The sequence below is a fragment of the Campylobacter sp. BCW_4338 genome (assembly GCF_001763255.1).
Classification (GTDB): Bacteria; Campylobacterota; Campylobacteria; order Campylobacterales; family Campylobacteraceae; genus Campylobacter_D; species Campylobacter_D jejuni.
In genome coordinates, this window is sequence record NZ_MJYJ01000014.1 from 1 (window position 1) to 57,671 (window position 57,671).

The following is a 57,671-nucleotide window of genomic DNA, read 5'->3' on the forward strand; positions in this document are numbered from 1 at the left end:
AATGATAACTCAAACTATAATTCTATACTTTCACAAGCAAAAGCTAATAAAGAAAGTAAAGAAAATTCTAAAATAAGTTTTGCTAATGCTTTTTTAAAACAAAATGCTAGTAAGTTAAATGAAATTCAAAATGCAAATTCACAAACTCTAGCAAGAAGTGAAGTATTAAATTCTACTAATACAACAAATACTAGCAATAATACTAATTTTAGTATAAGTAGTAAGACAAGTTCTCCTAATTATGATATATCAAGTGAATTTAAAAACTCTATTTATACTCTAAAATACAAACAAGCAGATATAAGTAATACTTCTACTAATACAGCCTATGGTTATAGTGTAGATAAAGATGGCTATATGGGAAGTGATTTTAACAAAGCTGCAGGACTTCCTGAAGATTTTAAGATACATAAATCTACTTTGGATGAGATAGAGAGAGTGGCTGAATATAATGTTTCTGATATAAGAGAATATCTAGGTGTAGATAAATATTATTCTAATATAGATATGGCTGAAACCATAAAACAATATTATAATCTTTTTTCTAATGCTTTAAGCCAAAGCTTTCCAAGTGATAAAACAAGTTTTAGTGAAGCAGATATAAATTCTATGCCTAGTGGATATGCTGTAGGTGGAGATAAATGTATGAATTTTAATGATCCAAATAATAGAATGAATTACTCATTTAAAAGACTTTTCTGGAGCTTTAGTTTCAAATGTCTATCAAACATCAGAACAAGCAGAGAAAGCTGATGATCTTTGGGCTGATTCTGGAAATATGATTAATGGTTTAAAACCTGAAACCTTAGGTTTATCCTTAGAAGAAATAAAAAATGTTTCTCAAGCTAAATATGAATGTGATTTTAAACCTGATATGTCATTTTATCCAAAAAATGAAGATGGAACTTATACTAAAGAAGATTTATTTATGAGTTTTTTAAAATCTCAAGGTGGACAACCCGTTGAGAGTCCAAAAACTACACTTAATCCAAAAGTAGAAGCTTACAATACAGCTATGGCTAAGGAGAGTTTTTCAACCACTAGCGTTGATTTGACTGATATCATGACAGGTAAGGTTGATTTTGCAAGTTTATTAAAATATGAACTTGATAGAGGTCGTATAGCTGGAGAGCTTTATATGTATGAAAAGGGTATGTCTCCTAAGCAAGCTTTAGGCAATTGGGCTTTAGACGCTGAGATTAAACAAGCTCTTGCTAATGGCTGGAAAGCAAGTAGTGAAAGTATAAATTCTTATGTTGGATCTATAATGGATAGATTAAATAATCTTATAGGACAAACTAGGGTTTACAGGTTTTAATTTTTTAAGTTTGAAACAAATTGCTAATAACAAAATAAGATAAAATTAGTATAATTTTTTTACAAAAAATTTTGAAAGGAAATTATGAAAAAAATTATTTTGATTTTTATCTCTTTTTTTGCTTTAAATTTGAGTGCAAAAGATTTGGTTGTAGGAATGGAGCTTGGATATCCGCCTTTTGAAATGAGCGATAAAACAGGCAAAGCAAGTGGAATTAGCGTGGATTTTTTAGAAGCTTTTGCAAAGAAAAACGGCTATAAACTTGTAGTAAAAAATATCGCTTGGGATGGTTTAATACCTGCTTTAAAAACAGCCAAGATAGATCTTATCATGTCTTCTATGACAATTACCGATGAGAGAAAGAAAGTGGTGGATTTTAGCATTCCTTATGCTAAGGCAAATTTGGCTATTTTAACTCCTTTGAACTCTGATATTACAAATATCAAAGATTTAGATAAAAAGGGCAAAGTTTTGGCTTTAAAGCGTGGTTCTACAGGACATTTATATGCGGTTAAAAATTTAAAAAATGCAACTATTAATTTATTTGATAAAGAAAATGCTGCTATTTTGGAAGTGATTCAAGGCAAGGCTGATGGATTTTTTTATGATCAACTTACGATTTATCGCACTTGGCAAAAACATCAAGATACAACCAGAGCCATTTTAGCGCCTTTTCAAGAAAATCCTGAGTTTTGGGGTATAGCTGTAAGAAAAGGTGATGAAGCTTTAAAGGACAAGCTTGATAATTTCATTGATGAGAGTAGGAAAAATGGCTTTTTAGATTTTTTGGGCAATAAGTATTTAAAAGACATTAAAGAAGTTTTTAAGCAAAATAATATCACTTTTTTCTTGTAGGCTTTTAATAAAATATTGATAATTAATATTAATTTTATAAATTTTGATATACAATATCATTATCTAAATTTTAAATAAAAGGATTTAAGATAATGAAAAAAGTTGCATTTTTTTTGTTATTTTTGTTTTTATCTTGCACTGTACTAAACGCAGCTAGGGAGTATTGCAAATATGCTTATCAAGAAGATAGAGCTATACCTTTAATTTTAAATTATGGAATAAGATTAGGAGTAGTAGGTGCTGGGGTTGCGAATGCACCTGCACCGGGCGGAAGTACTTACAATTCAAAAATTGACATGATGGCTGCAAGATGCCACTAAGCTTAGTTTTTGGGTGTATTTTACAATGCTAGAATTTATTTTTACTCTTATTTTAGATTTTACTTTTTATTCTATCAAGACCCTAGAAAAAGTCTTTCTAGGGCGAACAGCCTTAGTAATTCTTTTTGTTGTTTTTATAGCTCTTTTTTGCGTTAAAGGCTTGTTTTTGTATATACTTTTAGCTTTAGAATTATTTTTGCTTTTGTATCTTTTTCTTGGAATTTTGTTTTTAAGATTTTATAAATCTTAGGTTACAAAGCTTTCCACAAGCCTTTGCACTAGCAAATTCCATCCATCCACTAATACAAAAATTAAGAGTTTAAAAGGTAAAGAGATCATAGTAGGAGGTAGCATCATCATACCCATAGCCATTAAAACTGAGCTTACAACCATATCTATGACTAAAAAGGGTAGGTAGATTAAAAACCCTATTTCAAAAGCGGTTTTAAGCTCTGAAATCATAAAAGCAGGAACTAAAACCGTAAGGGGAACATCATCTATGGTTTTGGGATTGGGTAGATTGCGTATGCGATAAAAAAGGGCTAAATCTTTTTCTCGAGTATTTTTAAGCATAAAATCTTTAAAAGGCTTTGCTCCTTTTATAAAAGCCTCTTCATAGCCTATTTTTTCTGTTAAATAAGGTTTTATACCTTCATTATAAGATTTTGTAGCTACAGGTTCCATGATAAAAAAAGTTAAAATTAAAGCCAAGGTTACTAAAATGGTATTAGGTGGCATACTTTGCGTCCCCATAGCTTGTCGCAAAAATGAAAATACCACAATAAGACGTAAGAAAGAAGTCATAACAAAAACTATACTTGGAGCGAGCGCAAGTATGGTTAAAACAATCACTATATTCAAAGTAGTAACAAGCTGATTAGGTGTATTGGGTGCACTTAAGCTTAAATTTACTGTAGGGATAGTTGCTTCAGCAGCAAATAAGCTCATGCTTAAAAGTAAAAATAATAATATTTTTTTCAAAATTTAAAAACCTTTTTTTTGTTTTTTATTAAAGAAATTTAAATTTTATCTTTTGATGACTAAAAACTAGTTTAAGGGTATTAGGATTTTAACTTTAAACTGCTAAAATAGTCTTTTAGACTTCTTAATAACAAAGGTAAAAAATGAAAACTTCTATTTTGATTTTAGCGGCAGGATTAGGCACTAGAATGAAATCACAAAAGCCAAAGGTTTTGCAAGAGCTTTGTCAAAAAAGTATGATTTTACACATTTTAAAAAAGGCTTTTGCTTTAAGTGATGATGTAAGTGTAGTTTTATCACATCAAAAAGAACGCGTTCAAAAAGAAATTTTAGAACATTTTCCAAAAACACAAATTTTAGAGCAAGACTTGCAAAATTATCCAGGAACTGCGGGAGCTTTAAGGGGGTTTGAGCCTAAAAATGAAAGAGTGTTGATTCTTTGTGGCGATATGCCTTTGGTTGAGCAAACAAGTTTGGAAGCTTTGTTGGGTAATAATGCAAAATTAAATCTAGCAGTTTTTAAAGCAAGAGATCCTAAAAGTTATGGTAGGGTGGTGATAAAAAACGATAGCGTTGAAAAAATTGTTGAATTTAAAGATGCAAATACACAAGAAAAAGAGATAAATACTTGCAATGCTGGGGTTTATGTGATTGACTCGAGGCTTTTAAAAGAGCTTTTACCTTTGATTGATAACAATAATGCGGCAAAAGAGTATTATTTAACCGACATTGTAAAACTAGCAAAAGAAAAAGATGTGATGATTAAAGCGGTTTTTGTAGATGAAGATGAATTTATGGGGATTAATGATAAATTTGAACTCAGTATAGCTGAAAATTTCATGCAAGAAAAAATTAAAAAACACTGGATGCAACAGGGAGTGATTTTTCATTTACCGCAAAGCACTTTTATAGGTGCAGATGTTGAATTTGTAGATGAATGCGAAGTATATGAAAATGTAAGGATAGAGGGTAAAAGTAAGATTATAAACTCTATCGTTAAAAGTTCAAGCGTGATAGAAAATTCCATCATAGAAAATAGCGATGTAGGGCCTTTGGCACATTTGCGTCCAAATTGTGAGTTAAAAAACACTCATATAGGAAATTTTGTAGAATGCAAAAATGCAAAGTTAAATACCGTAAAAGCAGGACATTTGAGCTATTTAGGAGATTGTGAGATAGATAGTGGAACTAATATAGGCTGTGGGACTATTACATGCAATTATGATGGGGTAAAAAAGCATAAAACCATCATAGGAAAAAATGTTTTTGTAGGTTCTGATACGCAATTTATCGCACCTGTAAAAATCGAAGATGAAGTGATCATAGCAGCAGGAAGCACAGTAGGTGTCAATGTAGAAAAAGGTGCTTTGTTTATCAATAGAGCAGAGCATAAGATGATAAAAGATTATTATTACAAGAAATTTCAAAAATGAAAACCATACTTTTGGCTATTAGTGGCAGTATAGCTTTTTATAAATCTTACGAGCTTATTTCTTTGTTTAAAAAAGAAGGCTTTAGGGTAAAAGTTTTGCTTTCTAATGGTTTGTTAAAATTTGCTAGCAAAATGAGTTTTGAAGCCTTGGCTGATGAGATTTTATGCGAGGAAAATGAAAGTTGGCAAAACTCAAACAATCACATAGCTTTTAGCAAGGATGTAGACCTTGTTTTGTTTGCCCCTGCAAGTGTTAATTCTATCAATAAACTTGCTTTTGGTATAGCGGATAATCTTTTTATCCAAACCTTAATCGCAGCAAATAAACCTCTTATCATAGCTCCTGCGGCAAATACAAATATGTTTCATCATTTTAGCACGCAAAATTCTTTAAAGATACTTAAAGAAAATAAAGCTTTGATTATAGAGCCTATTTGTAAAGTTTTAGCTTGTAAAGATGAAGGCGCAGGAGCCTTAGCTGAAGTTAAGGATATTTTTAATATTAGCAAAAGAGAACTTTTAAAAGAAAAGTTTTGGTGCGATAAAAGCGTAGTTATCACAGGTGGTGGCACAAGAGAAAGAATTGATGATGTGCGTTGTGTGAGTAATTTTTCAAGTGGAAAAATGGCAAAAGCCATAGCTGATGCTTTTTATTTTTTAGGAGCTAGGGTAAAACTTTTAAGCTCTGTGGAATTTGATACTCCTTATGAGCTTTGCAAATTTGAAAGTTCTAAGGATCTAAAAGAGCTTTTGGATAAAAATTTAAGTCATGATTTTTTGATTATGACGGCTGCAGTGAGTGATTTTATCCCTCAAAGTGTAAAAGGAAAAATTAAAAAAAATGAGCATTTACAGGGTTTAAACTTGCATCTATCTTTAAATGAAGATTTGCTTAAAACTTGCAAATTTCAAGGCAAAAAGATAGGTTTTAAGATGGAATTTGATTCTCAAAATGCCTTAGAAAATGCGAAAAAATCTTTAAAAGATAAGCAACTTGATATGATTTGTCTTAATATCATTGATCAAAAAAATTATTTTGGAAGCGATCAAAATGAACTTTATTTTATCGCTTTAAATAATGAAAATAAAAGCACCTTGCAAAGCAAAGAAAAATTGGCATTTGAATTAGTAAAATGGTGTGAAAAATTATGAGTATGATTAATTCTACCTTGCCTATACAAATGAAAGTTTTGGCTAAATCAGGCTATGGACACTATACGCTTTTGTTAAATCACAAAAAGATTCAAACCAAAAGCATGATAGAGCTTGAAATTGGTGCTGAATATTTAGCTGAACTTTATATGCAAAATGGTGGAGTTATACAATTTAAACATCTTTCAAAGCGTCCTAATTTCAAACCTTTTGAAGAGGGATTGGCTTTGATAATCGCTATTTTAGAGGATAAAATTTCTTATAAAAAATTCATCATACAAAATCTTTTAGATTGTAAAGATATAGAGCGTTATCAGATATTAAAAGAAATGCTTTTTGCAAGTTTTGAAAATATTTATCATATTCCTTTTATCTTTGAAAATAAATCTTGTTTGTTTCAAATGCGTAAAAGAGCAAAATATTTAGAAATTTACTTATATTTTAGTGTTTTTGGAGCTTTGAAAATTTTGATAGATTCACAAGGTGTTAGCGTTTTTACACCTTTTGTCAAGGTACAAAAATTTTTAAACGAACATTTAGATTTTAATGTATCGCAAGAAAACAAGATTGAACCTTTGTTTGTTTTCAAAAGGCTTTTTGATTTTAAAGGATGAAAAATGAATGAATTAAAACACCTTGCTGTTGTTATGGATGGTAATAGGCGCTGGGCTAGAGCTAAGGGTTTTTTGGCAAAACTTGGATATTCCCAAGGAGTCAAAACTATGCAAAAATTGATGGAAGTTTGCATGGAAGAAAATATTTCAAATTTAAGCCTTTTTGCTTTTAGTACGGAAAATTGGAAGCGTCCTAAAGATGAAATTGATTTTATTTTTGAACTTTTAGATCGTTGTTTGGATGAAGCTTTAGAAAAATTTGAAAAAAATAATGTGCGTTTAAGAGCTATAGGTGATTTATCGCGTTTGGAAGATAAAGTAAGAGAAAAAATTACCTTAGTTGAAGAAAAAACAAAGCATTGTGACGCACTTTGTGTTAATTTGGCTATAAGTTATGGTGCAAGAGATGAAATTATAAGAGCTGCTAAGCGTGTGATCGAAAAAAAACTTGAGCTAAATGAAGAAAATTTAACGCAAAATTTAGATTTACCTTTAGATGTGGATTTGATGCTTCGCGTTGGAAATGCTAAAAGACTTTCAAATTTCTTACTTTGGCAGTGTTCATATGCTGAAATTTATTTTAGTGAAACTTTATTTCCATCTCTTACCAAGAGAGAATTTAAAAGGATTATTAAAGAATTTAGAAATAGAGAAAGAACTTTTGGAAAATGATATTTTTCATAATAATTCTAGGGGCTTGTTTGGGTTCTTTTTGCGCAAGTTTGGCAAGTAGGATAATTGAAAAAAAACCTTTTTTTATCTCGCGCTCTTTTTGTTTTTCTTGCGATACAAAATTAAAATACTATGAAATTATTCCTATTTTTTCTTATGTTTTTTTAAAGGCAAAATGTCAAACTTGCAAATGTCATTTGCCTATTTCTTTATTAATCAATGAAATTTTAGGCATAATTTTGCTTATTTTGGTTTATTCTTTAAGTCAAAATTTTTATGATTTTTTATTTTTATCTCTATTTTTATTTAATCTTTTCTTGCTTTCTTTAATTGATATTAAACTCAAAGCCGTACCACAAATCTTACTTTGGAGCGCTTTTTTATTTGCTTTTTTTTACGCCTTTAGGGAAAGTGAAATTTTACATTTTTTGATTTTTAAAGAGTTTAGCAGAGGTTTTTTACTAAATGCTTTTAGTTTTGGAGGATTTGTTTTTTTATTAAAAAGTTTAGTTTTTTTTCTAATGAATTTCCAAAAAAAAGATGAAATTTTAGAAAATTTGGGTGATGCTGATATTATCATTATGTCTTGTATGGGTGGAATTTTAGGTTTTGAGTATGGATTTTTAGTATTATTTATAGCTTCTATTTTAACTTTGCCTTTTTTTATTTTTTTTAAAATTAAAGCAATAAAAGAGCAAGAACTTGCTATGATACCCTTTTTAAATATCGCTTTTGTGGCAGTTTTATTTTATAAAAACTTAGGATTATTCTAATGAAGCTTAGTTTAAGATATGTTTTAAATCAATTTTTAAGTACGAATTTATCTATATTTTTCGTACTTTTTGCTATTGTATCTATGGTATTTTTTATTCAACTTGCAAAACTTACTTCAAGTATAGAGATTAGTTTTTTGGATCTTTTAAAGCTTTATGGATTTATGTTGCCTAGAATTTTAATTTTTACCTTGCCTATATCTTTTTTTATTTCTTTAACTTTGGCTTTGTTTAGGCTTTCTAAGGAAAATGAAAGCATAGTGCTTTTTACTTTGGGATTTTCACCAATGATTTTGGCAAAATTTTTCCTTAAAATTGCAAGCTTGATTAGTGCTTTTATGCTTGTTGTGGCTTTGGTAATGATACCTATAGTATTTGAACTTCAGGATAACTTTGTAAACTATAAAAGCACTCAAGTGAAATTTAACTACAAAACAGGAGAATTTGGACAAAAATTTTTAGACTGGATGATTTTTATAGAAAAACAAGATAGTGATAAGTATGAAAACATAATTATGTATCGCCCTAAACATAAAACAGATGATAAAGAACAACTTATCATAGCCAAAGAAGCGCATGTGCAAAGAAAAGATGATAGCTTTGCTTTTAGCTTGAATCAAGGCAAAATGTATAATTTTGAGCAAGGTCAAAGTATTTTTAGTGGAGAATTTGACACTTTAGTAGTAAATACTCAGTTTAATACAGACAATCTTCAAACAAAGAAATTTTATGAATACTGGAATGATTTAAACGAAAATCCACAAAGAGCAAGAGAATTTGTGATTTATACAACTATAGCCTTGTTTCCACTTGCTAGTACGCTTTTTGCGCTTTGTTTTGGTTTGGTTACTTATCGTTATGAAAAAGGCTATGTGTATTTAGGTATGTTTGGAGTGATTGCTATATATTTTGGACTTTTAAGTTCTTTTTCTCAACCTCCAATTTTGGCTTGCCTTGGAATTTTTTCTTTAAGTTTATTTGTTTCGGCTTATTGTTTTAAGAAAATGATTTTGAGTCGTTATTGATGAAAATAAAAATTATATTTTCTTATGATGGCTCTGCTTTTTTAGGTTCTGCTACTCAGCCTCATAAAAAAGGTGTTCAAGATGCTTTAAGTGGTGCCTTATCGCATTTGGGTATTGTTTCACCTCTTTTGATGGCTTCTCGTACAGATAAAGGAGTACATGCAAGCTATGCTGTAGCTAGTGTGGAGTGTGGAGATCATTTTGTAAATTTAGAATATCTTCAAAAACAGCTTAATAAATTTTCCCATCCTTTTATCCATATCAAAAAAATTGAAAAAGTAAAAGATGATTTTGAAGTAAGATTTGATGTAAAAAGTAGAGAATACCGCTATATATTTTCTCACTCTTCTTATAGTCCTTTTATGGCTTCTTATGTACATTTTTATCCTAAATTTGACTTAGATAAGGCTAACGAGCTTTTGGGTTTTTTTGTGGGAAAAAAGGATTTAAAGTTTTTTTGCAAAAGTGGAGGAGATAATAAAACGACTTTAAGAGAAATTTTTATTGCTAGAGCTTATGCTTATAAAGATTTTAGCATTTTTCATTTTAAAGCTAATGGTTTTTTAAGAGGGCAAATTAGATTAAGTGTAGCAAGTGTTTTAAAGGTTTTAGAAGGAAAAATGAGTGAAAAAGAACTCAAAGAACAGATTGAGGCCAAAAAGCAATACAATCACTTTTTAGCACCGCCAAATGGGCTTTATTTAAGCCGTATATGTTATTAAAAACTTTCATAGAAATTAAAGGCCTTTTGGGTTAAAATTTTTCTTATTTCTTCTTGATGTTCTTTACCTTTGGTTTCTAGGGTAATTGAAATCATCGCATCGCCATAATCAAGCTTGGTAGAAAATCTATCATAGTCGATTTTTACTATATTGGCATTGGCTATTTTTAAGCTATCTGTAAGGTGTAATAATGCCCCAGGTTTATCTACTAAAGTAACATGAATTTGCATTTTTCTGTAAGATTTAAATAAACCTTTTTCTATGATGATATTTAGCATTTGTGCATCGATATTGCCTCCGCTTAAAACTACGCCAATTTTTTTATGATTTTGTGTATTTATTTTTTGATGAAGTAGGGTGGCTACACTCGCAGCTCCTGCGCCTTCAACTATGATTTTATGTTTTTCAAGTAAAAACAATACCGCATTAGCGATTTCTTCATCATCAACTTGGATAAAATCATCTACGCATTCTAAAATAATATTAAAATTAATAGGATTTGCATCACGCACAGCAATACCATCGGCTATAGTGCGTACGCTTTTTGCATTTTTGATTTTTTTAGCATGAAAACTTTCATACATTGCAGGAGCTCCTTTGGCTCCAACTCCGATGATTTTAATGTTTGGATTGATTTGTTTAGCTGCACTTGCGATACCACTTATAAGTCCTCCACCTCCAACAGGTGCGATAATCATATCAAGATCGCTTATTTCATCAAGCATTTCAAGCATCAAAGTTCCTTGTCCTGCCATTACAAATTCATCTTCAAAAGGATGGATAAAGCTAAGATTATTTTCTTTAGCATAAGAGGTTGCAAAGGCATAAGCTTCATCAAAATTGTCCCCTTTGAGTATCACCTCTGCTCCTAAGGCTTTTGTAGCAGAAACTTTTAAGAGCGGAGTGGATTCTGGCATTACAATAACTGCTTTAATGCCAAATTTTTTTGCACTAATGGCCACGCCTTGAGCATGGTTTCCTGCACTTGCGGCAATGACTCCATGTTGTTTTTGTTCAGTACTAAGATTGGCTATTTTATTATAAGCTCCACGAATTTTATAAGCACCTGTAATTTGTAAATTTTCATTTTTAAGATAAATTTCACTTTGACAAATATCACTTAAAAAAGAAGAGTATATGAAAGGAGTTTTGTTTACAAATCCTGAAATTTGTTGTTTTGCTTTGTAAATTTTATTAAGCTCTAACACTATTTTTCCTTTGTTTTAAAATACGGATATTCTAGCATAATGCAACGATTTTGTATAAAATTTATATCTAATTTTTTACATTCTTTTTTGGCTGTTTCATTGCTAATACCAAGTTGAAGCCATAGGTTTTTAATATTTTTTTCAACAAGCTTAGGAAGAATTTCTAGTGCCACTTCGCCTTTTCTAAAAAGTATAAGTGTATCGATTTTTTCTTCTATTTGATCTAAATTTCTATAAACTTTTTCATTTAAAATAAACTCTTCTTTAGGATAAATAGGAAAAATTTTATAATTTTTTCTTTGTAAAAATTCTGCTACCCTATAAGAAGCTTTTGTCTTATCTGGACTTAAAGCAAATATGGCAATATTTTTACTTGTATTTATAATATAAGAGATAGTTTCTTTTTCGTTCATTGTTAACCTTTATTTTGGTATTTTATCTTAAATGATTAAAAAATTAACTAAAGTGAATTCAAAAAATGAAAAAAGTGTTATAATATAGCAAATTCCGAAGTTTAATAAGGAGGGAAAAATGGAAGAATTTTATCCATATACTTTAACAATCCATCTTCTTTGTGCTATTTTGTTTATAGGTTATTTGTTTGTTGATGTATTTGTTTTGGGTGTAGTTAAAAAGAAAAATCCTAATTTTGACAAAAGTCTTTTTAGTGCTACTGGAGTTAAAATAATGCCTTTTGTGGTTCTTTTGCTTTTTTTAAGCGGAGGTGCTTTGGCAGGTTTTCATTTTAAACCTTTAAATTTACTTTTTGCTGTAAAAATTATTTTGGCTTTTGGAATTTTATCTTTAGTTGTTTTTTCTTTATTTTGTCATTTTATATTAAAGAAGAAAAACCCACTTGGTGCTTTTATCCACCCTTTTGTATTTGTGCTTTGTATCGCGATAGTAATACTGGCTAAATTAATGAATTATTTTTTTATACCTTGCTAAGAAATACTCCGCATTCAAGATGTGGAGTATTGACAAATTGATCAAACAGAGCAAACTCTTCCACTCTATGTGTTAGGCTTAATTCTTTTAAATTTTCTTTTAAAGTGATAGGATTGCAAGAAATATAAATAATATTTTCATATTTTTTTATTAAGTCAATTACGCTTTTATCAAGTCCTGCACGGGGTGGATCAACTAAAACATGAGAGAAATTAAAATCATCCAATCGAATATCTTTTAAACGAAAAAATTCTCTTTCTTTTTTGATAGCAAGACTTAATTCTTCGCTTGAAAGTCTTGCAAAGTGGATATTTGTTGTATTGTTAAGCTCGCAATTTTTTAAAGCAAAATTAATATTGCTTTTTGAAATTTCAGTGGCTAAAATTTTAAAAAAGAATGGTGCTAAAGCTAAAGTAAAATTTCCATATCCACAGTAAAGCTCAAGTAAATCCATTCTTTTTTGAGTGCTTAAAATTTCACATACCCAAGTAATCATTTTTTCATTTATAGCAGTATTAGGCTGAATAAAACAATCGTTGTTAAATTCATAAAATATTTTTCTATCTTGAATATTTAAAGTTTGTCTTAGATTTTCTGTTTTAAAAATAAGTTTTTTGCCTTTACTTCTTGCTATAAGGTTGATATGAAGAATATTGCTTAAATTTTCTAAATTTGACTTTATATCTTCTATATTTTTATGATAAAGTAAAGTTACGCTAAGTTCTTGCTTTGTGGTTAAAAACTCCACGCCAAAAAGTTTTTCTTTTAATTTATTATCTTGACGCAAGCATTCTAGAAGTTTTGGCATAAAAGCGCAAATTTTTTCATCAGCAAAATCTAAATATTCTATAATATACTTTTTTTTGCTTTTTGGATCAAACATTGCATAAAAAAGCGTATCATTTTCATGATAAAATGAAAGTTCAGCTCTTGTACGATAATGTTTATCTTTTGAGGCAAAAAGTTTAAATTCCTTTGTATAAAATTCTTTAAAATATTTTTTTATGAAAGAGTGTTTTTCATCTAAAGTAAGAAAATTTCCAAAATTTTCAAGACTCATGGAACTTTCTTTCCGATGAGTCTTAGTAAAAGCGTAATAAGTATGAAATTCAAAGGCAAGACAAGCCAAACACTAAGTCCTAAAGATACAGGAATATATCCAGCGATTAAAGAAATACCACAGATAAATAAAGCATAAGGAATTTGTGTTCTTACATGCTCCATATGATCGCATTTTGCGCTCATAGATGAAAGGATTACATTATCTGAAATTGGTGAGCAATGGTTTCCAAAAATCGCACCTGTTAAAACGCAGCTTATATTAATAACCATATAATGATGCATAGCATTTGCATCCATACCATTGATTTTGGCGATTTCATGAGCTAAAGGCACAGCCAAAGGCATTAAAATCCCCATAGTTCCATAGCTTGTTCCTATGGCAAAAGAAATGGCTGAAGCAAAAGCAAAAATAGTAGCAGGCAAAATAAACTCAGGCAATTTATCTGCAAGTAAACTAGTGATAAATAAAGAAGTTCCTAGATCTTTTACTATACTTGAAAGCGACCAAGCAAATAAAAGCAATACTATGGTAAAAATCATGGTTTTCCAGCCATATATCCAAGTTTCTACCGCTTCTTTAAGATTGAAAATTTTACGACGCACCCCGATAAAAATCGCTACAATAGCAGCAAACAAAGCAGCTTGGAATAACACCACAGAAGAATCAGCATTTCCAAAAGCAGCCCTAAAAGTTTCAAAAGACAAAGGATTGGCGCTTGCTTTTGCAAGTTCTTCGCCTTCTAAAGTGCTAAGTCCATTAAAATAAAATCCTAATATAGCTAAAATGATTAAAGTAAAAATAGGAACAATAGCATCAAAAGCACGAATTTTAATACCTTCTTTTGGCGCTAAAAACTGATCTTCTAATTCAGCAGTATCTAGTATGCCTGATTTAGGTAGAGGTGCAATTTGTCCTGTGGTTCTTGCACGCACTTCAGCCTTGTACATAGAACCAAACTCACGTCCCATGATTGCAGTCATGGCTACAAAAAAAAGCATGAAGATATTATAAAAACGATAAGGTATGGTTTCGACAAAAATTCCAAAAGCACTAATATCGCTAATGCCTATGTGTTCATAAGCGGTTTTAATTAAGGAAACTTCTAAGCCTATCCAAGTAGAAATTACAGCTATTCCTGCTACGGGAGCGGCAGTAGAATCGATAATAAAGGCAAATTTTTCACGAGAAATTTTAAATTTATCCGCCAAAGGACGCATAATTGGACCTACGATCAGTAAATTAGCATAATCATCAAAAAATATTAAAAGCCCTAAAAACCAAGTGTTAACTTGAGCTGATACAGCTGATTTGGCTCTTTTGGCAAATTTTAATGCTACAGCTTTTGCACCACCCATTTTTGTGATAAGTGCTACAAGACCACCTATACAAAGAATTTGCAAAATGATTCCTGCATTTACTGGATCTGAAGTTGAGCCTAAGATGTAAGAAATAATCTTTGAAAAAGATTCTACTGCGGTATTGTAATAATTTACAAAAGCTAAATGTTGTGCTTTAAAAATATTTACAGAAAGGCTAAGTAGAAAAGTTCCGCTTAAAACCCCAGCAAAGAGTGATAAAATAACATCTTTTGTGATAAAGGCTAAAGCAATAGCAACTAAAGGTGGTATAAGCGTAAAAGCTCCAAACAAATTAGCATTTGCAGCTGCTTCTGAGGAGTTTGCAAATGCAACTAAAGGTAAAAACAATAAAACTAAAAATTTATTCATTCATCTCTTTCTATATAAAATCCATTCCAAGTTTGTGTTACCGGCATAAGCTCGATTTCATTAACATTAATATGGCTTGGTAGGTTAATGATAGACATTACTACTTTGGCAATATCATTAGCACTGATAAATTGCGTATTTTCATACACTGCATCAGCTTTTTGGATATCTCCTTTAAAACGCACTTCACTAAATTCAGTTTTGCAAAGTCCTGGAGCAATGTTTGTTACTTTGATATTGCTTCCTCTAAGATCATTTCTTAAGGCCAATGAAAATTGTCCTACAAAGGCTTTGGTTCCACAATACACATTGCCTCCAAAATAAGGATTGCGTCCCGCAACTGAACCTAAGTTAAAAATATAAGCATTTTTTTGTTTACGAAGTATAGGAATAACAGCTTTTGCAACATATAAAAACCCTTTGATGTTTGTATCTACCATAGTGTTAATATCTTCAAGGTTTAATTTATCAAATTCATCTACCCCTAAAGCCAAGCCTGCATTATTAAAAAGCACATCAATTTCTTGAAATTCTTTAGGTAAATTTTCAATAGCCCCAAAGATTTCTTTTTGATTTCTTACATCTATGCAAAGGGTGTAAATCTTATCTTTATGAGCATTTTTTAGCTCTTCTAGACGCTCTTTGCGTCTAGCAAGGGCGATTACTTTGTAGCCTTCTTGTATAAAAGCTTCAACACAAGCTCTACCAAAACCTGAACTAGCTCCTGTAATAAATGCGGTTTTCATTCTAAACTATCTCCGTAAAATAGATTTTCATTTGCTTTTAAACCCAAGCTTTTTAGATAATCAGCATTTTCTTTTTTACCTGCTGATAGTGCAAAGTCAAGCGCATTAAAACCAAGATCATCAACAGCATTAAAATTTGCTCCTTTTGAAATAAGAAGTTTTAAAATTTCAACATTTCCATAGGCTGCAGCATGCATTAAAACATTTTTTGAAGTGTGCTCTAGAGCACAAAATGTAATAAAATAAGGCGTATTTGAACCTATGTTCGCACTTAATGCTAATTTTTCATTGTTATTAATATATTTTTGATTAAAATTTGCTCCATTATCAAGAAGTAGTTTTATGATATCAAGGCGATTAAACTCTATGGCATAAAAAAGTGGGGTTTTACCAAAGGCATTGGCTTGATTAACATTCGCTCCATTTTGGATTAAAAAATTTGTATTTTCATAATTTTCCAATGCGTAAAAAATAGCACTTTCATAACCTTCGTCAATCCTAGCACCAAAACGAATCAAAAGTTCTAAAATTTCTTTTTCTCTTTGATTTAGAAGCGCTGCTTGCAAGGCTATCGTAAGATCATCTTGGCTTGGATTATTTGAAAAAATAAAATCTTGTATATAAGATACTGAATAATTTTTATTTGACATGATTTTTGCTAAAGGACTAATGTCTTTGTAAATTTTTGTTTCACCAACAGCCCAATTTAAAAATTCGTTTAAGGTATTGCTAGTATAGTAAATATTACTACCTTTGTCAAAATTAAAATTACTTTCAAAATACTTTTCTAAAGGTTCTATAGCATTGTTATATTCTTTCCAAAAAGCTTTGTAAAGTCTAAAATTTCCTATACTTTGATATGCCCAATATCTAAAATAAGATTTTAAAATATCATATTTTTTTTCTAAATTTTCGGGTGTATCTAAAGTTTTTTGATAAGCGATGGGATCGATAGCTATTTTTAATAATAAAAAATCAAATTGTTGTAATTTGGGCAAATAAGCCACACCATTACAAGAGCTATTGCTTCCGCGAATTTCATTGGAAATCGCATAGAGTTTTTTTGTAAAATCTTGATTTTTTAAAGATTCTTTACAGCTTGAAGCTATATTTAAATAATCTAAATTTGAACTTTTATTTAGCAATGTTTTATTATTTTTAATGTTGTCGCAGTTAATGGCATCGCTAGCCATTAAACTTGCAAAACAACAAAAGGAAGTGAATAATAACTTCAATATTTTTCCTTTGAAAATTTTAATTTTGTTATTTAATCCAAATAAGTATTAAATTTGAATTAATTTTCAAGTTTGAAATTTTCAATCTCATTAAAATTTAAATATCTATAGATATTTGCCTTATGCTCATCACTTAGTTTTTCGCTGACAATTTGTAAGTATTCTTCCTTGCTTGGAATTTTACCCAAAATCGCACAAACTGCCGCAAGTTCTGCACTGCCTAAATATACTTTAGCACCCATTCCCATACGGTTGTCAAAATTTCTTGTAGAAGTTGAGAAAACTACAGCTCCATCATTTACTCTAGCTTGATTACCCATACATAAAGAACAACCAGGAACTTCTATTCTAGCACCTGCTGCACCAAAGATGCTGTAATAACCTTCATTGGTAAGTTGTGCTTTATCCATTTTTGTTGGAGGCACTACCCAAAGTCTGGTTTTAAGTATGCCTTTATCTTTTAAAATTTCTCCCAAAGCTCTATAATGTCCTATATTTGTCATACAAGAACCTACAAAAACTTCATCTATATTTTTTGGACGCTTATCATCGGCTAAAATTTCACTTAAGGTTGCTACATCATCAGGGTCATTTGGACAAGCTAGGATTGGCTCTTTAATGTCATTAAGGTTAATATCTATAATATAAGCGTATTTTGCATCTTTATCTGCTCTTAAAAGAGTAGGGTTTTTAAGCCATTCTCTCATTTTTTCAGCCCTTCTAGCAAGGGTAGCTTTATTCTCATATCCTGCTTCTATCATAGCTTCAATTAAAGAAATATTGGATTTGATATATTCGCTTACACTTTCTATGCTTAAATCCACACTACAAGCAGCTGCAGATCTTTCAGCACTTGCATCACTAAGTTCAAAAGCTTGTTCGACTTTTAAGTTTGGCAAGCCTTCTATTTCTAAAATTTTTCCTGCAAAAATATTTTTCTTATTTTTCTTTTCAACGGTAAGTTGTCCTTGTTTGATTGCATAATAAGGTATAGCATTAACCAAATCTCTTAAGGTAACTCCAGCTTGTAATTCCCCGCTAAAACGCACTAAAACACTTTCAGGGATATTTAAAGGCATAGAACCAGTAACTGCAGCAAAAGCCACAAGTCCACTTCCTGCAGGGAAAGAAATTCCTATAGGAAAGCGTGTGTGAGAATCCCCACCCGTTCCTACGGTATCTGGCAATACAAAACGATTAAGCCAAGAGTGAATAACCCCATCACCTGGTTTTAAACTTACCCCACCACGACTTGTCATGAAATTGGGCAAGGTTTTATGTAAATTTGAATCGCTTACTTTTGGATAAGCAGCTGTATGGCAAAAGCTTTGCATCACAAAGTCTGCATTAAAACCTAGGCTTGCAAGTTCTTTAATTTCATCTCTAGTCATAGGACCTGTGGTATCTTGAGAGCCTACAGTTAAAGTTATAGGTTCTATATACATACCTGGACGTACGCCTTCAACTCCACAGGCACGACCTAGCATTTTTTGAGCCAAGGTATAACCACCGCTTGAAGATTTAGGTTGTTCAGGTTTGGTAAAGATATTTTCACTTTCCATTCCTAAAAATTCTCTAGCCTTAGTACAAAGCCCGCGACCTATGATAAGTGGGATTCTTCCTCCTGCTCTAACTTCATCTAAGAGAGTGTTTGGACTGAGTGTAAATTCTGCGATTGTAGAGCCATTTTTTATGATTTTTCCCTCATAAGGATGAATTTCAAACTCATCGCCCATTTCTAAGTTTGTTACATCACAGATGATAGGTAAAGCCCCGCTATCTTGAGCAGTGTTAAAGAAAATCGGTGCTATAGTTGAACCCATTACTATACCACCGCTATGCTTGTTTGGCACACCTTCTATTTCTTTTCCTAAGTGCCATTGTATAGAATTTATTGCTGATTTTCTACTTGAACCTGTTCCTACAACATCACCTACATAAACTACTTCGCGACCGCTTTTTTTAAGCTCTTTGATTTTTTCTAAGGATCCTGCTTGTCTTACTTTTAGCATGGCATTTGCATGCAAAGGAATATCGCTTCTTGTAAAAGCATCTCCTGCAGGGCTTAGATCGTCGGTATTTGTTTCGCCTGCTACTTTGAAAACTATACATTTAATCACTTGAGGTAATTTTTCTTTTTTGTTAAACCAGTCCGCATTTGCCCAGCTTTGTAAAACTTCCTTAGCGTGTGGATTGTTTTTGCTAAGTTCAGCTATGGTATGAAAATTATCATGTACAAAAATAATATTTTTCAACACTTCTGCAGAATCTTTGGCTATGTTTTCATCTTTTAAAGCATCGATTAAAACTTTAACATTATATCCGCCTAGCATAGTTCCAAGCATTCTTAAGGCTCTTTTTTTGTCTATATTTGGAGCACTGATTTTGCCTTTAAGTATAGAATCTAAAAATTCACATTTTACTAAAGCTGCATCATCAACACCAGGATTTACTCTATTTTCTAAAAGATTTGCAAGCTTTTCATTATTTTCATTTTCAAGTAGTTTACAAAGTTCTTTAGTTTGATTTGCATTTAAAGGAAGGGGTGGTATACCCAAAGCGGCTCTTTCTTCAACAAGTTTATTGTATTCTTGCATAAAAGACATTTTCTACTCCTTAAATATTTTTTATTATAATTGTAGCTCTTTGAAGGATAAAAAATGTTTAAAGTTTATTATAAAATGCCTTTATGTTACCTATCTTTACATAGTGATGGAAAATTTTTAACTAGAGTCGATTTTTGTGATAATAAAAGATCAGAAAAAAATTGTAGTTTGCTTGACTTAGCAAAATATGAACTTGATTTATATTTTACTCATAAGCTTAGAAAATTTAGCATTCCTGTTTTGATACAAGGTACAGACTTTGAATCAAAGGTTTATAGGGCTTTAATGAAAATTCCTTATGGCAAAATAGCTACTTATAAAGATATAGCAGAAAAAATCAATCATCCAAAAGCTTTTAGAGCTGTCGGAAATGCAAATTCTAAAAATCAAATTCCTATTTTTATACCTTGTCATAGAGTTATTGCAAGCAATGGTATAGGAGGATATAATGGAGGGCTTGAAATAAAAAGATTTTTGCTTGAAAATGAAGGAGTGAATTTAAAATAAGCTTGGGGTTTGATTTTCTTTGTTTTCAAATTCTTGTTCAAAAATATCATAATTTTCAAGAATTAAACAATATTTAAAATTTTTTAATTTTCTTAAATCTGAAAGCTGATTATAGGAAAAATCGCAAAATAAAGAATTTTTAGAAGCAATTTTAAAGTCTTTTATGTTTTTAAATTTTTCTTTCCAGAATTCAAAGGTATTTTGGTTGTTACTTACAATAAACGCTTGAGAGCTTGAACCAAAAGGAGTGATTTCAAATTTATCGTCAATAAAATAAATTTTAAAATCATCAATCTTATTAAAGTCAAATATTATTTTTTGATTTTTTTCTTTTAAAAAAGAAATAATTTTTGCAAAACTATTTGCGTAAAAAAAAGGCAAATTAAGATTTTTAAAATATAAATTTTCACAAATCAAAGTTGTAAAAAAAAAGCTAGATCGCGATAATAAAGTAAAATTAGCATCTTTTAGACTATGAGAATAGGCACAAAGTTTATTTAAGTAATTTTCTTCACAGCAGCAAAAAATTTCACCTTTTTTTGCTTTGATTAGTTTTTCAAAATCAGCAAAAATATTTCCTTTTAAAATGTTAAAATAAAAAGCCTTGCAAAGACTTAGTTCGTAAGATTTAAAAAGTAAAAATTCACATTCTTTATCTTCACAAAAAAAGCGTAAAAATCTTACAAGAGCTTGTTCTAGATTTTCTACTCTAAAGTAAAAAATGTCTTTATCTTCAATAGCAATGTCATTTTCTGTAATTATAGCATAAGCGCCTTTTTTTATAGCTTGGGCAATTTCTTTTTTATCGTTATTAAAGAAAGCAAAGCCTGCTTTAAGTTCGTTTAAATTTATGGCAAAACCTTCCACACTTAAAACGCTACCTTCATGAATGAGCGTTGCGTTTAAAAGTTCGCCTAAATTGCTAATTTGCATATTTTAGCCTACTAAGGAACCGTTTTGTATAAGTTGTTCAGGGGTGATTAAAACAAGTTTATCTCCGCTTTTTGCAGAAAGTATCATACCATCGCTTTCATGTCCAAAAATTTTAGCTTTTTTAAGATTACTTATAACACATACTTGTTTACCGATTAAATCACTGGCTTTATAGTATTTTGCTATGCCTGAGAGTACTTGACGGATCTCTTTATTGTCAAGTTCGAGTTGAAATTTTAAAAGTTTTTCACTCCCTTCTATATTTTGACAATCAAGTACCTTAGCAACTTTGATTTCAATTTTTGCAAAATCATCGATTTTTATTTTAGGACTTTCTTCTTTTTTGGGTTCTTCTTTAATTTCTTGTTTTAAAAGAGCTTTTTCTACTTTTGGAAATAAAGCTTCACAAGGATTTGCTTTAAAATCTAAAAGTTCATTATCAAGTATCATTTTTGCGTAATTTACAGACGAAATTTCAAAATTTAAAGCCAAAGCTACTTTTTGACAAGACTTTGGTAGAGCAGGGCTTAGCAAAAGACTTGTTTTGGCTAAAATATTTGCACAAAGTGCCACTAAAGCATTAGCTTGTTCGTGTTTGTTTTCTTTGATTAAATTCCAAGGTTCGTATTTACTAATGGCTAAATTTGCCACACTTAAGGCTTTAAAAAGTTCTTCTAAATAACGATTACACTGTAAGTTTTCTAAAAATTCTACCGCTAAATTTAAGTGTTCTTTTGCTTGATTTAGTTCGGCATTGTAAAATTTTAAAACACCTTCTTTTGAAATATTTCCTTGATCATATTTTGTACTCATGCCTATAATGCGATTAAGTAAATTTCCAAATTCATTGCTAAGTTCAGCATTGATACGATTTATCAGCATATTTTCGCTAAAATCCCCATCATTACCAAAAGGCACTTCTCTAAGCAAGAAATATCTAAAAGCTTCGCTTCCATAAGCATCAACTATTTCTTTAGGTTTTACAACATTGCCTTTAGATTTGCTCATTTTTTCACCTTCTTTAGTCCACCAGCCATGTGCACCTATAAATTTTGGCAAAGGCAAATCCACGCTCATTAAAAAAGCTGGCCAATAAATGGCATGAAAACGCAAGATATCTTTTCCTACTAAATGCACATGCGCAGGCCAAAATTTAGCATTTTCTCCCTTGCTTTGAAAATCAAGCGAACTTATATAGATAAAAAGTGCATCAAGCCATACATAAATAATATGTTTATCATCATTAATTTCTTGAGGCAGTTTAATCCCCCAATCAAAACTTGTTCTTGTAATGGAAAGATCTTTAAGGCCGCTTTGGACAAAATTTATAAGTTCGTTTTTTTTGTTTTTTGGTAGGATGGGATCTTTTTCTTCATACCATTGTAAAATTTTATCTTGATATTTTGAAAGTTTGAAAAAATAGCTTTCCTCTTTTAAAATTCTAGTTTGTTTGCCACAATCTGGACAAGAACAATCATTGATAAGCTGACTTTGAGTAAAAAAGCTTTCACAAGAAATACAATAGTGTCCTTCGTATTCATCTTTATAAATATCACCTTTTTGCCACATTTTTAAAAACATAGCTTTAACAAATTCAATATGCCTTGTATCAGTTGTTCTTGCGTAAATATCATAGGTGATTTCAAATTCATCCCATAATTTTTTAAATTCAAAACTGATTTTATCAGCATATTCTTGAGGAGTGGAATTTCTTAGTTTGGCAGCTTCTTCGATTTTTTGTCCATGCTCATCTGTTCCTGTTAGAAATCTTGTTTCATGTCCTTGCAAACGATAAAATCTTGCTAAAGTATCGGCTATGATGGTAGTATAAGCATGACCTAAATGAGGTACATCATTTACATAATAAATTGGTGTTGTAATATAACGCATTTTTTTCCTTTAAAAGTCAAATCCGCCTTCGGTTTTACCCTTAGACATACTATTATAGACTGCATCAACATAATTTTTTCTAGTTTGGCAGTTAAAAATTTCATTGCAATTATAACAAGAGTTTAGGTTTTTTGAGTTTTGACATGAAAGTAAAATTTCTTTCTTTTTATCCATATCTTGCTCAAATTCATCTCTAGTTTCATTCATTGTAAGCCTTTAAAAGTTTTGAAATTTCATATTCTGAGCCAAAAAAACAAGGAGTTGTCGCATGGATTTTATCAAATTCAAGTTCAAGCAAGGAGTGATTTTTTCCATTTGTAGTTTTTCCGCCTGCTTTTTCTATGATAAAGGCTAGAGGAAAGACTTCAAAAAAAGCACGAAGTTTGCCATTAGGCGCATCTTGTGTTGCAGGATAACTAAAAATCCCACCCCCTTTTAATAAAATTTGATTGATATCGCTTACCATAGCCCCAGAATATCTTAAGCGATATCCTTCATCAAAAAGACTTTTGATAAAATTAGCGTGTTTTTCTTCCCAAAATTTTTGCGTTCCGCCTGTAGCATTAATTTTGCCTTTTTCATTCATTTTAAGATCTTTTATAAAAATAAATTCATTATTTGCATTTAGGCGATAAAGTTTTGGTTGATCTTTGCAAATCACAAGTTCTAAGCGCGCTCCATACATACTATAAAGTGCAGCTCTTAAATTTTTGGCATTTGCTTTTTCTTCATAGATGGCAAAAATAGAACCTATAGCAAAATTAACATCCATTAAGCTAGAACCGTCTAAAGGATCATAAGCTACGATAAAATTTGCTTTTTTATTAAGCGTTAAAATTTCGTCTTTTTCTTCACTTATGATGGCTTTAATGCTTGAACATTGACTTAGGGTTTTTGTGATGATTTCATCGCTTAAAACATCAAATTTGAGTTGGGTATCGCCTGTAAAATTTTGATTTTGACTGTAGCTTGTATCGGGAAATTTTAAAGCGTTAGAAATTTCTAAAACAGCTTTTTGTATATAAGAAATCACTTCTTGCATTTTATAATTCTCCTTGTAAATTTTTAGCATTTTTAAGTATATATTGACAAATAGCTTGTATATCGTTTAAATCAAGCCAAGTAAGATAAGGGTGAGAAATTTTTTCATAGCTTGCAATGGCGTTTGAAAAAGTAAAATAACTTTCATCAATTTCTTTGCAAAATACGCTAATGCGTGGTAAATCAAGAGTTTTCAATCCTTCAACCAAACAAATGTCAAAATCAGGGCTTAATTTTAAAGCTTTTAAAATATCTCTATTTTCATGAGAAAAAAAAGTTGTTCTTGTAGGGCTTAAAACCATGACTTCAGCTCCGCTTTGAAAAAATTTAAAACTATCTTTACCGCTAAAATCAAATTGAGCTTTATCGGCAGGATCATGTTTAATGATTAAAACTTTTAAATTTTGTTGCAAAAAATTATCAGCTATTTTGGTGATGAGTGTAGTTTTTCCTGAATTTGAAGGCCCGCTAAAAGCTATGATAAGTTGTTTCATAAAATATACTCTTAATTTTTTTGTAAAATTATATCTTTTTAAACCAAAAAATAGGGTTAAAAGGCTACAATAATACTAAAAAATATGGAAAAAGAATGAAAATTTATAGTGTAATTTTAGGTGCTTTTTTGCTTGGAGCTTGTTCTTTAAAAGATCAGGCGATTGTGGATACAAATTTAAAATCTCAAACTTTAATGTTTACTCAAAAATACAAAATCACACAAGATAAGATTAATGCCATTGTAACCATGTCTTATTTAAACCCAATTCTAGACAAGATAATTAAAGATGATGTATTGGCCTTGTCTTTTATTCCAAATACATTAAAAATTCAAAATTTAGAAGTTTTTATCAATAATAAAAAAGCCAATATTGAAAAACTGGATGATGAGTATTTAAAATATATAATACAAAATAACTATACTGATTATTTTAAAGTATCTCTTCCTAGTGTCAAGGAAGAGACTAGGCTTGTAGCTAAGATTTGTTTAGATCATTTGCCTTGTTTTGAATTAAATTTTCAAAAATATCCGAAATCTTTATACTATCGTTCAGAAGATGTCGATACACAATATAATTAGCTAGAACTTTTTTTCCGTAAATTCGGCTTTCTTGATAAGGAACTAGCTCCATAGACAAGAAAGGTTCAAATTTACCCGTCTTAAACATATCATTTCTTGCAAGCATACGGTTAGTAAATCCTATACCACCATTATAAGCATAAGCGACAAAAAGTGGAGATTTTAAACGTGATTCAAGGTAATTTAGATGATAATTTCCAAAGTAATATGCTATTTCAGGTTTAAACATAAAATCTTGATCGAAATTTGGAATTTTTAATTCTTTTTCCCCTATGTGATTGGCTAAAAATGGCATAAATTGCATCATGCCTAAAGCATAAGAAACTGAAATAGCAGTTGGAATAAAACGACTTTCTTGTCTGGCAATAGCCAAAATTAAAGCTTGTCTTGTTTTATTATAGTCTTTTATATTGTCATAATAAGGCATTATAAAATAATGTTTTTTAAAATTATTTTTGCGTTCTAATATGTAAGCATAAATAGGCAAGGTTTCTTGTGTGTCAAATTCTTTTGCCAAGACATCTAGTTGACTTGCGTTAGCATCGCGAATTTGTTTGTTTATTTTTTGCCAAGCAAAAGGATCTTGCATATTAAAATTATTTTTTTTCTTGCTTGGATTAAGGCTTTCTATCTTTGGAAAAGGTGTGTTAGTAAGTTCTTTTGCGTAAAGACTATAAATATTTAAAGAAGAACTTTGCGATAAAGTTTTTAAATCTTCTTCATTGTTTTTAATCAACCACATCCAAAATATAGCATTGTCTTTATTGCTTTGCGATTTAAAACTTTGTGCCGCCTTTTTAAAAAAGTCATAAGCAAGCTCTGTTTTATCATAAGTTAAGGCATTGACTCCTAAATAGAAAGCAGAATCTTCACTTACATTTTCAGGATTTATTTCTAGCATAGAATGTCTAAATTTTGGATTTTCTTTTTTAATAATAATATTTTGTGCAAAATCTTTAAAACCAATGTGGTTTGGTAGTTTATTGACTAAACTTGTATTTAAATCTAAGTCGTATTTTTTAGAATAATTATAAAGTTTAAAAAAACCATTAATATCTTCTTTTTGTGCTATATAGCTCATAGGATCAGAAGTATTAAAAGCTAGCAATAAATTTGTCAAATCAGGTCTTTGATTTTTAAAGGTTTGAGCTAAAGTAGTTCGGTCTTTGGAATTTAAACTTGCTATAAAAACTAATGAATTTAAGCGCACACTTTGACAAGTTAAATTTGCATCTAAGATAGTATTTGCTGTATAGGTATAGCATTTAGCATATTTTGGGTTGATATAAGGCTTTAAAGGAATGATTTTTTCAAGTTCGGATTTAATTTTTCCTATATAGCGAAAAATATGAGAATTTAAATCCTGTGCATCTTTTTTACTGATTTTATTTTTTTCTAAAAGCCTATAAATATAATAATCCTTAGCAAGTGAATTTTCTTCTTTTTTGAGTTTTTCTATGCTATATTGTGTAGCATTTAAACTTGAAAAAATAAATAAAAAAATGAGTATTTTTTTTATCACAATATACTCCTTAAGATATTCCCAAGAAAAATACCAAGAAACTGCAATGCTAAGACTATAATCAAAGGTGCAAGATCAATATTACCAATGCGTGTTGGAATTTTTCTAACTAAGGCGTAAGCAGGATAACTTAATTTATATAAAATTTGCACTATGGGATTATAAGGATCAGGGTTTACCCAGCTTAAAAGTGCTGTGATGATAATAATCCAAGTATAAATGTTAATGACAATTTGTAGTACTTGAAAAATAGAAATAATAAAAGAGTCTATAACCATAGTTAAATCCTTGCTAATTCGTGAATAAAATTTTTAATATAAGGATAAAGATCGCTAAGCTCAGGTCCGTGAATATTTCCTGTTAAAATTATCCTTAAAGGCATGAAAAATTTTTTACCTTTTAAGTCGCTTTTGCTTAAAAGTTCATTTTTAAAATCTTCATAGTTTTCAAAAAGTTCAATATCTTTTAAGAGTTCTTTTAAAATTTTACATTCTACTTCAAACTCGCCAAAGTCTTTTGTGCTAAAAATAGCTCGCATTTTTTCTTTAAGTTCTTTTATGGTGCTTGCTTCTTGAGTGTAAAATTTAGTAAGTTGTGCAAGATCTTTGTTTAAATCTAAAATTTTATTAAGCTCATCATCTTTGATCATTTTGATATGTTCACGATTGATTTGTAAGAGTTTTTTAAGATCAAATCTTGCGGGAGCTTTTGAAACTTTAGAAATATCAAACCATTTTATAGCTTCTTCTAAGGTAAAAATTTCACAAGGAGTTTTATTGCCTAGCATGATCAGATAATTTGCGATTGCACTAGGTAAAATTCCACTTTCAAGTAGCCATTTTACAGAAGAATGTGCTTCTCTTTTGCTCATTTTAACACCTTCTTCGTTTAAAATGATAGGCAAGTGCGCATAAGTTATGGCTTTATTATAGTCTAAACTTGCGCGGATATGTTCTTGTTTTGGAGTGTTTGAAACATGATCTTCTCCGCGTATAATACAAGTAACATTTTCAAGCATATCATCAACCGCACAAGCAAAATTATAAGTTGGAGTTTTATCCGTTCTCATAATCACAAAAGAGTCTATGTTTTCAGGTTTAAAACTTAATTCACCTTTGATAAAATCTGTAAATTTCATAGTGTGAGTAGGTTTTTTAAGACGGATAACAAAGGGTTTTTCACATTCTAAAACATCGATATCGGCTAGTTTTTCACAAGTGCCATCGTAGCGATAAGCTTTACCTTGTTTTTTAGCTAGCTCTTTTTTTGCTTCAAGTTCTTCTTCAGTACAAAAACAAGCAAAAGCTTTTTTTTCACTTACAAGTTTTAAAGCCATTTGGCGATGGAATTTTAAATTTTCACTTTGTATATAGTAATGCTGCCATGAAATACCAAAAAGATTTAAAATTTCTTTGATTTCTTCTTCTTTTCCTGCTATATTTCTAGCCTTATCAGTATCTTCAATACGTAAGATAAAATCCATATTTTTTTGTCTTGCACAGATATAGTTAAAAATTGCTGCGCGTAAATTTCCTATGTGCATATCACCTGTGGGAGAAGGTGCAAAACGGTACATTTTATAGCCTTTAAAATTATTTAAAAGTTTATTATAACAGAAAAATTTATACGGATATTTAATTTTACTTGGTTATAATACTTTTATGATATTTTTAATTTTTTCTTTCATTGTATTATTGATTTTTGGCTTAGCAAATGTTTATATTTATAAAAGATTAATCAAGAAAATTACTCTTTTCAAGTATTTTTATAAAATTTTTGCCTTTATTTTTATTGTGCTTTTTTTAGCCCAAGCTGTGTTTTTAATATTTCGTAGAGATGAATATTTAAGTGATACTTGGTATGAAATTTTAGCCATGCTTTATGCGCCGACTTATTGTTTGTTTTTTATGACTTTAGCTTGGGATTTTATTAAATTGATTTTAGCTCTTATGGGTAAAAGAGATAAAAAATATAATCTTATTTTGCGTTTGATTTTTGAGCTTTCTCTTATAGTTTTAAGTGTGTTTTTAATTTATATAAGTATAAATAATGCTCTAAAAACACCTGAAGTAAAGAGTGTTGATGTTGAAATACCAAATCTTAAACAAGATTTAAAAATTGTCATGCTTACTGATATACATTTGGGTAAAAATTTGCATGAAAATTTTTTAGATAAGCTCATCACTAAAGTGAATTTGCAAAGTCCTGATATGGTTGTAATAGTAGGAGATCTGATTGATACTAATCCTAAAGATTTAAAAAATTACATCTCAAAACTTAATGATTTTAATTCCACTTATGGAACTTTTTATGCCTTGGGAAATCATGAGTATTATCATGGTATCAATAAAGTTTTGGATTTACTTAGAAAACATACTAATATGAAAATTTTAGTCAATCAAAATTTAGATTTAGGTTTTATAAATATTGCTGGACTTGGAGATTTAGCCGGACTTGATAAGGGTTTATATGCTCCTGATTTAGCAAGAATAAAAGTGGATTTAAATACAAGTAAAGCTAGTATTTTACTCACACATCAACCCAAAACAGCTTTACTTTATGATTTAAGTGATTTTGACCTTGTTTTAAGTGGGCATACGCATGGAGGGCAAATTTTCCCTTTTATGTTTTTAGTTAAACTTCAGCAAGGTTTTGTTCATGGGCTTTATGATTTAGGAGAAAAAACTAAGCTTTATGTGAGTAGTGGAGCAGGATTTTGGGGGCCAAGTCTTAGAGTTTTTGCTCCGAGTGAAATAGTGATTTTAAATTTAAAAGGAAAAAAATGAGTTTTTCAAAAGAAAGTTCGAGGCTTTTTGGTTTTGTAGCGGGGATTAAATTTCCCAAAATGATACAAAAAGTTATTAATGAAAATTATGTTAAGTATTTTAATATCGATATGAGTGAATTTAAAGCTCCTTGTGAATACGAGAGTTTAAATGCTCTTTTTACAAGAACTTTTCACATTCCAAGGAAACTTGAAGAAGGTTTTATCAGTCCAAGTGATGGTAAAATTTTAGAGTGTGGAAGTACTTTTTTGGCAAATGAAGAACATTTTGCTTTTTCTATAAAAGGGCATACTTATAGCGTTGAGGAGCTTTTAAAAGATAGCTTTGAAAAAGATGAGCTTAAAAATGGGCTTGATTATGTCAATATCTATCTTTCTCCAAAAGATTATCATCGTTATCACAGCCCTTGTGATATGCAAATTTTGAGTGCAACTTACACAAGTGGCGCCCTTTATAGTGTAAATGAAAAGCATTTAGAACGCATTAGTAATTTGTATGTAAAAAATGAAAGAGTGAGTTTAAAATGTCAAAATGAAAAAGGTATTTTTTGGCTTGTTTTTGTAGGAGCGCAAAATGTAGGAAAAATGCGTTTTAATTTTGATATAAGCATACAAACCAATGCTAAAATTTCTCATAATTTTACTAGAAAATATGAAAATTTAAATCTAAAAAAAGGCGAAGAACTAGGAAATTTTGAACTGGGTTCTACTATAGTTTTAATCTCTCAAAAAGGACTTTTAACTTTTAATTTAAAAGCAGGGCAGGGTATTAAATTTGGAGAAAAAATAGCGGATTAGTTTTTAGGAGTTTTATTTGCCATTTGATAGATAAAGGCAAAAACTTCAGCTACAGCTTTATACATATTAGGTGGAATTTCATCACCTAAGTCAAGCTTGCTTAAAATTTCTATTAAATCTTCATCTTCTTTAATGGGAACTCCGTGTTCCTTGGCTAAAGAAATAATTTTAGCAGCACTTTCACCTTTGCCACTTGCAAGCACTTTTGGGGCAGAGTTTTTTTCTTTTTGATAGCCTAGAGCTACAGCTTTTTTAATCGATCTTTTGATTTTGCTCATACTTTTTTATCCATACCCATTTCAAGATCTAAATTTTTCATATTTCTAGTATCAAATTTACTTCTTATGATATCACCTACAAAGAAATTTGCACTTAAAAGTCCTGCTTTATTGATATTTCTTTTAAGCTCATGGGCATTTTCATAGATGGTTTTTCTAAATTCAATATTTTCTGCCATAATATTAATATCTATATATTTTTCATTATTTAAAGAAATAAGAATTTCCAAATCCCCAAGTTTTGCAAATTCGAGTTTAATTTGAGCAAAAAATTTATCCTTTTTTCCGCGTCTAAACATAATTTTAGAATCATTTAAATCATCCCAAGAAAAAGGCAGATAAGTATTGATAGAATCATTAGCTAAAGACATAAGCTGATTGATTTCAATTTGCGCTAAAAGACGATTAGCTTGATTATATATAGCTTCATTGCCTTCATTTTTAGCTAAATTTGAAATTTGCAAAAGTGTTGATTTTACATCATGATGTAAAGATTCAGCTATATCTTGTTCTGTTTTTGGTTTAATTTGCGCTAGATCTTTGGTAGAAAGATTGAGTTTGTGTTCGAGATTTTTAAGTTCTGCTTGATTCAGTTTGGCATTTTGAGTATAAGGTTCAAGTTCTTTTAAGCTTTCATTAAGTCTACGAGAAAGATTGCTTAAATTTTTACTTAAATCTTGCACTTGTTCTAGATCTAAATTTTCTACATTAAATGCTAAATTTTTTACAATATTTTGTTTTATAAATTCCTGATTTTTAAAAATATTTTGCATAGTTTGGTTATTGTTAGATTGAATATTTTGAGAATTATTTAAATTTTGCATATTGTTTGTGTTAGGATTATTTGTATTGATTGAAGTTTTGTTTTCTGTTTTTGTTTCATAAAATTTTGGATTTTCTTTGATATTTTCTTTTGATTTTTCTTGTTTTTCATCTTTAATTTTTTCTTGGTTTGGAGTAGAATTTTTTATATCATTGTCTGGATTATTTTCTGTTTCATTGTTTTGAATATCATTTTTTGTATCTTGGGTATCTTCTTCGTGGGTTTTTATATCAGAATCTAATTTTGAATCTTGCTTGGTATCATCTGTGAGATTTTCTTCTTTTGATGCTTTTATATGTTTTTCTTCATCTTGGTTTTTTGTGTTATGATTAAGTTTTTCTTCTTTGATATTTTCTTTGTTACTTAAAAGATTTTCTAAAATATTTTCTTTATCTTGTATTTTAGAAGCTTGATTGCCTAGTATATTTTTTAAAGTATTTTCAAGTTTTTCAAAGGCGGTAGCAGTTTGCTTAAGGATGTTTGGATCTTTTATCATTAAATTTTCTGGCTTATTAAGAGCTTTGAAAAAATCATTTTTGATGGAATTTAATTCTTTTAAAATTTTATTAGCCATAGGGGTGATTTTTTCTTGAGCATGACTGGGATTTTTACTTATATAATTTTTAAAATTTTCCAATTTAGAACTTAAATTTAAAAGTGCTTTAAAAGAACTTTGATTTAAAATTTGCTTATTTTCATTTTTGCTAGAATTAATAATATTTTTTAATTCTTTTAAAGTGTCTTTTGGGTTTAAATTTGCATTTGCAAGTTGGGCTATCTGAATACTTAGTTTTTCACTACTAAGACCTTTGATTGTACTTAAAAGAGAGTGAAAACTTTTGGGCAGCAATTCTTCGTTTAGGGCATCTTTTAATTTAGCTTCTAAAAATACGCCTGAATTTTTAAACAAAGGAGCTAAGTTGTTGTTTTTTATTTCACTGGCAGGTTTTAAAATTTGATTTAATCTGTCTAAAACTTGTGTAAAAGTATCGCTTTTTGCAAGTTCTGTGCTTAAAGTTTTTAATTCATTAGCAAAATTAGGAGCTAAATTTAAATTTTTTCCTTGTTTAAGCACAGGGGAATCGGGGTTTTTTTGAGCATTGATTTGATCTAAAAGTTTATTAACAAGTTCTTTTAATTTGGTGCCTGTTTCATTTTGAACAAATTTTGCTAGTATTTCTTCACTGCTAGCGTCCTTGCTTAAACCTAAATTTTGCTTTAAAGCTTGCGCAAGTGCTTCTTTTGGATTGTCCTTTAAATTTGTTTTATCTTTTGAAGTAGAGTTATCTACTTTTAAATCATTTTTTTGCGTATTGGCAATTTGACTTGCTAGTTGAGTATTAATCATCAAATATCACCATATTTCCAGGCTTTTTCTTAAATTTTTTATTTAAAATATTTGGTTTATTGATAGCAAAAAGAATTAAAAATGCTAAAGAAACTATATAAAACCATATAAAACCTTTGATTTCAAAGTATTGCATTAAAAAACCTAAAATTAAAGGGCCAAACAAAGAGCCCAAAGAATAGCAAAAAAGAACCCCACGACCTAACTCTACGCCTTTATTTTTGCTTACTAAAACATCATTTGCTCTAGCAAGTGCTAAAGCATATAAACAAAATATTCCTATACCAAGAGTAATTCCTAAAAAATATTGCATATACAAATGAAGTTTAAAAAAGATAAATATAAGCATAGTGATAAATCCTATGCTTGCGCAAGTGATAATGGCAAATTTGCGACCAAGTTTATCTGAAATAGTTCCTATGATGGTTTGTGCAATAAAACCACCTAAAACCCCACAAAATATAAAATAAGAAACCGCTTTTGTATCAAAACCTTGCAAAAGTATAAATAAAGATGCCATAGAAAAAAAGCCATTTATAAGCATTCCGGCTATAAAGCTTGTGACGATAGCTAAAGGAGCTATATCAAAAATTTTAGGTATAGAAATAGGACTTGATGCGGGCAAAACAGGTTCTTTGATTTTAATTAGATTTAAAGGTAAAGATGAAAGTAAAATTAAAGTTGCACTGAGGATAAATACACTATGTTTGCTTAAATTTAACGCTATGATTAAAACTCCAATACCAAATGCAAGATAAAAAACAATTTCATAAAAACCTAAAATTCTAGATCGAATGGCATTTTTGCTTTTTTCATTAAGCCATGATTCTATGACCATTAAAAGACCATAGTAGCAAATTCCTATGAAAAATCTTAAAACAGCCCAAAAAATAAGATTTTCGCTTACTGTATGAAGCATAGCTGAAATTCCAAAAATAGCCCCAAATAGCCCAAAAGAGCGTATATGACCTATACGAGAAATAATTTTATGAGCACTGATGGTTCCAACAAGAGCGCCTATAAAAAAACAAGAACTTACTACTCCAACAGCTAAAGAACTTTCTCCGTTTTCTTTTAATATAACACCTATAGAGCTTACTATCAAGGCATTACCTGCAAATAAAAATGCCATACCAGCAAAAAGTGCTGTCATTGATTTAATAATTTTTTTTGGACTCATACTTTTTTATATATAAAATAAAAATAAACACACAAACTAGCAAGGATGAAATTCCACAAATATAAGCAAAGATATCTAATTTATCTTGGCGATGTAAAAATAAAAATCCAGCAACCAATATTACATAAGCCATCAATTTAAAGAGAGTAAAAAACATAGTAAAAAAATGGATTTTCTCTTTAATATTTGGCTTTAAATCGTCTTTTAGAACTTTAAAATGAATAATTTTTGATAAATTTTGTTTTTTTTTGATAAAAAGCGATGAAATGAAATTAAAATCTTTTTCATAATTTTTTGATTTTTTTATAATGACTTTTTTATAATTTAAATAAGAAGCAAAAATAATCAATAAAACACTAAAAAAAGCTATTTCATAGCTTAAAAATGTATCTAATTTAAAATGATTTAATAATGAAAATATGATCCAAAAAAATAAATGAATAATGGCAAAAATACAAAATAGAGCTTTTTTATGTTCCATTATTTATTCTTTTCTTTTTGAATTTTTTCTTTGATCAACTCATCTCTTTCTTTAAATTCTTCATAGCTTTTTACTTGAACTTTATAAGCTTTGTAAACATTAAGTATGGCAGCACTGATCCCCCAAAAAACTCCAAGCCAAAAAAGCCAAGGATAAGGAGTAAATTTTTTAAGTAAATATCCTATTCCCACACCTATAAATACAGCAACAACCATAGAGATGCCAAGACTTAAACCATCCGCAGCTTCAAGAGTTTTGCGAATGATTTTTTGTCTTTTGCTGTTGGAATTTTCTAAGTGATTTTTTTCTTCTTTTGAAATATTGCTCATATTCTTTTAAAGCTTTCCCTAACAGCTTCTAATGTTGTATCTACAATTTTATCATCCATTTTTGAACATATAAAGCCTGTTTCAAATTGAGAAGGCGCTAAATAAATTCCATTTTCAAGCATATTTTTGTGAAATTTTGAAAATAATGCTAGATCAGATTTTAATGCATCTTGGTAGTTTGATACAGGATTTTTGGTGAAAAAGTATCCAAACATAGAACCTACATGACAAACTTGTAGCGGAAGTCCTTTTTCATCTGCTAATTTTTTCATTCCTTGGGTAAGTTTTTTTGCTAATTTTCCAAGCTTGTCATAAAGCTTGGTTTTCTTTTTGGCTTTTGTAAGACTTGCTATGCCTGCAGCCATTGCCAAGGGATTTCCACTTAAAGTTCCTGCTTGATAGACTCCACCCAAAGGACTTAAAATATTCATAATTTCAGCTCTAGAAGCAAATGCTGCTGCAGGTAGACCGCCTCCTATTACCTTACCAAAAGTAATTATATCTGCTTGGATATGATTGATTCCATAGGAACCAAGGTAAGATGCTCTATATCCACTCATTACTTCATCAAAAATCAGCAGAGTTTGATTGTTTTTACAGATCTTAGCAAGTTCTTCTAAAAAATCTTGTTTAGCTGGAACTAACCCCATATTTCCAGCAATAGGCTCAATGATAACACATGCAATATCTTTATTTTTTTCAAAAAGTTCTTTAACGCTATTTATATCATTATATTTTGCTACTAAAGTGTGTTTAGCTACATCTTCTAAAACACCTAAAGAACTAGGAGAGTTAAAAGTAGCAGCACCACTTCCTGCACTCACTAATAATGAATCAGAATGCCCGTGATAACATCCTTCAAATTTTAAAATTTTATCTTTTTTAGTAAAACCACGGGCAAGACGAATAGCACTCATGGTTGCTTCTGTTCCGCTACTTACAAAGCGGATCTTTTCTAAATGAGGAAAATCAGATAAAACAAGCTTGGCAAGTTCAGTTTCTAATAAAGTTGGAGCTCCAAAACTTGAACCTTTATGAAGTGCTTTTTGACAAGCTTTTTGTATATCTTTATCGCAATGTCCAAAAAGTAAAGGCCCCCAGCTTTGAACATAGTCTATATAAGAATTTCCATCTATATCGAAAATATAAGCACCTTTTCCATGGGAAATAAATTTTGGCTCACTTTGAACATTTGCAAAAGCACGAACTGGAGAATTTACACCACCTGCGATGAATTTACACGCTTCTTTAAAAGCTTTTTTGTTTGTCATTTTTCTTCCTTGCTAAATTGCTTGATGTAATTATATAAAGTTACAATTTCATCATTTGTTAAAGAGTAATTTGGCATGATTGATTTTGCGTCTTTACTCTGATTAAGAGAATTTTTAAAATTCTCAAAACTAAGATTTTGTATACTTGGAACTTTATAAGCTGTTTTAATACCATTTTTCATATAATATCCTAAAATTTGTTCGCTTCCATCTGCTCCATGACATTCTTTACAACTAATGCCTCTTGGATTTTCATAAAGCATTTTAGAGTATTCTTTAAGAGTAATAAAATCAGCACCAAAAAGACTGATATTAAATAAAAAAAACATTAAAACAATTTTCAAAGTTTCACCTTGTTAATGAAGTTTTAATATGATACAATTTTTACTTTAAAAAAGTGATTAAATTTATAGAAGGAAAATAATGACTTTACTTGATGGTAAAGCTTTAAGCGCAAAAATCAAAGAAGAATTAAAAGAAAAAAATCAATTTTTGAAAAGCAAAGGGATTGAAAGCTGTTTAGCTGTTATCTTAGTTGGAGATAATCCTGCAAGTCAAACTTATGTAAAATCTAAGGCTAAAGCCTGTGAAGAATGTGGAATTAAATCTTTAGTTTATCATCTTAATGAAAATACTACACAAAATGAACTTTTGGCATTGATTAATACCTTAAATCACGATGATAGTGTTCATGGAATTTTGGTTCAGCTTCCCTTACCTGATCATATTTGTAAAGATTTAATACTTGAAAGTATTATAAGTAGTAAAGATGTTGATGGTTTTCATCCTATTAATGTAGGATATTTAAATTTAGGCTTAGAAAGTGGGTTTTTGCCTTGTACTCCACTTGGAGTTATGAAGCTTTTAAAGGCTTATGAAGTTGATTTAGAAGGAAAAGACGCTGTTATTATAGGTGCTTCAAATATAGTAGGTCGTCCTATGGCTACTATGCTTTTAAACGCTGGAGCTACAGTAAGCGTTTGTCATATTAAAACCAAAGATTTGAGCCTTTATACTAGACAGGCTGATTTGATTATAGTAGCAGCAGGTTGTGTGAATTTACTTCGATCAGATATGGTAAAAGAAGGAGTGATTGTTGTTGATGTTGGAATCAATCGTCTTGAAAGTGGAAAGATAGTTGGAGATGTAGATTTTGAAGAGGTATCTAAAAAATCTAGTTATATAACTCCTGTTCCAGGTGGAGTAGGTCCTATGACTATAGCCATGCTTTTAGAAAACACAGTTAAATCTGCTAAAAATAGACTTAATTAGGGAAAATCTATGGAAATTTTAAAGAGATTATATAAATTTTCGCAGTCTTGGACTGGAACTGTAGTTATTGTTCTTTTGGTGATTTTTTTCTTTATACAAGCTTTTGTTATTCCTTCTGGTTCTATGAAAAACACCTTATTAGTGGGGGATTTTTTATTTGTTAAAAAATTTAGCTATGGTATCCCAACTCCTCATATTCCTTGGTTGGAAATTCCTGTTTTGCCGGATTTTAATAAAAATGGACATTTGATAAAAGCACAAGGGCCACAAAGAGGAGATATAGTTGTTTTTAGAAACCCTAGAAATGAAAAAGAACACTTTGTAAAGCGTTGTGTAGGTACAGGAGGAGATAGGATGGTTTACGCAAATAAAACACTTTATGTGAGAATGCATGAAGGTGATGATTTTATGAAAGAACATTATCCAAATGATCTTGTTACTCTTGGAGGGCAAATTTATGTAAAAGAACCTTATAAACAAAAAGGTATTCATTATGATCCAAAAAAAGATATAGAAAGTGATATCTTGCGCTTTCTTAGCATAGGTGATTTTGCTATGTCTCCAACTTATATTAAAGAACTTGGAAATCATATAGGTTTTAGCGGCGGAAATGCTTATGTTTTTGATGTACCTGAAAATGAGTATTTCATGATGGGTGATAATCGCGATTATTCTTATGATAGTCGTTTTTGGGGTTCTGTTCCTTATAGTTTGATAGTAGGTAAACCTTGGTTTGTATATTTCTCTTGGGATAAAGATAAAAATGTTCGCTGGGAAAGGATAGGGCGTTTTGTTGATACCTTGGACAATGATGAACAATATATCCATGATCATGACGATGAGGATAAATTAAGCTAATGTTTGTGAAAAACACAAACATTATATTTTTAAAAGCGTGATTTCATCACCTTTTTTTAATTCGCTTGTATTTTCTTCGCTTATAAGTAAAAACTCACTTTTAATAAGTGGAAGTATCATACCAGAGCCAAATTTGTTTTCATTAAATGGTGTAAAAATATCTTTTTCTAAATTTCCTAAGATGAGATTATTTCTTCCACTTTTAAGCTTTAAATCCATACCCATTTTGGCGTAAAATGTTAAAGGATTATCTAGGTTTCCACTTAATAAATCAATGATTTTTTTAGCAAAAATAAAACAAGAAAGATAAGCTGCCATAGGATTTCCTGGTAAAATCAATACGAAATTTTTACCCTTTTGATAAAGCTTAGTAGGCCTTGCAGGGCGTGCTTTTAAACCTTTAAAAAGCGGAGTAAAGCCTAATTCATCTAAAGCTTTTTCCATAAAATCAGCCTCGCCAACGCTTGCACCCCCTGAAGTGATTAAAAGATCAAAATTTGTATTTTCTAAAGCCTCTTTAGTGCTTTTAAAATTATCTTTGATAATACCTAAATAAGAAGCATTTTGAAGCATGGTTAGTAAAGGCAAAGCATTGGCATTATAAATACTTTCTTCATCACATTCTTGCCAAGGTTCTTTTAGCTCATTTCCACTTGAAAAAATACCTATGCGAATTTTTCTTATGACTTCTATTTTATAAAGTCCTTGAGAAGCAAGCAGGGCGATATGTTTATCATTAAGTTTGGTGCCTTTTTGAAGTAAAATTTCACCTTTTTTTAATTCTTCGCCTTTATAGCGATAGGCATTGTATTGTTTAGGGGCTTTTTTAATGATGAGTTTATTTTCTTCTATATACTCATCTTCTAACATTAAGATAGTATCAGCATTTTTGGGCATTTTAGCCCCTGTCATGATTTTATAGCATTCATTTTTAGCAACTGTATAAAAATTTTTATCTCCTGCAAAAATAGCTCCTTTAATCTCCAAAGCCTCATTGATATCAGTATAATTAAAAGCATAGCCATCAAGAGCAGCATTGTCAAAACTGGGTAGATTTTTTCTAGCGTATAAATCTTTAGCTAAAATTCTATCTTTTGCTTTTTCAAGGCTAATAAGCTCACTTTCATCTAAGCATGAAATTTGATCTTCTAAGTCTTTTAAGGTTTCAAAGATATTTTTCATTCTTCAAGCCTTGTGATTTTTACACCTAAACCTTTAAATTTTTCTTCCAAATTTTCATAACCCCTATCAAGATGGTAAATTCTATGGACTTTGCTTGCGCCTTTGGCTGCAAGAGCCGCTAAGATAAGGGCTGAGGAAGCACGCAAATCTGTAGCCATGACATCAGCAGCGTTAAGTTCTTTTCCACCTACTATAGTAGCAATATGACCATTGAGTTTAATATCTGCGCCCATTCTTAAAAGTTCACTTACATGCATGAAACGATTTTCAAATAGTCTTTCATCGATAATACTAGTTCCATTAGCTTTTAAGGCTAATGCCATAAACTGCGCTTGCATATCGGTTGGAAAGCCTGGATATTCACTTGTCATGATTTCTACAGGTTTAATTTCTTTAGCAGGAAGTAGGGTGATACTATCTTCTGCAATCAAAGTTTCAAAACCCATTTGATGAAGTTTTGCTAAAACTGCACTAAGATGAGTGGCGTTAACTTTATCTAAAGTAATTTTAGAATTTGTAATAGCCCCTGCACAAAGATAAGTTCCTGCTTCAATTCTATCAGGTATAACGCTAAATTCTTTAAATTCTAAAAGTTCCCCATCACTACCATAAATTTCAAGCTCATCTGTACCTATACCTTTAATTTCAAGTCCTGCGTCTTTTAAAACTTCGCAAAGTTGAACTACTTCAGGTTCTTTTGCAACATTTAAGAGTTTAGTTTTACCTTTAGCTAAAGCTGCTGCCATGATGATGTTTTCGCTACCTGTAACCGTGATTTTATCAAAAAGAATTTCATTGCCTTTTAAATTTCCACTAGCTACGACATAGCCTTGTTTGATTTGTATATTTGCCCCCATTTTTTCCAAGGCTAAAAGATGCAAGTCAATAGGTCTTTGTCCTATAGCACATCCTCCAGGTAAAGATACTTCACAATGTCCAAAACGAGCAAGTAAAGGTCCTAGAGTAAGTATGGAAGCACGCATTTTACGCACAATGTCATATTTGGCTATAGTTTGATTAAGAGTGTTTGTGTTTAATAAAGCACTATTGTTTTGAAAATTGACCTTAGCTCCTAAATTTTCTAGTAAAGATATAAGAGTTTTTATATCAGCAACATTAGGAACATTGTTGATTTTTACTTCATTTTTGGCAAGTATGCTTGAAACAATCAAGGGTAGGGCGGCATTTTTTGCTCCGCTTATTGTAACATTTCCGCTTAGATGATTTGTGCCTTCGATTTCTAGATAAGTCATATTTTTCCTTGAAAAAGTTTAAAAATGCATCATTATAGCATTCTTAAACTTTTGAAAAAATATAATCAAGCTTGTTGGCTTTGGAGTTCTTGAATTTGAGCTTGAATTACATCTGCTTGAGATTTTAGCACATCAATTTGTTTTTGAAATGTCGTTTTCATTTGTTCGTTAGCGTTTGTCATTTTTTGAGTAAGTTCTGCAATTTTAGCTAAAATTTCAGCTAATTTTGCTATTAAAGCCTCTAATGCGGGATTTACGCCACCTTTGCTACTTTGGATGGAATTTTGGTCTTTGTGGTTTTCTATTTTTTCTTGACTTACTTTGATTTCATATTCTTTTTCATTTTTTGAATTTGTTTGACTTAAACTTCTTGCTTCATCTGAAATTTGAATTTTAACCACATTGTCACTATGAACATTACTTACCAAATCATTGTCTTTGTTTATTTGTGTTTGATAATTGCTAAAATTTTTTGTCAAAGTATCTATTTTCATCTTAAATCTTTTTAAATTAATTTATATTGTTATCGGTTTTTTTATTTATAAATTTATATTAATGATAATTATTTTAAGGATATTTTATTTTAGATTTTCATATTTATATTTTAAATGCAAAAAAGACTAAAGCTTCATAAAGTTTTTAAGTATTTTTTTACCTTTTTGAGTTAAAACCGCTTCGGGGTGAAATTGCAATCCATAAATAGGATATTTTTTATGTTTAATTGCCATAATAATATTTTCTGAATTATGAGCTAAAATTTTGCATTTTTTAGGCATAGAACTAATATACAAAGAATGATATAAGCAAATTTCAATTTCTTTTTTAATACCCTTAAAAATAGGATCTTTTTTAAAATAAAGTTTAGAAATTTTACCATGCATGGGATTTTGTATTTTAGAAACCCTGCCGCCAAAAACTTCAGCTATACACTGATGTCCTAAACATATACCTAAAATTTTTTTATTTTTTTTAAAATATTTGATTGCTTTTAAGCTTAATTTAGATTCCTTGGGAGAATGAGGGCCAGGAGAGATGATAAGATGAGTGAAATCAAATTTTTCTAATTCTTTAGCTTTTTTAAAGGCATCATTTTTTATCACTTTACATGCAAAACCAAGTTCTTTAAGATAATAGATGATGGTATAACTAAAAGAATCATAATTATCTATAAATAAAATTTTCTTCATTGTAATTTTACCTTTTTTAAACCACGCACGGAATTAATACAATAAATATTTTCTGCTTCAAATAAATCTTGTTTAAATAATGCTTTTTCTTTTATCAAACCAAGATTGATTAAGAAATTTCTATATACGCCATTTAACATACCGCTTTGAATTTGTGGAGTATAAAATTGAGAGTTTTTTTCTAAGATGAGATTGGTTCTTGAACCTTCGCAAAGTTCATCTTTTTCGTTAAAAAAAGCTATGTCATAACACAAGTTTTGATGCCATTTGTATGAGTGTTGATTATAAAAAGTACGCAAAGAGCTTTTGTGATAGAGATTGTCACTTTTTGAGTTAATTTTATCATCACTTAAAAGCAAAATATCGTTTGAATTTTGTTTTAAGGCACTTTGTTGAAATTCGTATCTTCCGTCTTTATATAAAATCAGTTTTAAAATTCCTTCTTTGTGTGGATTTTTAAAGGGTAGCGAAAAATTATAAAATAAAGAGTGTTTTTTGTGGAAAATTTTTTCATCGAGTTTAAAAAGTGTAAAATTTTGATATTCTTTATAAGAACTTTTTTGATTTAAAATATTATAAAAATCTTTAAAGATGTTGTGAGTATTAAAATTAAATTTAAGAGCTGAATTTATAAGCCTTAATAAATGCTCTTTTAAAAATAAAATTTGAGAATTTTTAAAATACATGGTTTCAAAAAGATGAAAATCACAAGGATTTAAGATCGCGCTTTTAAGTTTTAATTCTTCAAATTCATCTTTGAAATTTGAGTCCCAAACCAAGCCACTACCGGTGCTATAAGTATAAATTTCATCTTGTTTTTCTAAGGTGCGTATGGCTACGCTAAATTTATTTTTATTTTTATGTATTAAACCTATGGTTCCGCAGTAAATACCACGCTCTCTTTGTTCTAATTCTTTAATAAATTTAATACTTTCAATCTTTGGAGCACCTGTAATAGAACCGCAAGGAAAGAGAGCTTTAAAAATTTGATATAAAGAAATATTTTTTTTAAGTTTTCCTTGTACGCTTGAAGTCATTTGATGTAAAGTAGGGTGACTTTGAATTTCAAAAAGTTTAGTTTTTAAGCTTTTTTTTGTGATGATTTTTGAAAGATCATTACGCAAAAGATCACAAATCATAACATTTTCACTTAGATTTTTTGTATCATTTTGTAAGAAGGTTTTATTTTCTTCATCTTTTATAGGATCTTTATCACGCTTAATTGTGCCCTTCATAGGTTTTGTAAATATTTTTCTTTTTTTGGTTTTGAAGAAAAGTTCAGGAGAGAAGGACAAAATTTCTCTTGCTCCATCTTTTATAAAAGCTTTAAATTCGGTGTCTTGTCTAGAAAGCAAAAGTTTAAAAAGTTCAAAAGAATCCATTTTGCTATGAAATTTAAAATTTTGAGTGAGGTTGATTTGATAAACTCTTCCTTTGGAGATCGCCTCTTTAACCTTGATGAAATTTTCTTTGTAATTATCTTGATCTAAAAAATTTATAAATTTAGGAATAAATTTTTCTTCATCAATATATTCTTTTTGAAATTTTTTTCTTTTTTTAAAAGCAAATACGGACAAATAGGCTTTTTTGCTTGTGAAATTTTTATCTTGAAAATATCTATATAGCTCATAATCAGCAAACATTAAAAGATAAAAATCATTTTTATATTTTTCTATAAATTTAAAGCATTTTTTACTTTCTTTGTGGTTAAAGGCTTTTAAAATGTGTTTTAAATCATGGTAAAAATATTTACCAAAAACAGCGTAGTCTTCAAGAGTCACTTAATTCCTTTGCAACCTGTGCGGCAAGTTTTAATTTATCATTATCAAAATGAGTGTAAATTCTTGAGGTATTTAAACTTGCATGTCCTAAAGCTTCTTGAACTAAAACCAAATCTTTTTGCTTTTTATAAAGTAGGGTGGCAAAAGTATGACGCAACATGTGAGCGCCATTTTTTTGTTTGCGAATTCCTGCACGAAATAAAAGCTGTTCTACTATGCGACTGACATAAGATTGAGTCAGTGGAGTGCCTTTTTTATTGACGAAAAGTAGGGCGTCTTTACTCATATAATTAATACTTACATTTTTCAGCAAATCGTAAATAAGTTCTTTTTTTATCATTACAACGCGATATTTATTGCCTTTAGCTCTTATTCTTATGATATAAAGATCGTTTTCTTCACTAATATCACCCATTTTGATATTGATAGCTTCACTTACCCGTATGCCTGTAAAAATGATGATTTTAATAATAAGCTTATTGCGTATGGTATTGTTTTTAAAATCTGCATTTTCAATAGCATCAAGAAATTTTTTAAGTTCTTCTTCACTCATAAATTCAGGTAATTTTACCCCTTTAGAACCTGCTATACCTGCCCAGTTTTTAAGATTGATATTGAAAATATGCGCTTTTTCATCTTCTTCATTTTGCTTGTCTAAAAAATCAAAAAAATTAATCACAGCAATACGGTAATTTTTTTTACTTGCATCTGATAAAGCACCTGTTATACTTGCTAAAACTTCTACAATGAGTTCTTCATCAATCTGTTTTAAAGAGTAAAGCTTGTAAAAATTTAAATATTCAAATACTTTTTTTAAAGGATTAAAATAAGTATTAACTCCACTTAAACCAGCATTTCTTGCTTTTTTTGCTAGAGCGTCAAGTTCTTCAATGTTTTTTACACCTTTTGCAAGAGCAAAATTAACTTCTGCTAAAGCTTGTGGATTTTTTAATTCTTTGTTAGATAGCGAGTTGAGTTTAAATTTTACATATTTTGCTAGCCAAAATAAGAATGATTTTTCAAAATTTTCTTCACAATCTAAAGGGTATTTCATAAAAACTTTTCCTAAATTTAAAATTTTAGCTTTTTAACTAGAAAAGGTATTTTAGTATTAACTTAGTAAAAAAAAGCTTTTTTAGGAAAAAGTTTGTTTTTATATGCAAGCCAAAAAGATTGAAATATTTTTATTAAATAAATCTTATATCAATCATAAAAAGATATGATAAAAGGTAAAAATATGTAAAATTTATAATTTTGTATTGAAAACTGTAATTTTCAAACTTTTTTATATACACCTAGATTATTCTACTTTGATATAGATTAAGCTGCTATTTTTACATACTTTTATGATTTTACCTTTTGAGTGAAATAAACTTATCCATAAAATATAATGTAAAAAATTGATAATTTTATTTTGTAAATTAAAATTATATTTTATTTTTCTTGAAAACTATAAAGAATATTTAAAAATTAAATTATTTTATATTATTATCAAAATATATATAAAAATGATAACTTGTGCATTCAATTTTTTAATCCCCTATTCTTGATTTTTAGTTAAAGTAAATATTCTTAGTTATAAAATTTTTAAGAATATTTTTATTTTAATAGTTTTATAATGGTTATTACATAAAAACTTAATAAAAAGTTTTATCAAAACCAAATTTCAAGGAGAAGGTAATGAAATTTCCAGTAAAATTAGCAAGATCTATTGTTGTATGTGCTTTTTTAGCAGGTATAAGTGCCAGTGCATTAAGTGAAGGTAAAGAATATGTAATTCTTAAAAATCCTATTGCTAACGCTGATAATTCATTGATTGAAATTTTTTCTTATCGCTGTACTCATTGTTATGATCATCGCAAATTTAATACCATGGGTAAAGTTAAAGAAAAATTACCTAATTTAACTTATAAATTTTATCCTGTAAGTTCTATGGGAGATTATGGAAAGCAAGCTAATGAAATTTTTGCTTTTGCAGCATTTAAAGATGGTGTAAATAAAGCTGATCCTACGGATAAAAATAGCTTAACTCATAAAGTTGCTGAAGCTTATTTTAATGCATATTTTAAGAAAAAACAAAGATGGGAAAATGGTAAAAATCCTGAAGCTTTTTATAGTGTCGGTTTAAAAGCAATGAATGTAAGTAAAGCTGATTTTGAAAATTTCTTAAAAACTCCAGAGGCTGCAGAGCTTTTAAAAAGTTATGAAATTGCCAATCCTATTTCGCAAAATTATGGCACCCCTGCTTTTGTTGTTAATGGAAAATATCAAATCGTTCCAAGTGCAATCAACTCTCCAGAGGCTTTGATTGAAATTACTAAAGAACTTAGCAAGCAAAAATGAGTTGTATAAAAATGAAAGATAATTGCAGAAATTTTTCACTTTCCAAATGGCAAGATACGCGCAAACCTTGGTTAATTTTGATTATAGTTACTATAGGGCTTACTTGTATAGCGCATTTTTTATTTCAAGAATATCTTTTTATGGAACCTTGCGAACAATGTGTGTATATAAGATTTGATATGCTTATTATGGCTATAGGTGGTATGATTGCATTAATCAACCCTAAAAATAATATTATAAAATTTTTTTCTTATGGCTTAGCTTTTTATGGAATTTGGCTTGGCTTGGAGCATTGTATAACTTTAAATCATATTCATGAAGTGGTTCATTCTGAAAATCCTTTTGCAGGTGTAGATGGATGTCGTGAAATTCCTATTTATCCATTTAATTTACCTTTGCATGAGTGGGCTCCTAGTTGGTTTTTGCCAACAGGAGAATGTGGGATGGATACCCCTGTAGTTCCAGAAAATGCTTATAATCATCTTAATGCTTTTCAAAAATTTTTTATAGGAACTCCACCTAATTTTGAAAATGGGCTTTATAGCAATGGTTGGTATTTGATTCCTAGTTTAAAGTTTATGAATATGGCAATTTGCTGTCTTATAGAATTTTTATGTTGTTTTATTGTGCTTTTTGCAATGTTTATAGCCTATGTTTTAGATAAAAATAAACCTAATGCTAAAATTTTTGCATTGGTGATTGTTATTTTGGTTTTGGTGCTTAAATTTATAGGCGAACCAAAAAATCCAAATCAAAATATAGCTAGTTTAAATCATTTAAATCAAGTCATTTAAAGATACTCTTAAAATACGCAACAAATTATTTTTGTTGTGTATTATTAAAATTTTATTAAGCTATCTTAGGATGGCTTAAATAATTTTAAAGGATTGATCATGAGACTTAGCAAAACTCTTTGTATGGCACTTTTGGCGGGTTCTACCCTACTTGCACCTAATGCTTTAATGGCCATGGGTGGCCCTAGTGGAGCGAAAATAGATTGGCAAATTCAAGGACAAATAGGTGCGATTAAAATGAATCCTTATGGATTGTCTCCTTTGACCGCTATTATTATGGATAATGGTTATGTCTTAAGTGATATAAAAGTAACCATTGTTCCTAAACCAAATGGTCAAACTATTTCTTATAATGTGAATTCTAAAATGGCTAAGACTTATGGTGGAATTCCTATTTTTGGACTTTATCCTTCTTATTTAAATACAGTAAAGGTAAGTTATACTAAAACTGCAAATGGTAAAAGTCAAAAAGTCATTGATGAGATTTATAAAATTACAACTCCAGGGGTTAGCATAGAACCAAGTGGAAGTACTGATCAAAGAGGAACTCCTTTTGAAAATGTGAAAGTATTAAAAATGGATCCAAAATTTTCAGATAGGCTATATTTAGTAAATAATGCTCCTGGAAAACAATCTGGCAAAGGCTCACAATCTGTATGGAATAATCCTGTAGGTGGTGCTATGGAATGGGATGAAAATTCAAATGTCTTTATCATAGATACTAAGGGTGAAATCAGATGGTATTTTGATAACGATAAACTAATGAACTGGGATAATATTTACAATCGTGGAATTATGATGGGTTTTCATCAAAACAAAGATGGAGCTTTAACTTGGGGATTTGGTCAAAGATATGTAAAATACGATATCTTAGGAAGAGAAATTTTCAATCGCAAATTACCTGCTACCTATATAGATTTTTCTCATGCTATGGACAATATGAAAAATGGGCATTATTTATTAAGAGTAGCTTCAGCAAATACTTTGCGTCCAGATGGTAAGCATGTACGCACAGTGCGTGATACTATTATAGAAGTAGATGAGAATGGTAATGTTGTTGATGATTGGAGATTGTATGAGATTTTAGATCCTTATAGAAGTACTATTATCAAAGCTTTAGATCAAGGTGCAGTGTGTTTAAATATAGATGCAAGCAAAGCGGGTAAAACTTTAAGCGATGAAGAGCTTGCCAAAATGGATGAAAGCGAAAAATTTGGAGATATAGCAGGTACAGGTATAGGTAGGAATTGGGCTCATGTAAATAGCGTTGATTATGATCCAAGTGATGATAGTATTATTATTTCTAGTCGCCATCAAAGTGCTGTTGTTAAAATTGGTCGTGATAAAAAAATAAAATGGATTTTAGGGGCACATAAAGGATGGAATAAAGAATTTCAAAAATATTTATTACAACCTGTAGATAAAAATGGCAAAAAAATTGTTTGCGATGATGATTACAGCAAATGCCCAGGTTATGAAAATGAAAATGGTGGATTTGATTTCACTTGGACACAGCATACAGGCTGGAGAATTGATAGTAAATCAAACAAGCGTTATATTTATATAAGTGTTTTTGATAATGGTGATGCAAGAGGAGCTGAACAACCTGCGTTTGCAAGTCAAAAATATTCTCGTGCTGTAATTTATAAAATCGATCAGCAAAATAAAACTGTGGAACAAATTTGGGAATATGGTAAAAATCGTGGAAATGAATGGTTTTCTCCTGTAACTTCTTTAACTCAATATGAACCAGATAAAGATTCTATTATGGTTTATAGCGCAACAGCTGGAATGGCTTTTGATCTTAGCAAAGGTGTAAGTCTTGGAGAGCCAAAACCTGAAATTGATGAATTTAACTGGGGTGCTAAGGAGCCTTCGGTTCAAATTCAATTTAGCGGTTCAGGCACGGGTTATCAAGCAATGCCTTTTAGCGTTGATCAAGCATTCAATCCTAAAAAATAAAACAATAAGCCCAAAAATAAATTTGGGCTTATTTATTTTTTTTAAATAAAATTATCTCTGAAAATTTTATTTAATCAAGGATATAGTATGCGTAATTTTTTTTGCAAATTTGTTTTAGCGCTTGTATTTTGCTCAAGTTTTGCGTTAGCAAATAATAGTTTTATTACTCTTAATCCAAATTTACCCAACTCCGAAAATAGTGTAATAGAAGCATTTTCTTATAAATGTATACATTGTTATAATCATCATAAATTTGGAACCCTTGAAAAACTAAGAGAAGCTTTTCCAAATTTACATTTTAAACTCTATCCTGTAAGTTTAATGAATGGAGATTTTTCCAAAGAAATGAATGATCTTTTTGCCTTTGCTCAATACAAAGATGAGCAAAATGGTAAAGACGCGAGTTATTCTGATAGTTTATCTCATAAACTTGCTGATGTTTATTTTGTTTCTTATTTTTTAAACAAGCAAAGAAATTTTTCGAATTTAGATGAATTTTACGACATAGGTTTAAAGGCTATGAATGTAAATAAAAATGAAGTATTAAATTTTTTAAATACCCCAAAAGCTAAAGAAATTTTAAGCGAGTTTCAAAGAGCTAATGATATAGCTAAAACCTATGGCACCCCTGCTTTTGTTGTTAATGGAAAATATCAAATTAACCCAAGTGCAATCAATTCGATGCAAGATTTAGAAGATCTAGTTAAAAAATTAAGTAATATGAAATAATAAATTTTTTAAGGCAATAAAAATTGCCTTAAAATTATTTTTTGATCATATTTGTATAAGGTCCATAGCGATGTTGGGTTGTAGAAAAGCTATCATCATAAGGTCCTACATCCATATCCAAAGGCTTAACCTTTCTATCTGGAAAGTCTTTATCTCTATTTGCTTTAATAGGACGGGCTTGTGAATTCATGTAAGCTGCTACATCATAAGCATCTTCAAGACTTAAGTCAGGCGCACCTTGAGGCATATTTTCTTTAATATAAGAAGCAGCTTTGATAAGACGATACATTCCAGCTCCTGTATTATAACTATCATTGCCCCAAAGTGGTGGATAAAGATAATACGCGCCTGCGCTATCCTCATTTTTAAGCCCTAATCCATTTTCTTGATGACAAACGGCACATTTATCCATATAAATTGCTTTACCTTTTTTAGGATCAGCTGCTCTCGAGATGAAATCTATCTTCTTAAGCCCCTGCCCTTCTATCTTAGCTCCTACTGGAACTCCTTGAGATAACCATTGCATATAAGTTAGCATGGCTTTCATTTCAGGCGCATCACTAGGCATTCTTTTGCCATTCATAGAGCGTTCAAAACAGCCATTGATCCTATCTGCTAAGGTAATTACTTTATCTCCTCTGGCATTATATTGTGGAAATCTTGCCCAAATTCCTACAAAACCTGATTGATTTTGTACACTTCCACCATTAGCATGGCAACTTGAACAAGAAAGATTATTTCCCGCAAATCTTTTTTTAGGATCTTTGGCCTGTGGACCTACATATTTGCTTGTTTCATTAAGAATTTTATTTCCCAAAATAACCATTTTGCTATATTCTGAATTTTTTGGCATTTTAGTTTCATCTATGGTACCATCTTCATTTAAAGCCTTAGGTAAATTCCATTTGGCAGTAGGTAGATCAATGCCTGTTGCACTCTTAGTTTTTTCCAAATTTGGATCTAAGGCTAAAGCACAACTTCCACATAACAACAAAGTTAAAACTATAGAAAATTTATTCATCATTTTTCCTCCTTAAATTTGTCTAATTCGAATTCAGTATATAACTTTGCTTCAAAAAAGTCAATAAAAGTTAATAATATTTCAATAAAAAACTTCAAATTCTTAAAACAATATTTATTTGCCTTATAATTAAAACTTTAAAATAAAAATAAAGTTTTTTTGATAAAATTGAAGTTTGCAATATTTTTAAAGGTTGGTTTAATGAAAAATTTAAGCATTCAAGAAAAAAAAGACTTAGATAACTGCGTTTTTCAAAATCTTGGAAGACAAGATACTTTTACTTTAAGTGCGATTTTTAAAAATTTTTATTTAAAAATTAAAGCATTTGTTTATTCTAAATAATACCACTTAAAATCTTTTTTTGTGTAAGAAAGATCTTTAAAAGAAGGCGATTGGATAAATAGTTTGCACTCTTTATCCAAATTTTCTATTCCGTATATTTTCATAGCCATTCTTGAGTCATGTCTTGTAAGTTCTATTCCAACGCAAGCTTGATTGTTGATTTTATAAAGCAAAGTACCACCATCTTTTTCATCTATATTTAAAACATCCAAATTCTTATCTTTACTCATATCTTTTACATCTTTACTAAAAGAATATCGGAGTTTATAATATATCATAATATCTTGCATGGTATTTTTCAAATTTTGTAAATTTTCATTAATCAAGTATCCATTATTTTTATAAAGTTTTAAAAAATCTTCATTAAGAAATTTTTGAAAACTTTTATCTTTAGATAATTTTTGACAAGAGTTATAGCTATTTAAAATTCTAACTTGACCAGCTTCTATTAAAAGCTCAAGGCAATCTTTATTTTCTTGTGAAAATTGTACTAATTTAACTTCTTGAATCTTAAAATCTTTGTTCGGTTTTTTTTCATAAGCAAAATCATTTAATTTTTCGTAAATATTAGCAAAACTTAAAGAATATAAACTAAAAAAAAATAAAATACACTTTTTCATTGAAAAAAATCTTTGTATTTATTTTTTAGAAATTCCACGACTTCTAAAATTTCATCAACCCCTTCTTTGTTCGAATTTTCGAGCACATTATCTATATTATCGATATAAGCTTCTATTGCATTTTCTAATTTTTCTCTTTTAACTCCAGCGTATAAAAGCATAGCTTCTAAAACTATGCTAAGCTCATATTGTAAATCTTCTAGTTCATTTTTTAAGGTTTTATTATTGTTTTGATTCATTGTTTTCCTTTTTAAGTTCTTTGCTTTTAATTAAATCAATAATTTGAGCCTTAATATGATTATAATTTGCTCCATCTTTAAATGTCGCAAAAAGTCCACCACTAGCATTTTTATGTCCACCACCACCTACTAAATTTTTAGCCATTAAACTTACATCTATTTTTCCATTTGCACGAAAACTTAAGGTTTTTCTAGAACTAACATCAATAAAAAAGTCATAATCAGGATTTTTTACTAAAAAATCATTTCCAATAACAGAAGTATTGCCTATATTTGAAGTTAAGATGCCTTTATGGCCTTCATATTCTATACTGAAATTTTCTTTTAGCTCACTTAGTTTTTCAACTACAAAATAAGAAATTAAATTAGAAAGAGTATCATCATTTTTTCTGGCAAAATAATCCTTTTTTATAAAATGAGTAGCATTATCGAGTAAAATATTCGCATTTTCTTTTCCTATAAATTTCCAAGCCTTATCAAGCAAGAAAAACATATAATCAATTTGCGATTCTTTAAACATCACGCGATTTATTTCTTTTGCATTGGCAATCAAGCCTAAAAAAACCTTTCCAAGTTCAAAATTTTCATCCTCGCTTAGCCAAATATCAACAGCATTAACTACATCAACAAATTTTGAAAGTTTTAAAACTGGGGTGCAGATTTTAGAGAAAAAATCATAAACGATTTTAGTTGCACATCTTTTAGAATCAAGTAAATACCAAGAATATTTTTGAGCACATTCTTCGCCACTCTGATGATGATCAAGAAGAAAAATTTTAATATTTTTCTCTTTACAAATTTTATCAAATTCTTCGCATTGATTTAAATTTAAATTTAAATCTGTTATTAGAATAATAGCTTTTCCGAAATTTTCATCTTTTTCTATATCGCCTATAATAGAGTTAAAATTTTCATTAATTTCTTTACCATAATTAGAATTATAAAATTTCACATTTTTAAAATAAAAATTTACTACAAATTGACAAGCATAACCATCAAGATCTGTGTGCGAAAGATGATAAATTTTCATTATATTCCTTAAAGTTCTATCCTAATAATACCCTCGGTATTAAAATTTGTATTTTCTGCAATTTCTGCAAAACTTAACACTACTATATTAATGCTAAAATTATAACAAATATCAGCAATGAATTTTCTAAGTTGCGGTTCAACGCAAAGTATAAAAGGCTTGATACGACCATTTGCTACTGCGGCAACTTCAGCCCTTAGAGTATCTACTAAAGTGCCTGTTTGAGCTACACTTAAAGGCAAGTGATAACTTCCATCTCTAAATTGTACATTTTCCATTAACACTGCAGAGCTAGCAGAGTCTAAGATAAAAATATCCAAATTTCCTTTATCATCTAAATACATATTTGTAATCATCCTAGCTAAAGACGCTCTTACATGTTCAATAATCATATCAAAACTCTTGCTTACTTCTGCTATATCGCTTACAGATTCTAAAATAGTAAGCATATCTTTAATTGGTATGTGATGCTTAAGCAAGTCTTTGAGAATTTTTTGAATAAGACTTACAGGTGCAACACCTAAAGCACCTTCTACAATGATTGGATAATCATTTTTAACCTTATCAAGAAGATTTTGCACCTCTTGGCGTGTAAGAAGTTCGCTTGCGTGTGCTTTGATAAGTTCGCTCATATGTGTTGAAATAACACTTGCAGGATCTATTACTATATAGCCATTTAATGTTGCTTCATCTTTTAAATTCGCATCAATCCAAAGTGCATCAGAGTTAAAAGCAGGTTCTTTTGTAGCAATCCCTTCTATCTCTTCTGTGATAAAACCACTATCCATGGCTAAATATTTATCCGGATAAATTTCAGCACTTGCTATAGACACGCCCTTGAGTTTAAAACTATACTCATTTGGTTTAAGTCTTAAATTATCTCTTATTCTTATTTTTGGCATTAAAAATCCTAAACTTTCAGCAATACTTCTTCTCATTGAGCGAATTCTTTCTGTAAGTTCGTTTTCAGCAAGCTTAATAAGTCCGTATCCAAGTTCAAGTTCTAAAATTTCAACTTTGAGTATGTCGTTAATCTTGTGCTCTTCTTCTTTGAGAATTTCCTCTTCGCTTTTCTTAGCAGGTGCTGCCGTTGTCCCACCTGCTCCACTTTGAGATGCAGCTGCGGCACTTGGTTTGCTTTTTTTAACTGTGGTTATATCAATTTTACCTTCCTTAACCTGCTTGGTAAGATAGCCAAGACTTAAAAAAACTAAAGCCATAAAGCCCAAGGATAAAGTTGGCAAACCAGGTACTAACGCAAAGATAAAAAGTACAAAACCTACTATTAAAAGTGTGCGATATTCACTTAAAAGTTGAGTTAAAGTTCCTTCTGCAAAATTTTCCTCATCTTTGCTTGCACGAGTGATAATTATAGCGGTTGCAGTAGAAGTAATAAGCCCTGGAATTTGCGATACAAGTCCATCGCCTATGGTTAAAATAGTATAAGTAGATGCAGCATCGCTTAAAGCCATATCGTGCTGAAAAGATCCTATTAAAAAACCACCTATGATATTTATAATAGTTATGATAATTCCTGCAACAGCATCTCCTTTGATAAATTTAGAAGAACCATCCATTGCACCATAGAAGTTTGCTTCAGCAATAACTTCTTGACGTCTTGCTCTAGCGGTTTGTTCATCGATAAGTCCTGCATTTAAATCCGCGTCAATAGCCATTTGTTTACCCGGCATTGCATCAAGTGTAAATCTTGCTTGTACTTCAGAAACCCTTGTACTACCTTTTGTTACAACCATGAAATTAATTAATACTAAGATACAAAATACAATCACACCAATGACCATATTTCCACCAACAACAAATTCTCCAAATGCTGCTATAATCTCACTCACAGCTTCAGGGCCGTTTTGCCCTTCGCTTAAAATCATCCTCGTAGTAGCTATATTTAAAGAAAGTCTAAATAAAGTAATAATCAAGATTAAAGTTGGAAAAGTTGTTAAATCTGTCGGTTTAGGTATATAAATAGAAATTAAAATAATTAATACTGATAAAGCTATACTTAAAGCTAAGAAAAAGTCCAAAATAGGACTTGGTAAAGGAACTATGATAATAGCTAAAATGCAAACTAAAAAACCAACAATAGTTAAGCTTTTAGCTTTTAAAACAGGAGCAATTAAAGGCCCCAAAAAAGGAAAAACTAAATCGACTATTTTATTTTTTGCCATTATTTTTCATAATATCTTCTAAAGTAATAGAATCTAAAAATTCATCTACTTTATTTTGTAAATTTACTAACATAGGCATTAAGGTGCAATTTTTTTCTTTATTATTTGGACAAGTACCACCACTGCATTCAAATACACTGATATCCTTTTTTTCAGCACTATTAACAATTTCTTTTATAGTATATTGATTTGGTTCTTTGATTAATGCAAAACCACCTTTTGCCCCTTTAAAGGATTTTAACAAACCATCTTTAGCTAAAGTTTGTAAAATTTTAGCTAAAAAACTTTTGGGAATATCAAGCTCTAAAGCTAAAGAATCTACATCTTGAGGTGTTTCTTTTTGAGAAATATAAATTAAAGAAAGTAAAGCGTATTCGCTAGCTTTGGTAAATAGCACAGATTCTCCTTATTATAACTATAGAAATAGCTGTAATTATAATAAATAATTCTTAGAAAAAGACTTAAATTTTGACAAAACCTTCTAAAAAGGATAAATTCAGTTTATTTTTTGCTTTTTAAGATAAAATTACAGTTCTTTAATTTTATTATTTTACCAATCAGGAGGTCTATCATGGCTTTGGATTCGGCCAAAAAAGCAGAAATAGTTGCGAAATTCGCTAAAAAACCAGGTGATACTGGTTCAACAGAAGTTCAAGTAGCTCTTTTAACTGCAAGAATTGCAGAACTTACAGAACATTTAAAAATCTACAAAAAAGACTTTTCATCAAGACTAGGACTTCTAAAACTTGTAGGTCAAAGAAAAAGACTTTTATCTTATCTTAAAAGAAAAGATTATAATTCTTATAGTAAGTTAATTACTGAATTAAATCTTAGAGATAAATAATTTTTAAGCCCTTTTTACGGGGCTTTTTCTTTTTAAATTTCTTCTTTTGTAATCAGTTTTATATATCAAAAATACAAGAAAAATCTTACAAGATTTCCCTTTGTCCTTTGGCATCAGGTTCGCTTAAAATCCCGTTTTGCGTAAGTTGTTCAATAATATTTGCAGAGCGGTTATAGCCGATTTTTAAACGGCGTTGTAGATAAGAAATGCTTGTTTTTCCATCTTCTAAGATTACTCTTTTAGCTTCTTCATAAAGCTCATCTACTTCCCCATCAAAGCTTTCATTTGTTGTAACTCCCATGCTTTGTTGATCTTTTAAAAAGCTTTCATCATATTCTACACTTTGTTGATCCTTTAGAAAATCCACGATTTTTTCTATTTCAAATTCGCTTGCAAAAGGCGCATGCAAACGCACTATAGAGCTTGTTCCAGGAGGAGTAAATAAACAATCCCCTCTTCCAAGTAAACTCTCGGCACCCATAGCATCTAAAATAACTTTAGAGTCAATTTTTTGCCCTACTTTATAAGAAATTCTACTTGGTAAATTCGCTTTGATCAGTCCTGTTACAACATCAACAGAAGGTCGTTGTGTAGCTACAATCAAGTGAATTCCACTTGCTCTTGCCATTTGTGCAAGTCTTCCTATGTAAAATTCTACATCTTTACCCGCAGTCATCATCAAATCAGCAAGTTCATCAATAATTACTACAATAAAAGGAAGTTCTTCACCACCTAATTCTTTCATTTTTTCATTGTAATTTTCTATATTTTTGGTTTTTGCATCAGCCATTAAACGATAGCGTCTTTCCATTTCAGCCACCATATTTGAAAGTGCATTGACTGCTTTTTTTGGATCTGTGATAACAGGAGTTAAAAGATGAGGAATATCATTATAAATGCTAAATTCAAGCATCTTAGGATCTATCATCATCAAACGCAAGGTTTTAGGAGAGTTACGATATAAAAGACTTAAAAGCATAGAATTTATCCCCACACTTTTACCGCTACCTGTAGTTCCTGCGATGAGTAAATGCGGAAGTTTTTTAAGATCGGTTACAAAAGCATTGCCTACTATATCTTTGCCCAAAGCTATAGTTAAAGGACTTTTAGCATTTTTAAAAACTTCGCTTTGTAAAATTTCTCTTAGATAAATAGTTTGAATTTCATCATTTGGGACTTCTATGCCTACAACATCTTTTCCTGGTATTGGAGCTTGAATACGGATTGATTTTGCCATTAAAGCCATAGTTAAATCATCTTGTAAATTTAAAATACGACTTACTTTTACATCTGCGCTAGGACGAAATTCAAAAGTAGTTACAACAGGACCAACATAAGTGCTTATAACATCGCCACCTATTTTAAAACGACGCAACTTTTCAAGAAGATTATAAATTTTTTTATCTATTTCACTTTCATTGATTTCTTGTCTATGCTCTTTTGGATTAGCTAAAAAATCTAATGGTGGCAAGGTGAAATCTTTTGGTTTTTCTATCTCACCCTGCTCTATTTCACGCAATAAAGCTTGGTTAATAGCAATTTCTTTGGCTAAAACTGCTTTTTGAAGTTTAATTTCTTGATCATTTGTTTTTTCATTATCGATTTTAATTTCTGTATTTTGGATAAAATCGAGTGTATTTTTTTCTTCTATAACTATTTCATTTATATTTTTTATAGGAGTAGGTTCTATATAAGGATGATTTAACTCTTCTACAATAGGAGTAAATTCGAAGATATTGTCTGCTTTATCTGGATTTTTATTTTCATTTATTTTGTTTGATTCTTCTGTTTCTGTTTTGATTGTCTTTGAGTTATTAAAACTGTATTTATTCCCTTCTATAATATCGCTTGAATTTATCGCATCATATTCTTCTAATTTTTTAATTTCTTGTTTTACTTTATTTTCTAAAATTTCATTTTGATAGGCTTTGTATTCTTGTTCTAGTTTTTCTTTTTTTATCAAATTCTCTCTAAGTTCAAGCTCTTTTGTGAAAATTTTTGGTTTAACTTCCTGTTTAGAAACTGGAATTTCAATATTTTTACGCTTATAACTTGGCTCATCTAAATTTTTATTTGTATCTATTTGCTTTATATCTTCAAGTTTTTTAGGTTTTAAAAAACGTTCAGGAATCATATCTACCCCTTCTTCTGAAATAAAATTAAAATCTTCATCAAGGCTAATGCTCATTTTGCTAGCCTTTTGTGCGAAATTTCGCACTTGTTGAGAATGCTCATAAACAAAACTTCTTGATTCTTTTAAGCTTTGTGTATCAATCTCTATGGTTTCATCTAAAATTTGATTTTTTAGTTTTTCAAAGTTTTCCTTAGCTGTGGTAATTGAATTTTTACTTGCATTGATATTGCAATCTTTGA

Annotated in this window: 59 protein-coding genes and 1 pseudogene (1 of these 60 running past the window's edge); 24 read left to right on the forward strand and 36 right to left on the reverse strand. The window is 29.9% G+C overall.

Annotated features, from left to right (window positions below; genetic code table 11):
• The 4 genes and pseudogenes from AJN69_RS10570 to AJN69_RS00955 all read left to right on the forward strand — a co-directional run.
• A pseudogene (locus AJN69_RS10570) lies at positions 1-1,318 on the forward strand (Cj0814 family flagellar-dependent secreted protein); the annotation flags it as partial.
• Positions 1,319-1,402: 84 nt separating this feature from the next.
• The gene (locus AJN69_RS00945; RefSeq protein WP_002776733.1) at positions 1,403-2,173 is read left to right on the forward strand and encodes a transporter substrate-binding domain-containing protein; all 771 of its coding nucleotides are present in this window, start codon (positions 1,403-1,405) and stop codon (positions 2,171-2,173) included.
• 92 nt (positions 2,174-2,265) lie between these two features.
• Positions 2,266-2,493: a lipoprotein gene (locus AJN69_RS00950; RefSeq protein WP_002852403.1), complete on the forward strand. Its 228-nt coding sequence runs from the start codon at positions 2,266-2,268 to the stop codon at positions 2,491-2,493.
• 25 nt (positions 2,494-2,518) lie between these two features.
• Positions 2,519-2,743, forward strand: a complete 225-nt coding sequence (locus tag AJN69_RS00955; protein WP_002780361.1) for a hypothetical protein — start codon at positions 2,519-2,521, stop codon at positions 2,741-2,743.
• Here the strand turns inward: AJN69_RS00955 and fliP are convergent.
• Positions 2,740-3,474, reverse strand: coding sequence for a flagellar type III secretion system pore protein FliP (gene fliP, locus AJN69_RS00960; protein WP_070210104.1), 735 nt, complete (start codon positions 3,472-3,474; stop codon positions 2,740-2,742). The two genes, AJN69_RS00955 and fliP, sit on opposite strands and share 4 nt — an antisense overlap.
• 143 nt (positions 3,475-3,617) lie before the next feature.
• On the opposite strand from fliP, the gene glmU reads away from it, so the two are divergent.
• Genes glmU through truA form a run of 7 tightly spaced genes read left to right on the forward strand, consistent with a single transcriptional unit; the run spans position 3,618 to position 9,864 of the window.
• The gene (gene glmU, locus AJN69_RS00965; RefSeq protein ID WP_070287789.1) at positions 3,618-4,907 is read left to right on the forward strand and encodes a bifunctional UDP-N-acetylglucosamine diphosphorylase/glucosamine-1-phosphate N-acetyltransferase GlmU; all 1,290 of its coding nucleotides are present in this window, start codon (positions 3,618-3,620) and stop codon (positions 4,905-4,907) included.
• Entirely contained in the window at positions 4,904-6,058 is a 1,155-nt protein-coding gene (gene coaBC, locus AJN69_RS00970) for a bifunctional phosphopantothenoylcysteine decarboxylase/phosphopantothenate--cysteine ligase CoaBC (protein ID WP_070210102.1), read from the forward strand. The genes glmU and coaBC overlap by 4 nt, the downstream gene beginning before the upstream one ends.
• A complete protein-coding gene (locus AJN69_RS00975) occupies positions 6,055-6,672 on the forward strand; it encodes a hypothetical protein (protein WP_070210101.1) in 618 nt (205 codons plus the stop codon). The genes coaBC and AJN69_RS00975 overlap by 4 nt, the downstream gene beginning before the upstream one ends.
• A 3-nt stretch (positions 6,673-6,675) precedes the next feature.
• On the forward strand, positions 6,676-7,344 hold the full coding sequence (gene uppS, locus AJN69_RS00980) for a polyprenyl diphosphate synthase (RefSeq protein WP_002852565.1): 669 nt from the start codon (positions 6,676-6,678) through the stop codon (positions 7,342-7,344).
• Positions 7,341-8,117, forward strand: coding sequence for an A24 family peptidase (locus AJN69_RS00985; protein ID WP_070252935.1), 777 nt, complete (start codon positions 7,341-7,343; stop codon positions 8,115-8,117). Before uppS ends, AJN69_RS00985 begins: the two co-directional genes overlap by 4 nt.
• Entirely contained in the window at positions 8,117-9,142 is a 1,026-nt protein-coding gene (locus AJN69_RS00990; protein ID WP_002861467.1) for an LptF/LptG family permease, read from the forward strand. The genes AJN69_RS00985 and AJN69_RS00990 overlap by 1 nt, the downstream gene beginning before the upstream one ends.
• Complete coding sequence (gene truA / locus AJN69_RS00995; RefSeq protein ID WP_072225843.1) at positions 9,139-9,864, forward strand: tRNA pseudouridine(38-40) synthase TruA; 726 nt, start codon at positions 9,139-9,141, stop codon at positions 9,862-9,864. The genes AJN69_RS00990 and truA overlap by 4 nt, the downstream gene beginning before the upstream one ends.
• Here the strand turns inward: truA and ilvA are convergent.
• On the reverse strand, positions 9,861-11,072 hold the full coding sequence (gene ilvA, locus AJN69_RS01000) for a threonine ammonia-lyase (protein ID WP_002865608.1): 1,212 nt from the start codon (positions 11,070-11,072) through the stop codon (positions 9,861-9,863). The genes truA and ilvA overlap by 4 nt on opposite strands.
• The gene (locus AJN69_RS01005) at positions 11,072-11,485 is read right to left on the reverse strand and encodes a CoA-binding protein (RefSeq protein ID WP_002856772.1); all 414 of its coding nucleotides are present in this window, start codon (positions 11,483-11,485) and stop codon (positions 11,072-11,074) included. Before AJN69_RS01005 ends, ilvA begins: the two co-directional genes overlap by 1 nt.
• Before the next feature lie 118 nt (positions 11,486-11,603).
• On the opposite strand from AJN69_RS01005, the gene AJN69_RS01010 reads away from it, so the two are divergent.
• Positions 11,604-12,020: a membrane protein gene (locus AJN69_RS01010; protein WP_002856751.1), complete on the forward strand. Its 417-nt coding sequence runs from the start codon at positions 11,604-11,606 to the stop codon at positions 12,018-12,020.
• Here the strand turns inward: AJN69_RS01010 and trmA are convergent.
• The 5 genes from trmA to AJN69_RS01035 are packed head-to-tail and all read right to left on the reverse strand — an operon-like array spanning position 12,007 to position 19,397.
• Complete coding sequence (trmA, locus tag AJN69_RS01015; protein WP_070239603.1) at positions 12,007-13,080, reverse strand: tRNA (uridine(54)-C5)-methyltransferase TrmA; 1,074 nt, start codon at positions 13,078-13,080, stop codon at positions 12,007-12,009. The two genes, AJN69_RS01010 and trmA, sit on opposite strands and share 14 nt — an antisense overlap.
• A complete protein-coding gene (locus tag AJN69_RS01020; RefSeq protein ID WP_053872916.1) occupies positions 13,077-14,810 on the reverse strand; it encodes a Na+/H+ antiporter NhaC family protein in 1,734 nt (577 codons plus the stop codon). Before AJN69_RS01020 ends, trmA begins: the two co-directional genes overlap by 4 nt.
• Positions 14,807-15,556: an SDR family NAD(P)-dependent oxidoreductase gene (locus AJN69_RS01025; protein ID WP_053872917.1), complete on the reverse strand. Its 750-nt coding sequence runs from the start codon at positions 15,554-15,556 to the stop codon at positions 14,807-14,809. The genes AJN69_RS01020 and AJN69_RS01025 overlap by 4 nt, the downstream gene beginning before the upstream one ends.
• Complete coding sequence (locus tag AJN69_RS01030; RefSeq protein WP_070287791.1) at positions 15,553-16,791, reverse strand: ankyrin repeat domain-containing protein; 1,239 nt, start codon at positions 16,789-16,791, stop codon at positions 15,553-15,555. Before AJN69_RS01030 ends, AJN69_RS01025 begins: the two co-directional genes overlap by 4 nt.
• A 59-nt stretch (positions 16,792-16,850) precedes the next feature.
• Positions 16,851-19,397, reverse strand: a complete 2,547-nt coding sequence (locus tag AJN69_RS01035) for a bifunctional aconitate hydratase 2/2-methylisocitrate dehydratase (RefSeq protein ID WP_070274821.1) — start codon at positions 19,395-19,397, stop codon at positions 16,851-16,853.
• A 54-nt stretch (positions 19,398-19,451) separates the two neighbouring features.
• Here AJN69_RS01035 and AJN69_RS01040 point away from each other — a divergent pair, with 54 nt between their 5' ends.
• Positions 19,452-19,904 carry a methylated-DNA--[protein]-cysteine S-methyltransferase gene (locus AJN69_RS01040; protein ID WP_002892517.1) on the forward strand — a complete coding sequence of 151 codons (453 nt, stop codon included), beginning with the start codon at positions 19,452-19,454 and terminating at the stop codon, positions 19,902-19,904.
• On the opposite strand, the gene AJN69_RS01045 is transcribed toward AJN69_RS01040, so the two are convergent.
• Genes AJN69_RS01045 through mobB form a run of 5 tightly spaced genes read right to left on the reverse strand, consistent with a single transcriptional unit; the run spans position 19,896 to position 24,262 of the window.
• Complete coding sequence (locus AJN69_RS01045; protein WP_070239608.1) at positions 19,896-20,837, reverse strand: hypothetical protein; 942 nt, start codon at positions 20,835-20,837, stop codon at positions 19,896-19,898. The two genes, AJN69_RS01040 and AJN69_RS01045, sit on opposite strands and share 9 nt — an antisense overlap.
• 3 nt (positions 20,838-20,840) lie before the next feature.
• Positions 20,841-22,727 (reverse strand): methionine--tRNA ligase, encoded by a 1,887-nt coding sequence (gene metG, locus AJN69_RS01050; RefSeq protein WP_070274820.1) that lies wholly within the window; start codon positions 22,725-22,727, stop codon positions 20,841-20,843.
• Between the two features lie 9 nt (positions 22,728-22,736).
• A complete protein-coding gene (locus tag AJN69_RS01055; RefSeq protein ID WP_002861479.1) occupies positions 22,737-22,934 on the reverse strand; it encodes a hypothetical protein in 198 nt (65 codons plus the stop codon).
• Entirely contained in the window at positions 22,927-23,769 is an 843-nt protein-coding gene (locus AJN69_RS01060; protein WP_070239614.1) for a class 1 fructose-bisphosphatase, read from the reverse strand. Before AJN69_RS01060 ends, AJN69_RS01055 begins: the two co-directional genes overlap by 8 nt.
• A gap of 1 nt (position 23,770) precedes the next feature.
• Positions 23,771-24,262: a molybdopterin-guanine dinucleotide biosynthesis protein B gene (gene mobB, locus AJN69_RS01065; protein ID WP_070274819.1), complete on the reverse strand. Its 492-nt coding sequence runs from the start codon at positions 24,260-24,262 to the stop codon at positions 23,771-23,773.
• Between the two features lie 95 nt (positions 24,263-24,357).
• Between mobB and AJN69_RS01070 the strand changes: the two genes are divergently transcribed.
• On the forward strand, positions 24,358-24,843 hold the full coding sequence (locus AJN69_RS01070; RefSeq protein ID WP_070239616.1) for a hypothetical protein: 486 nt from the start codon (positions 24,358-24,360) through the stop codon (positions 24,841-24,843).
• On the opposite strand, the gene AJN69_RS01075 is transcribed toward AJN69_RS01070, so the two are convergent.
• Genes AJN69_RS01075 through gltX form a run of 3 tightly spaced genes read right to left on the reverse strand, consistent with a single transcriptional unit; the run spans position 24,740 to position 27,941 of the window.
• Positions 24,740-26,365 (reverse strand): lytic transglycosylase domain-containing protein, encoded by a 1,626-nt coding sequence (locus AJN69_RS01075; protein WP_079860508.1) that lies wholly within the window; start codon positions 26,363-26,365, stop codon positions 24,740-24,742. The two genes, AJN69_RS01070 and AJN69_RS01075, sit on opposite strands and share 104 nt — an antisense overlap.
• Entirely contained in the window at positions 26,362-26,643 is a 282-nt protein-coding gene (locus AJN69_RS01080) for a YggT family protein (RefSeq protein WP_002852501.1), read from the reverse strand. The genes AJN69_RS01075 and AJN69_RS01080 overlap by 4 nt, the downstream gene beginning before the upstream one ends.
• 2 nt (positions 26,644-26,645) lie before the next feature.
• Positions 26,646-27,941, reverse strand: coding sequence for a glutamate--tRNA ligase (gene gltX / locus AJN69_RS01085; RefSeq protein ID WP_070239618.1), 1,296 nt, complete (start codon positions 27,939-27,941; stop codon positions 26,646-26,648).
• Positions 27,942-28,026: 85 nt separating this feature from the next.
• Between gltX and AJN69_RS01090 the strand changes: the two genes are divergently transcribed.
• Positions 28,027-29,151 (forward strand): metallophosphoesterase, encoded by a 1,125-nt coding sequence (locus AJN69_RS01090; RefSeq protein WP_070233334.1) that lies wholly within the window; start codon positions 28,027-28,029, stop codon positions 29,149-29,151.
• The gene (locus AJN69_RS01095) at positions 29,148-29,948 is read left to right on the forward strand and encodes a phosphatidylserine decarboxylase (RefSeq protein WP_070239620.1); all 801 of its coding nucleotides are present in this window, start codon (positions 29,148-29,150) and stop codon (positions 29,946-29,948) included. Before AJN69_RS01090 ends, AJN69_RS01095 begins: the two co-directional genes overlap by 4 nt.
• On the opposite strand, the gene AJN69_RS01100 is transcribed toward AJN69_RS01095, so the two are convergent.
• From AJN69_RS01100 to AJN69_RS01130, 7 genes are read right to left on the reverse strand one after another with little or no spacing between them, the layout of a single operon-like run.
• On the reverse strand, positions 29,945-30,226 hold the full coding sequence (locus AJN69_RS01100; RefSeq protein WP_002852641.1) for a FlhB-like flagellar biosynthesis protein: 282 nt from the start codon (positions 30,224-30,226) through the stop codon (positions 29,945-29,947). The genes AJN69_RS01095 and AJN69_RS01100 overlap by 4 nt on opposite strands.
• Positions 30,223-32,397, reverse strand: a complete 2,175-nt coding sequence (locus AJN69_RS01105) for a flagellar hook-length control protein FliK (protein ID WP_070239623.1) — start codon at positions 32,395-32,397, stop codon at positions 30,223-30,225. The genes AJN69_RS01100 and AJN69_RS01105 overlap by 4 nt, the downstream gene beginning before the upstream one ends.
• Positions 32,390-33,577 (reverse strand): MFS transporter, encoded by a 1,188-nt coding sequence (locus AJN69_RS01110; protein WP_070233337.1) that lies wholly within the window; start codon positions 33,575-33,577, stop codon positions 32,390-32,392. Before AJN69_RS01110 ends, AJN69_RS01105 begins: the two co-directional genes overlap by 8 nt.
• Entirely contained in the window at positions 33,555-34,058 is a 504-nt protein-coding gene (locus tag AJN69_RS01115; RefSeq protein ID WP_070210087.1) for a hypothetical protein, read from the reverse strand. The genes AJN69_RS01110 and AJN69_RS01115 overlap by 23 nt, the downstream gene beginning before the upstream one ends.
• Positions 34,058-34,387: an AtpZ/AtpI family protein gene (locus AJN69_RS01120; RefSeq protein WP_070274817.1), complete on the reverse strand. Its 330-nt coding sequence runs from the start codon at positions 34,385-34,387 to the stop codon at positions 34,058-34,060. Before AJN69_RS01120 ends, AJN69_RS01115 begins: the two co-directional genes overlap by 1 nt.
• Positions 34,384-35,658 (reverse strand): glutamate-1-semialdehyde 2,1-aminomutase, encoded by a 1,275-nt coding sequence (gene hemL / locus AJN69_RS01125; RefSeq protein WP_070287793.1) that lies wholly within the window; start codon positions 35,656-35,658, stop codon positions 34,384-34,386. Before hemL ends, AJN69_RS01120 begins: the two co-directional genes overlap by 4 nt.
• Complete coding sequence (locus AJN69_RS01130) at positions 35,655-36,002, reverse strand: c-type cytochrome (RefSeq protein WP_070210085.1); 348 nt, start codon at positions 36,000-36,002, stop codon at positions 35,655-35,657. Before AJN69_RS01130 ends, hemL begins: the two co-directional genes overlap by 4 nt.
• Positions 36,003-36,081: 79 nt before the next feature.
• On the opposite strand from AJN69_RS01130, the gene folD reads away from it, so the two are divergent.
• Entirely contained in the window at positions 36,082-36,930 is an 849-nt protein-coding gene (gene folD / locus AJN69_RS01135) for a bifunctional methylenetetrahydrofolate dehydrogenase/methenyltetrahydrofolate cyclohydrolase FolD (RefSeq protein ID WP_070210084.1), read from the forward strand.
• A gap of 9 nt (positions 36,931-36,939) precedes the next feature.
• Entirely contained in the window at positions 36,940-37,788 is an 849-nt protein-coding gene (gene lepB / locus AJN69_RS01140) for a signal peptidase I (RefSeq protein WP_070210083.1), read from the forward strand.
• A gap of 21 nt (positions 37,789-37,809) precedes the next feature.
• Here lepB and AJN69_RS01145 read toward each other — a convergent pair whose 3' ends face one another.
• From AJN69_RS01145 to AJN69_RS01170, 6 genes are all read right to left on the reverse strand, one after another.
• Positions 37,810-38,970 (reverse strand): molybdopterin molybdotransferase MoeA, encoded by a 1,161-nt coding sequence (locus AJN69_RS01145; protein ID WP_070210082.1) that lies wholly within the window; start codon positions 38,968-38,970, stop codon positions 37,810-37,812.
• On the reverse strand, positions 38,967-40,223 hold the full coding sequence (gene murA / locus AJN69_RS01150; RefSeq protein ID WP_070210081.1) for a UDP-N-acetylglucosamine 1-carboxyvinyltransferase: 1,257 nt from the start codon (positions 40,221-40,223) through the stop codon (positions 38,967-38,969). Before murA ends, AJN69_RS01145 begins: the two co-directional genes overlap by 4 nt.
• A gap of 65 nt (positions 40,224-40,288) precedes the next feature.
• The gene (fspA2, locus tag AJN69_RS01155) at positions 40,289-40,717 is read right to left on the reverse strand and encodes a flagellum-secreted nonflagellar protein FspA2 (RefSeq protein WP_070233343.1); all 429 of its coding nucleotides are present in this window, start codon (positions 40,715-40,717) and stop codon (positions 40,289-40,291) included.
• A gap of 126 nt (positions 40,718-40,843) precedes the next feature.
• Positions 40,844-41,410 (reverse strand): aminodeoxychorismate/anthranilate synthase component II, encoded by a 567-nt coding sequence (locus AJN69_RS01160; protein WP_070239636.1) that lies wholly within the window; start codon positions 41,408-41,410, stop codon positions 40,844-40,846.
• Positions 41,407-43,191 carry a bifunctional chorismate-binding protein/class IV aminotransferase gene (locus AJN69_RS01165; RefSeq protein WP_070274812.1) on the reverse strand — a complete coding sequence of 595 codons (1,785 nt, stop codon included), beginning with the start codon at positions 43,189-43,191 and terminating at the stop codon, positions 41,407-41,409. Before AJN69_RS01165 ends, AJN69_RS01160 begins: the two co-directional genes overlap by 4 nt.
• Positions 43,181-44,245, reverse strand: coding sequence for a tyrosine-type recombinase/integrase (locus AJN69_RS01170; protein ID WP_070274811.1), 1,065 nt, complete (start codon positions 44,243-44,245; stop codon positions 43,181-43,183). Before AJN69_RS01170 ends, AJN69_RS01165 begins: the two co-directional genes overlap by 11 nt.
• 626 nt (positions 44,246-44,871) lie before the next feature.
• On the opposite strand from AJN69_RS01170, the gene AJN69_RS01175 reads away from it, so the two are divergent.
• The 4 genes from AJN69_RS01175 to AJN69_RS01190 all read left to right on the forward strand — a co-directional run bounded on the left by AJN69_RS01175 (position 44,872) and on the right by AJN69_RS01190 (position 49,019).
• Positions 44,872-45,534: a thiol:disulfide interchange protein DsbA/DsbL gene (locus tag AJN69_RS01175; RefSeq protein WP_070274810.1), complete on the forward strand. Its 663-nt coding sequence runs from the start codon at positions 44,872-44,874 to the stop codon at positions 45,532-45,534.
• Positions 45,531-46,328 carry a protein-disulfide oxidoreductase DsbI gene (gene dsbI, locus AJN69_RS01180; protein ID WP_070274809.1) on the forward strand — a complete coding sequence of 266 codons (798 nt, stop codon included), beginning with the start codon at positions 45,531-45,533 and terminating at the stop codon, positions 46,326-46,328. Before AJN69_RS01175 ends, dsbI begins: the two co-directional genes overlap by 4 nt.
• A gap of 99 nt (positions 46,329-46,427) precedes the next feature.
• Positions 46,428-48,290, forward strand: a complete 1,863-nt coding sequence (locus tag AJN69_RS01185) for an aryl-sulfate sulfotransferase (RefSeq protein WP_070287795.1) — start codon at positions 46,428-46,430, stop codon at positions 48,288-48,290.
• An 87-nt stretch (positions 48,291-48,377) separates the two neighbouring features.
• A complete protein-coding gene (locus AJN69_RS01190; protein ID WP_044779244.1) occupies positions 48,378-49,019 on the forward strand; it encodes a thiol:disulfide interchange protein DsbA/DsbL in 642 nt (213 codons plus the stop codon).
• A gap of 34 nt (positions 49,020-49,053) precedes the next feature.
• Here the strand turns inward: AJN69_RS01190 and AJN69_RS01195 are convergent, their stop codons facing one another.
• On the reverse strand, positions 49,054-50,040 hold the full coding sequence (locus AJN69_RS01195) for a c-type cytochrome (RefSeq protein ID WP_044779283.1): 987 nt from the start codon (positions 50,038-50,040) through the stop codon (positions 49,054-49,056).
• A gap of 201 nt (positions 50,041-50,241) precedes the next feature.
• On the opposite strand from AJN69_RS01195, the gene AJN69_RS09980 reads away from it, so the two are divergent.
• Positions 50,242-50,382 (forward strand): hypothetical protein, encoded by a 141-nt coding sequence (locus AJN69_RS09980; RefSeq protein ID WP_044779243.1) that lies wholly within the window; start codon positions 50,242-50,244, stop codon positions 50,380-50,382.
• On the opposite strand, the gene AJN69_RS01205 is transcribed toward AJN69_RS09980, so the two are convergent.
• Genes AJN69_RS01205 through AJN69_RS01225 form a run of 5 tightly spaced genes read right to left on the reverse strand, consistent with a single transcriptional unit; the run spans position 50,370 to position 54,851 of the window.
• Positions 50,370-51,002 (reverse strand): hypothetical protein, encoded by a 633-nt coding sequence (locus AJN69_RS01205; protein WP_002861507.1) that lies wholly within the window; start codon positions 51,000-51,002, stop codon positions 50,370-50,372. The two genes, AJN69_RS09980 and AJN69_RS01205, sit on opposite strands and share 13 nt — an antisense overlap.
• The gene (locus AJN69_RS01210; RefSeq protein WP_002852415.1) at positions 50,999-51,241 is read right to left on the reverse strand and encodes a hypothetical protein; all 243 of its coding nucleotides are present in this window, start codon (positions 51,239-51,241) and stop codon (positions 50,999-51,001) included. Before AJN69_RS01210 ends, AJN69_RS01205 begins: the two co-directional genes overlap by 4 nt.
• Entirely contained in the window at positions 51,225-52,271 is a 1,047-nt protein-coding gene (locus tag AJN69_RS01215; RefSeq protein WP_044779242.1) for a DHH family phosphoesterase, read from the reverse strand. The genes AJN69_RS01210 and AJN69_RS01215 overlap by 17 nt, the downstream gene beginning before the upstream one ends.
• A gap of 8 nt (positions 52,272-52,279) precedes the next feature.
• Positions 52,280-54,454 (reverse strand): flagellar biosynthesis protein FlhA, encoded by a 2,175-nt coding sequence (gene flhA, locus AJN69_RS01220; protein ID WP_002852599.1) that lies wholly within the window; start codon positions 54,452-54,454, stop codon positions 52,280-52,282.
• Positions 54,441-54,851 carry an RrF2 family transcriptional regulator gene (locus tag AJN69_RS01225; protein WP_002861509.1) on the reverse strand — a complete coding sequence of 137 codons (411 nt, stop codon included), beginning with the start codon at positions 54,849-54,851 and terminating at the stop codon, positions 54,441-54,443. Before AJN69_RS01225 ends, flhA begins: the two co-directional genes overlap by 14 nt.
• A 174-nt stretch (positions 54,852-55,025) precedes the next feature.
• Between AJN69_RS01225 and rpsO the strand changes: the two genes are divergently transcribed.
• On the forward strand, positions 55,026-55,298 hold the full coding sequence (rpsO, locus tag AJN69_RS01230) for a 30S ribosomal protein S15 (RefSeq protein ID WP_002852579.1): 273 nt from the start codon (positions 55,026-55,028) through the stop codon (positions 55,296-55,298).
• Between the two features lie 85 nt (positions 55,299-55,383).
• Here the strand turns inward: rpsO and AJN69_RS01235 are convergent, their stop codons facing one another.
• A protein-coding gene (locus AJN69_RS01235) for a DNA translocase FtsK (protein WP_070239651.1) crosses the window boundary here: on the reverse strand, positions 55,384-57,671 show its 3' portion. Its footprint extends 553 nt past the window's final position; 2,288 of the gene's 2,841 nt are visible here — the last part of the coding sequence; the start codon falls outside the window, past its right edge; it ends in the stop codon at positions 55,384-55,386.

Coding starts and splice junctions, on each gene's coding strand:
- AJN69_RS01195 (WP_044779283.1), bottom strand. CDS start 50,040: ATGAATAAATTTTCTATAGTTTTAACTTTGTTGTTATGTGGAAGTTGT.
- trmA (WP_070239603.1), bottom strand. CDS start 13,080: ATGAGTCTTGAAAATTTTGGAAATTTTCTTACTTTAGATGAAAAACAC.
- AJN69_RS01090 (WP_070233334.1), top strand. CDS start 28,027: ATGATATTTTTAATTTTTTCTTTCATTGTATTATTGATTTTTGGCTTA.
- AJN69_RS01215 (WP_044779242.1), bottom strand. CDS start 52,271: ATGAAAATTTATCATCTTTCGCACACAGATCTTGATGGTTATGCTTGT.
- AJN69_RS01185 (WP_070287795.1), top strand. CDS start 46,428: ATGAGACTTAGCAAAACTCTTTGTATGGCACTTTTGGCGGGTTCTACC.
- mobB (WP_070274819.1), bottom strand. CDS start 24,262: ATGAAACAACTTATCATAGCTTTTAGCGGGCCTTCAAATTCAGGAAAA.
- gltX (WP_070239618.1), bottom strand. CDS start 27,941: ATGTACCGTTTTGCACCTTCTCCCACAGGTGATATGCACATAGGAAAT.
- AJN69_RS01055 (WP_002861479.1), bottom strand. CDS start 22,934: ATGAATGAAACTAGAGATGAATTTGAGCAAGATATGGATAAAAAGAAA.
- AJN69_RS01070 (WP_070239616.1), top strand. CDS start 24,358: ATGAAAATTTATAGTGTAATTTTAGGTGCTTTTTTGCTTGGAGCTTGT.
- AJN69_RS00975 (WP_070210101.1), top strand. CDS start 6,055: ATGAGTATGATTAATTCTACCTTGCCTATACAAATGAAAGTTTTGGCT.
- AJN69_RS01035 (WP_070274821.1), bottom strand. CDS start 19,397: ATGTCTTTTATGCAAGAATACAATAAACTTGTTGAAGAAAGAGCCGCT.
- AJN69_RS01205 (WP_002861507.1), bottom strand. CDS start 51,002: ATGAAAAAGTGTATTTTATTTTTTTTTAGTTTATATTCTTTAAGTTTT.
- AJN69_RS01080 (WP_002852501.1), bottom strand. CDS start 26,643: ATGGTTATAGACTCTTTTATTATTTCTATTTTTCAAGTACTACAAATT.
- AJN69_RS01160 (WP_070239636.1), bottom strand. CDS start 41,410: ATGAAGAAAATTTTATTTATAGATAATTATGATTCTTTTAGTTATACC.
- metG (WP_070274820.1), bottom strand. CDS start 22,727: ATGCGTTATATTACAACACCAATTTATTATGTAAATGATGTACCTCAT.
- AJN69_RS00950 (WP_002852403.1), top strand. CDS start 2,266: ATGAAAAAAGTTGCATTTTTTTTGTTATTTTTGTTTTTATCTTGCACT.
- AJN69_RS00945 (WP_002776733.1), top strand. CDS start 1,403: ATGAAAAAAATTATTTTGATTTTTATCTCTTTTTTTGCTTTAAATTTG.
- AJN69_RS09980 (WP_044779243.1), top strand. CDS start 50,242: ATGAAAAATTTAAGCATTCAAGAAAAAAAAGACTTAGATAACTGCGTT.
- AJN69_RS00955 (WP_002780361.1), top strand. CDS start 2,519: ATGCTAGAATTTATTTTTACTCTTATTTTAGATTTTACTTTTTATTCT.
- AJN69_RS01060 (WP_070239614.1), bottom strand. CDS start 23,769: ATGCAAGAAGTGATTTCTTATATACAAAAAGCTGTTTTAGAAATTTCT.
- AJN69_RS01105 (WP_070239623.1), bottom strand. CDS start 32,397: ATGATTAATACTCAACTAGCAAGTCAAATTGCCAATACGCAAAAAAAT.
- AJN69_RS00990 (WP_002861467.1), top strand. CDS start 8,117: ATGAAGCTTAGTTTAAGATATGTTTTAAATCAATTTTTAAGTACGAAT.
- AJN69_RS01020 (WP_053872916.1), bottom strand. CDS start 14,810: ATGAATAAATTTTTAGTTTTATTGTTTTTACCTTTAGTTGCATTTGCA.
- AJN69_RS01145 (WP_070210082.1), bottom strand. CDS start 38,970: ATGAAAAATATCTTTGAAACCTTAAAAGACTTAGAAGATCAAATTTCA.
- AJN69_RS01045 (WP_070239608.1), bottom strand. CDS start 20,837: ATGCAAATTAGCAATTTAGGCGAACTTTTAAACGCAACGCTCATTCAT.
- glmU (WP_070287789.1), top strand. CDS start 3,618: ATGAAAACTTCTATTTTGATTTTAGCGGCAGGATTAGGCACTAGAATG.
- fspA2 (WP_070233343.1), bottom strand. CDS start 40,717: ATGAAAATAGATACTTTGACAAAAAATTTTAGCAATTATCAAACACAA.
- AJN69_RS01025 (WP_053872917.1), bottom strand. CDS start 15,556: ATGAAAACCGCATTTATTACAGGAGCTAGTTCAGGTTTTGGTAGAGCT.
- AJN69_RS01190 (WP_044779244.1), top strand. CDS start 48,378: ATGCGTAATTTTTTTTGCAAATTTGTTTTAGCGCTTGTATTTTGCTCA.
- coaBC (WP_070210102.1), top strand. CDS start 4,904: ATGAAAACCATACTTTTGGCTATTAGTGGCAGTATAGCTTTTTATAAA.
- AJN69_RS00985 (WP_070252935.1), top strand. CDS start 7,341: ATGATATTTTTCATAATAATTCTAGGGGCTTGTTTGGGTTCTTTTTGC.
- AJN69_RS01040 (WP_002892517.1), top strand. CDS start 19,452: ATGTTTAAAGTTTATTATAAAATGCCTTTATGTTACCTATCTTTACAT.
- folD (WP_070210084.1), top strand. CDS start 36,082: ATGACTTTACTTGATGGTAAAGCTTTAAGCGCAAAAATCAAAGAAGAA.
- AJN69_RS01010 (WP_002856751.1), top strand. CDS start 11,604: ATGGAAGAATTTTATCCATATACTTTAACAATCCATCTTCTTTGTGCT.
- dsbI (WP_070274809.1), top strand. CDS start 45,531: ATGAGTTGTATAAAAATGAAAGATAATTGCAGAAATTTTTCACTTTCC.
- AJN69_RS01115 (WP_070210087.1), bottom strand. CDS start 34,058: ATGGAACATAAAAAAGCTCTATTTTGTATTTTTGCCATTATTCATTTA.
- AJN69_RS01110 (WP_070233337.1), bottom strand. CDS start 33,577: ATGAGTCCAAAAAAAATTATTAAATCAATGACAGCACTTTTTGCTGGT.
- hemL (WP_070287793.1), bottom strand. CDS start 35,658: ATGACAAACAAAAAAGCTTTTAAAGAAGCGTGTAAATTCATCGCAGGT.
- flhA (WP_002852599.1), bottom strand. CDS start 54,454: ATGGCAAAAAATAAAATAGTCGATTTAGTTTTTCCTTTTTTGGGGCCT.
- murA (WP_070210081.1), bottom strand. CDS start 40,223: ATGACTTATCTAGAAATCGAAGGCACAAATCATCTAAGCGGAAATGTT.
- AJN69_RS01005 (WP_002856772.1), bottom strand. CDS start 11,485: ATGAACGAAAAAGAAACTATCTCTTATATTATAAATACAAGTAAAAAT.
- AJN69_RS01210 (WP_002852415.1), bottom strand. CDS start 51,241: ATGAATCAAAACAATAATAAAACCTTAAAAAATGAACTAGAAGATTTA.
- AJN69_RS01120 (WP_070274817.1), bottom strand. CDS start 34,387: ATGAGCAATATTTCAAAAGAAGAAAAAAATCACTTAGAAAATTCCAAC.
- AJN69_RS01170 (WP_070274811.1), bottom strand. CDS start 44,245: ATGAAATACCCTTTAGATTGTGAAGAAAATTTTGAAAAATCATTCTTA.
- AJN69_RS01095 (WP_070239620.1), top strand. CDS start 29,148: ATGAGTTTTTCAAAAGAAAGTTCGAGGCTTTTTGGTTTTGTAGCGGGG.
- uppS (WP_002852565.1), top strand. CDS start 6,676: ATGAATGAATTAAAACACCTTGCTGTTGTTATGGATGGTAATAGGCGC.
- lepB (WP_070210083.1), top strand. CDS start 36,940: ATGGAAATTTTAAAGAGATTATATAAATTTTCGCAGTCTTGGACTGGA.
- rpsO (WP_002852579.1), top strand. CDS start 55,026: ATGGCTTTGGATTCGGCCAAAAAAGCAGAAATAGTTGCGAAATTCGCT.
- AJN69_RS01175 (WP_070274810.1), top strand. CDS start 44,872: ATGAAATTTCCAGTAAAATTAGCAAGATCTATTGTTGTATGTGCTTTT.
- AJN69_RS01100 (WP_002852641.1), bottom strand. CDS start 30,226: ATGAGCAAAATCAAAAGATCGATTAAAAAAGCTGTAGCTCTAGGCTAT.